The sequence below is a fragment of the Thiocystis violascens DSM 198 genome (assembly GCF_000227745.2).
GTDB classification, from domain to species: Bacteria; Pseudomonadota; Gammaproteobacteria; order Chromatiales; family Chromatiaceae; genus Chromatium; species Chromatium violascens.
In genome coordinates this window covers 2,323,187-2,379,415 of record NC_018012.1, presented here as the reverse complement: position 1 = coordinate 2,379,415, position 56,229 = coordinate 2,323,187, and the positions used below count along the sequence as shown (strand labels likewise).

Here is a 56,229-nt window from a genome sequence, read left to right as displayed (position 1 = left end):
TGCCGACTCCGGTGGACGACACCCATATCCCCGATTTCTCGCCGCTAGTCGGTTCTTCCACCACCGTCGGTCAACACATGAAGCGAGGCGCGACGGTGGTCTATGAATCCACCGTCTATCCGGGCGCCACCGAGGAGGTCTGCGTTCCGCTGCTGGAAGAGCACTCCGGTTTGAAATGGAAAACGGATTTCCATGTCGGCTACTCTCCCGAGCGGGTCAACCCCGGCGACAAGGAGCGCACCATCACCCGCATCGTGAAAGTTGTTGCCGGCGATGACGAGCCGACCGCCGATGCCGTGGCCGCACTCTATGCCTCGGTGATTACCGCCGGGGTTCACCGCGCCAGTTCGATCAAGGTTGCCGAGGCCGCCAAGGTCATCGAAAACACGCAACGCGATCTCAACATCGCGCTGATGAACGAGCTGGCGCTGATCTTCGGGCGGCTTGGTATCGATACCCTGGAAGTGCTGCAAGCCGCCGGCACCAAATGGAATTTCCTCCCCTTCCGGCCTGGCCTGGTTGGCGGCCACTGTATCGGCGTCGATCCCTACTATCTCACCCACAAGGCGGTGGCGCTGGGCTATCACCCCGAGGTCATCCTGGCCGGTCGGCGCATCAACGACGGCATGGCCGCGTATGTGGCGCAACAAACCGTCAAGGCGCTGATCAACAATGGCGACACCATCAAGGGCGACAAGGTCATCGTGCTGGGCCTCACCTTCAAGGAAAACTGCCCCGATCTGCGCAACTCCAAGGTCGCCGACCTCGTCCGGGAACTGCAATCCTTCGGTTGCGAGGTTGCCGTGCACGATCCCATCGCCGAATCCTCGGAGGCCGAACATGAATACGGCATCCGTCTCACGCCCTGGGAGCAGTTACCCAAAGACGCATCGGCCATCGTCGCCGCCGTGTCGCACCGGGAGTATCTGGCCATGTCGCTGGCTGAACTAACCTCTAGGCTGAAGCAGGGCGGCGTCTTTACCGATGTGAAGTCGGCTTATGATCCGGACGCGATTCGGGCTGCGGGTTTCAGGCTTTGGCGGTTGTGACCATGAACCAATACGCCCAACTCCGCTTGCATCTGTCCGCCAACCCGAAAACCTGGCTGATCACCGGCGTCGCCGGTTTTATCGGCTGCAACCTGCTGGAGATCCTGCTGAAGCTGGATCAGCCTGTCGTCGGTCTGGATAATTTCGCAACCGGACACCGCCAGAATCTCGAACAGATTCAGCAGGCGGTCACGCCGGCGCAGTGGGCGCGTTTCAACTTCATCGAAGGAGATATCCGCCAGCCGGACGCTTGCCGCGCCGCCTGCGTGGGGGTCGACTATGTCCTGCATCAGGCCGCGCTCGGCTCGGTGCCGCGCTCGCTCGAAGATCCTATCGCGACCAACGCGGCCAACATCGACGGTTTTCTGAACATGCTGGTCGCGGCTCGCGATGCGCAAGTTCTGCGCTTCGTTTATGCGGCGTCCAGCTCGACCTATGGGGACCATCCAGGACTACCGAAGGTGGAGGATGTCATCGGCAAGCCGCTCTCGCCCTATGCCGTGACCAAGCTGGTCAACGAACAGTACGCCGAGGTTTTCGCCCGCGCCTATGGTTTCAAAACCATCGGCCTGCGTTATTTCAATATCTTCGGCGCCCATCAGGATCCGAACGGCGCCTATGCCGCCGTGGTGCCGAAGTGGGCGGCGGCGATGATCGCCAACGAGCCGGTGTGGATCAACGGCGATGGCGAGACCAGCCGCGATTTCTGTTATATCGCCAATGCCGTGCAGGCCAACCTGCTGGCGGCCACCGCCGAGCATCCGGACGCGGCCAATCAGGTCTATAACGTCGCGGTTGGCGAGCGCACGTCGCTGAACGAACTCTTCGAGTCCATTCGCGCCACGCTGGCGCCACGTTTTCCGCATCTGCAAGATTTCGCGCCGAGCTATCGCGATTTCCGCGCGGGCGATGTGCGTCATTCGCTCGCCGATATTTCCAAGGCCCGGAACCTGCTGGGGTACGCGCCCAGTCATCGCATTCAGGATGGCCTGGCGGAGGCGATGGATTGGTATGTGTCCGATCTGACCATGCGTTGACCATTGGGAATCGGAGGGGGGCATGTCGAGGCTTTACGACAGCGACTTTCATGCCTGGACTTACGAACAGGCGAGCCTGTTACGCGCCGGGAATCTGGCGGAAGCCGATCTTTCGCACATTATCGACGAGATCGAGAGCATGGGTCGCAGTGAGCAGCGAGAACTCGTCAACCGCCTGGTCGAGCTGCTGCTTCATCTTCTGAAGTGGCGTTTTCAGCCTGGGTTGCGCGGGAACTCCTGGCGGCTGTCGATCAAGGAACAGCGTCTCCGGTTGGACCTCCACCTGGCGGACAATCCAAGCCTGACAGCGAAACTCGATCAGGCGATCGCACAAGCCTATCGTCTGGCCTTGATCGAGGCCGAGCGCGAAACCGGATTGGCGGAATCCACCTTTCCGGTCGTCTGTCCTTTTTCTTTTTCTCAGAGGGTGTAGACAAAATCAAACCGTTGTGGTCAACCGCCGCAGCAGGATGCGCGCCTCCGCCAGCCAAACCCAGGTTTCGGAGACCGCTGGCAGACGGTCATGATGCATGATCAATCGACGGGCACGCTCATTCCACGCATGGGTGCGCTCGACAACCCAGCGCTTCGGCAGCGGAACGAAGCCGTCGGCGTTGGCGATCACCACTCGGTCAGGCGCCCCGTCCACGTGCCAGGAGCCAACGCTTTTGTTGGCTGGATGGCGCACGACTTCCACGCGGATCGCGTGGGTCTGCTCGGTGGTTTGGGCAAATTGACCGGCGTAGGCGCTATCGACAAACAGCGTGTTGATCTGGGGGTACTTGGCGGCCGCGTCAGCGACGGCGCCCGAGGCGGCATCGCGGTCCTGAAGATTGGCCGCGACCACGCTCACCGCCAACACGAACCCCAAGGTATCGACCACCAGGCTGCGCTTGCGCCCCTTGACCTGCTTGCCCGCATCAAAGCCGCTCGGTCCACCCTGCGGCGAGCCGCGGGTCGATTGCGCATCCAGCACCGCCGCCGTCGGCGCGATCTCACGCCCCTCGCGTTCGCGCCATTGCCCCCGCAGTCGATCATGCATCTGCTCAAACTTCCCAGCCGCACTCCAACGGCGAAACGTCTTGTAGACATTCTGCCAAGGCGCGAAATCGTGCGGCAGCATCCGCCACGCGCACCCCGTGCGCACCACGTAGCAACACGCCTCCAGGATGCTCCGGCGCGACACGCGGGGCGGTTGACCCCGCCCGCCCGGCATCTCAAAGAGAGCGGCGACCAAGTCCCACTCCGCATCGGTCAGACAACTTGGGTAGCTTTGGTCGGGGTCGTGGCGACGATGCGCATCCGTATACCCATACCGACGCGGCGTTGCGCGCGCTTGCGCCTCGAGACCACTCTCGCCCCGGAGGCGCGTGACGCCCGCCTCCCGCAAGGACTTGCGAATCGTTGCTTCATGAGCCTCGATTCCCGTCCGTGCCGCGAGTTCCCGGGCAATCTCTGACAGCGTGGAGGTCGGGCGATCCGTGACAATTTGACGCAATACCGCTTGCTCCGCCTCGTGAATCTTGGGGGGACGACCAGCTTTCGACATCAGCGCACACCAGCTCAGTTGTAGACTGGTATACAAATAGCAGCTCAATTATTTTTGTCTACACCCTCTCAGATCATGGATGAAAACTTCTGGCCTGATCGTGCGGGGTGAAGAGGGGATGGCTCCATTCGATCAGGAATCGATCGCGGTGCGTTCGATGATATGCCGCGCCCAGGCGCTATGCGTGGCGACTTCGCACATGGAGCCGCCGAACTGAAAGACCGCGCGGTCGTCGGTCAGAATGCGTTGGGCGGCCTCCAGTTCCAGTTGCGAGACGCGAAAACTCGCCTCGATCGTCGGAAGTTGGCTGGGGTGAATGGCGGTCTTTCCACAGAGGCCGTGGGCGATATCCTCGCTCAGTTCTTCCCGGAGAATCTCCGGACAATCGATATGCTCGAACACCGGGGCGGTGAGCTGAAAACCGAAGGGTTTGAAGACGGTCACCAGATGGGCGATGGTGTGTCCGAGGGGCGTGCGGTAGATGGTGCGGTCGCGGGGCCGGCGGATGCCGAGAATGGACAGGAGATCGTTGCCGCCGATGCGTAGCGCTAGAATCCGCTTCTGATATCCCCGGTCGAGCAGATGGTCGCGCAGTTCGATCATTCTCGACGTGTCGAAGACATCTCGTGTTTCGAGCGTCGGCATGCACAGATGCCGGGACTCCATGAGCTGGCTCAGATAGACATCCACATTGCTCAGATCCAGCTTGGGCAGGACGAATCCGTCCAGCTTTTCCACGCCGGGCAGCGCGAGCAGCCAGGTCAGAATTTCGGGATTGCGCACGCGCACGAAGCGCAGGGCGGATGACCTGGCCTGCATCCGTTCCAGACAATCGCGGAGGTTGTCGAGTCCGGACGCGAGCGCCTCCTCCGCCACGGCATCCTCGGTGCAGAAGATGACCGAACGCAATTCCGGCCACTTGACGCCGTTGGCAATTTTCAGAACATCCCGATGGGTTGCCGGAACATAGAGGGAGCCGCCAAGTCGGTAGGCATTAAGCATCGGATAAACCTTTGATGAGCGAGACGGCTTGGTAGGGCAATGCTGGATCGACCTCCCAATGCACCTTTTTTTCCTGGGCCAATTGTAAGAGATGCCGCGCCTCCGGGGCGGTCGGATCGCGGACGATGAGCCGTTCCGGGACGCGCCGCAGCAGGACGCGGGTCGCTTCGCCAATGCCTGGCTTGATGAGATTCTCGTCCGTGATCCCGCAGCGATCCTGGATCGCGGCGAGCCAGATCCGGGAGCGTTCGCGCGCGGGCAGTGGATCGACCGGGGTGGGGCAGGGCACGTAACCTTCCTCCAGCAAGGCGCGGATCTCTCGCAGGAGTTCGTCGACGAACCACCGGGATCGATCCTCCGAGGCGAATTCGCGGTAATAGACGCAGCCGTGGAAATCGTCGGGTCCGATCCGTTCGTTCAAGATGGAGCGGCTGATCAGGCCCGACATGGTCGCGTTCAGGATGCTCGACGGGATCAGATAGTCCGCGTCCGTGGGTGCTATGCCGACACCGGCCAGATCGGTCAGGGCGAAGAGCGTGGTGTCCAGACGAATGCCATGTGTTCTGTCGAATGACTCGACCGATGCCTTCAACTCGCGGGCGATGACGCCCTTGCCGGTCCAGCCATCCACGAAGACGATCCCGGCCGCTTCTCTTGCCTCGTCATTCAGGATAAAGCGCAGTGCGTTTTGGTCGATGCCCCGGTCGCGAATGATCGAGAGTGAATAATGGGTGGCCGGGCGGTCGAGGATGTCGGTGAGAACATGCTTGAGCGCCACGCCGACCGGGGTGCCGGCGCGCGCGAGCGAGACCAGCGTGATGTCGTAGGGTCGGCGTGCCGCGACGATGGCGGCTAGGTCGAGCAGCCCTTGTGCCATGCGTTGCCGGTTCATGGCGAACGCCTGGTGGAAAATGTCCATGTAGTGCGGCGAGGGCAGGGTTTCGGGACTCAGCATCTCGCTGTAATGCCGTTGACCGCTTTGAATCAGGCGTTCTTTCTCGGCAATAGCGACGGGCTCCATCGCGATGGGCTTGAGCAGAATGCTGACATCCTCGGGGCGGTAACTCCCTGAAAATTGCGCGCGCTGTTCGACTGGAGGCATGGGCATCGGTCTCCGGTGAGGTGGTTTTCGCAAGCGGGACGAAGGCTGGTACGTGTCAGCAATTGTCAATGTGGGATGATCGCCGCCCCGCCACTGTTCCACGGCGCGGATCAATGCGTTCAACGCGGACGTTGCACGGCATCCCTTGTCGGGGCGAATTCATTCGCCCCTGCATCCGCGCAACCGCGCGGTGAATAAATTTGCCCCTACAGGGCTTCGATCATCGCAGGTGGCTTACAGCAGGGGCCGGCCGATGGTTTCGCCGAATAACTGCGAGCCCCGCGGTGTCAGCGAATAATCGCATTCGGCCATGAAGGCGCCGTCGATGAGACTGTCGCCGATGCCGACGGTCATCAATTCGCCCCATTCTCCTCCCAGTATTTCGATCAGATAGCGCACGGCGTGTTCTTTGCCGAGCGTGCGGGGCAGCACCGCGAGGTTGTTCCCGTTGCGATGCAGTCGATAGACGCTAGTTCGATCCGCGACCCAGGGCTGGATCAAGACGCGCTGTAACACATCGAGATCGCCGTCGCGGCCCTCCCGATATTTGGCGACCAAATAAAAGGGCAGGTCGAAATCCTCAATGATCCGGACGTGGGCGGAGAGTCCCTGTTGGACGATGAAGGTGGCGACATGATCGAGCAGTTCGTTCAAATCCTCCAGATGGTTCCGGGAGGCGGTCGTCATGCGTTCCAGCCAGGGCGCGTCGGGAACGCCGTCGGGGTTCAGGACGATTCCGCCATAGTCGATGATGCGCCAGCTCTGAAAGGGTAGTTCCACCCGACGGAGCGAATCCAGATCCCGCGCGGTGGTGGGGATCACCGTCGTATTGGTGTCCAGCAGATGCCAGAACGCCTGCTGTTTCGCCGTCATGAAGGAATGGGCGCTGCCATCGCGAAGATAAGCGACCGGTCGCAGATCCGCGTCGGTCGGGCATTTTGGCCGACTCTGGAAGAGGGTGTCGTCCAGGTCGAGAAAAACCAGCTTGCGCACCTTAAACCGCGTCCGGCATGAACAGCGTTGTCGGTGTCTTCGTTTCGCGTCGCCACGACTCGCGCACATCGGAGTTGACGCGGTTTAAGATTTTCATTTTTCCGCTCATTTAAACCGCGTCTCGCCGATGGTTGGTGGTTGCCGCGAAGCTGGTCTGTCTTGCAAGCTTCGCGGATCGCGCTGGACGCGGTTTAAGTTTAAACCAGCTCGAAATCCGCCGGGTTGAGGGCGAGTTCCATGGCGATCTTGCGGGCGACGCGCTTCTCGCTATCGTCGAAATTGCCGTCGGCGGCGGCGATGGCGATGATCAGACGCATGATGAGACGAGCGGCGTCATCCTTGCCCTTCATCTTGCGGATCGCATCGTAGGCCTTGGCCTCGCCCAGATCCTTGTCGAATTCGATCTGGCTCATGGCGTTCTGGAAGGCGTCGATCAGATCCTTGCTGGAGAAGACGGACAGCGCCTCATAGTTCTCGATGAAGCGCATCATCTTCTGCTTTTCTTCGGAGGAGACGTGACCGTCAGCCATGGAGATCAGCACCGAGCCGCTGATGGCCGCGTTCAGAAAATCCTTGTTCTTGAATTTCATCGCCTCGTTTTTCAGTTCGGAGGCTTTCTGCTTCAGGTTGCTGACGAAGTCTTGGAAGCTCATGGCGTTTGCTCTCTGTTGGATCGCGATTGACGAAAATGTTGTTCAGTGGGCAGGCGACGCTGGCGATCAATCCTTCTTGCCTCTCACCCAATCCAAGCCCCAGCGATGGGCCTTGTCGACATCGAGATGGCCCCGGTAGTAATCGACGAGCTTGGTGATCTTGACCGAGCCGCCCTGATTCTCGATCAGGGCGATGGCGCACATGGGCCGATCGTTGCGGCTGGAATCGAGTTGGATCTCGATTTCCGGCTGTCCGGGCGTTTTCAGGGTGATGCGCGCGTTGGCCTCGGCCCAGTTCGGAGTCCCTTCGTAGATAAAGGCATAGACGACAATGCGCTGGATGTCATCCCAATGCTGGCCGTTGATGCGCAGGTTCTCGCCCTCGGTCCGGGTGCCGGTGCGGTCGTCCGCGTCGAGGGCGATATAGGGCGGATCCCGGTACTCGCCAAAGGTATTGCCCAGCGCCTGGACCACGCTCTTGGAGCCATCTTTGAGTTCGTACAGACAGCCGAGATCCAGATCGATGCTGTTGGAACGGGTGCCGCCGAAAAAGCCCTTTTTGACGGGGCCGGCGCGGGTTGTCCAGTTGAGATTGATGAGAATCTCGCCGTGGGCCGCATTGGCCTTCTTGTCGAGCGAAACCGTGTTGCCGCGCTTTTCCAGGGTGATCTTGCTCAGATTGAGCGGCGCCGGCTGAGGTTTGGGCGGAACGGGTGCCGAGACTGGGGCGGGTGTCTCCTCCACGGTGCCGCCGAAATGTCCGACCAGTGCCGCCATGCCGCCATTGAACCCCTGGCCCAGCGCGCTGGTGCGCCAGACGCCGTCCTTGCGGTAGATCTCCAGCAGCATCAGCGCGCGCTCGGCGGCGAAGTCGGCGCCGCTGAAGTCGAAGCGCCCCGTCTCGCGGCCGGCATCCATGAAACGCACATGACCGCTGCCGATGCTGGACATGGCGCCGGCGCCGTCGAGCGCGGCGGTGATCGTCAGACGCTCGATGGTCGCGGGGAGTTTGCCAAGGTCGACGGCAAAACCCGCCGCATCGCCCGCGGGCGTTTCCAGCCGCACGCCGCCGCAGGGCGTCGTCGGCTGATTGAAGAAGGTCATGTAGCGATCATCGGAAAGCCTGCCCTGACCATCCAGGCCGAAGCAGGCGAAATCGAGAATCAGGCCGGGTGCGTTCACGGCCACGCCGAGCGTGAAGCGCTGGCCGTTGGGGACCAGATCGGCGATTTTGGCCCGTTGTCCGCGTTGTAGATTCATCCGCTTAACCCACGTTGACGCCGTGTTGCAAGGCGAGCGCACGGAGTCCGCCGGCATATCCCTGGCCCACGGCCTTGAATTTCCAGTCGCCAGCGTGCCGGTAGATCTCGCCGAAGATCATCGCGGTCTCGGTCGAATAGTCCTCGGAGAGATCGAAGCGGACGACTTCAAGATTGTTGTCGCGATTGACAACCCGGACGAAGGCGTTGGCGACCTGGCCGAAATTCTGCCTGCGGGCGTCGGCGTCGTGGATGGTGACCACGATCACCAGACGCTGAATCTCGGGCGGCACCTTCGACAGTGTCACATGTACGGATTCGTCGTCACCTTCGCCGGCGCCGGTCAGGTTGTCGCCGGTGTGCTCGACCGAGCCTTCGGGCGAGGTTTTCTGATTGTAGAAGATAAAATAGGCGTCGCTCGGCACCTTGCCGTCTTCCTTCACCATGAAGAGACTCGCGTCGAGATCGAACGCCTGCCCATCGGTCGCGCGCGCGTCCCAGCCCAGGCCCACGAGGACGTTTTCGAGATTGGGCGCCTCTTTGCTCAGATTGACGTTGCCGCCTTTGTTCAAACTGATGGCCATAAATCCTCCATTGAGTGCGAATAGCGATAGGTCAGACAGTTGGACCCCAGGTGTTGCATCAGATCGCCCAGACCTTCGAGCGGCGTTTCATGGCAGACGATGATACGGGCGAAATCGTCGGGATCGACGTTATACAGATAATTCCGGATGCCTTCCCCGTAATTGTCCGCGAAAACGAGTCTGTGTCCAATGTCGGCGCCGGGCAGAATCGGCGAGCGGGTGGTCGCCTGCACCGCGACGGCGAATCCGCGCGATTCCAACTCCAGTCCGACCCGAAAGGCGAGGTGCATGAATTCCCCAGTGCCGAGAACCAGGATCGGCGCCCCGGGGGGCAGTCCGACGGACAGACTCTCACGATCCGTCTCAGAAATCGAGATGGGCCGATCGATGCCGAAGCGTCCAAGATGGTCGGCGATCTGACCGGGTTTGCGCCGGTTGTCGCCCACCGCAGCCGGCGCTGGTTCGTGCTCCCAGTCGGCTGCCGGCTGGAAGGAAAAATCCGCGTGGAGCGCCGCCACGCACCGAACCGGCAGTCCCAATCGTTCTGAAAATTGGTCGGCGCTAGGTTCGCCGCTGAAGTTGGTGATCGCCACGAAATGCACCCGTTCGAGTCGCGGATTCCGCGTCCGATAGGCCGCGACCAGATTGCAGAGGGTGGAACCGGTGCTGATTTCATCGTCCACCACGATCAGTTCGCGGGCTGTCTGGAATAATTCCCGATGACGTGCGTTTAACGGCTCATAGAGCATTTGATCGGGCGCGTGACAATGGGGCTCCTGAAACTCCAGGAACGGACGTCCCGCGACGCGATACCGGGTGGAATGTAGAAAGAGCGCGTCGGCCTCGGACCGTTGAGTCAGCGCCGCCTCGAAGACACCTTGTCCGAGACCTGTCGCCGTCTCGGCCATCGCCATGAAGGCCCAGGGGCCTGGCCCCAGGTCCAGCGCGGACGCCAGATACTCATGCACCCGCAGCATCCGCGAGGGCGCCGCCGGCCAGTGTTTGCCCAGCACCTTACTGAGAAACAGAAAGCCTCGCTTGGGGTTGTTGCGGGCGGCGAAACCGCAGAGTTCATCCAGCGGAAACGCGGATTCGCGCACCTGGACATCAAGGATTCCGGTGGGCAGTTCCGCCCGGTGCGATTCGCTCAAACGTGATCCTCGACCCGGCGGAAGTGGGCCAGTTCCAGCACGCGGACACCGCTGTCGACCTTGTGCGCTTGATCGGAAAATCCGTGCGTCAAGCCATGCAACGCCAGATAGGGGAGGTTGATACCGACCGCTCCCGCGTAACCGATGCCGCCGGAGAATCGGGGGTTGATCTCCAGCAGGCGAAAGCCGTTCCGCCCTTCCCGAAATTGCACGTTGAACAGTCCGAGCAGCCCGAAAGCCTCGGTCATCTCGCGGATGGCTTGCGTGAGTTCGGGGATGTCGACGATCTCCTGGCCGTACCCGCCCGCTTTTGATTTTCGCCGCTGGACGGCGGCGATGAGCCGCTGGCCATCGCCGACGCAATCGACGCTAAATTCATATCCTTCGAGGAATTCCATCAGCAGCAATGTTTCAAAGGTCTCCGACTCACTCAGGAGCCGCCGCAGGCCGTCGCGATGAATCGAATAGAGCGCGTTTTGCAGCAGGATTTCCAATCCGCCGCGCTGCTCGTCGATGACGCGAAAACCGGCGCCGTTGACGCCCTCGGCGGGTTTGACGCACAGCACCTCGTGGGAGGCGCGCAACCGCGCATAGGCCGTCTCGAATTCATCGGCCGTGCGAAATTCCAGGTAATCGGGCGGCGGAATGGAAAAGCGCCGCGCCTCCGCGTAGAAGCGCGCCTTATCCATCAGTGTCGTTAGATGGTCCGCCGACGCTGGCGTCAGGACGCGCACACCTTGTTCGGCAAAGCGCTCCTGGTGCGCGGCCAGCCATTGAACGCCCTTGCCCGGCCAGAGGAAATCGATTCGCCGTTTCCGGCAAAAACCGAGACAAAAGTCGAGATAGGCCTCGCCGACCGTACCGGTCGGTTCCAGTGCGAATTCGTGCGCCGACAGAAAGCCGGGGAACTCCTTCTGGGTGTGCGAGCAGACCAGATGGAATTCGCCGGCTTCGTCGCCCTGACGGACGAGGTCGAAAACGGCACGGACATTGGAAAAGGTTCGGTTGAACCAGACGCGGGTCATGGTGCCGTCGCTGTCGGATTTACAGATGCGGCTTGATCTGCGGCAGCAGCTGTTCCGCCGTCCGGCCCTGTCCGACCTCGCCGATGGCGTGCATCTTCCATTCGCCGCCGTGACGATAGACCTTCGCCATGATCATGGCCGAATGACTGCCCTGACAGCTCAGGTCGTAGCGCGCGATCTCGCTGTTATTGCTGCCGTTGATGATGCGGCAGTAGGCATTCTCGACCTTGGAGAAATCCTGGCCGGTGAAGTTGTTGACGGTAAAGACCAGGCTTTTCACGTTGGCCGGAACCGCCGCGAGATCGACCTTGATCTGTTCGTCGTCGCCTTCGCCCTCGCCGGTGCGATTGTCGCCGGTGTGCTCGATGCTGCGATCCTGGCTGCGCAGTTGACGGAACCACACGGTATCGACCAGATTCCCCGGCTCGTCGAAGAGCAGGCAGGAGGCGTCGAGATCGATGCTCTCGCCACCGCCACCGCCGAAGAGACCGCCCAGCATGCCGCCGCTCTTGCCCTTCGCGGCATCCCAGCCGAGGCCCATGACGATACGGGTCAAGCCGCCGCCGGCTTCCTTCTCCAGCGAGATTTTCTGACCTTTCTGCAGGCTGATACCCATCTCAAGATTCCTCGATGTGAAATTGATTGATTAATCGCTTAAACCGCGCCCGCTCCGATAGGCACAGAGGCTGCCGAGGTTGCTCTTATTAAAAAACATCGCCGACCGCGCCGAGCGCGGTTTAATGGGCCTGCGGTTGGAATAATCCGCGGTTGCGCGAGCAGATCACGACCTTGCCCTGGCCCCGAAAGCGGAGCACCAGACCCTCGCCGGAGGTCACCGAATTGACGATGTTCCCGAAGAACCCGCCCCCGGTCTGCGGCATGCCGACCTCGTACTGCAGATTGGACGACCAGGCCACCGCATGGTTGTTGTCGATCACGGTTTCGCGATCAGGCGCGATGTCAAGCGTGAAGATCGAGCCGAACCCGGACACCGCCAGTTTGCCACGCCCCGTCGCCTCCATGATGACGAATCCGCCGGTGCCGCCGAACAGCCCGCCGCCGACCGTGTTCATGCGCGCGCGCACCTCGACGGAGGAGTCCGCCGCCACGAAACTGCCATCCGACAGCGTATAGGCATCGCCCGGCCCAACATCGAGCAGTTCGATCGAGCCTGGAAGGGTGGGCGACAGCAGACAGTCGCCGTCGCCGCTCACGGCCTCGATTTCCTGCTGAAACAGCGATTCGTCGGTGGCCATGCGCCGCAGCAGGGCACGCCCCAGACCGCCGCGCAGTTGGCCCTTGACCTGAAGCGCTGCCTCCATCATGACCATGGCGCCCGATTCGCAAAAGATCTTTTCGCCCTTTTGCAGACTGACGTGCAGGAAGGGATCGATCTCCCCGGTGACGGTGAACGTGGGCATTGGCTGAGTCCTCCCGGCAAGGTGTCAGGGATAAAGCACCAGCAGGGGCGGGTTTGAAACCCGCCCCCGACGGTCAGCCAACATTCACCCCATGGTCCTTCGCCAGCGCATTCAGACCGCCGGCGAAGCCTTGGCCGACGGCCTTGAACTTCCATTCCGCGCCGTTGCGGTAGACCTCGCCGAACACCATGGCGGTCTCGGTCGAGTAGTCCTCCGACAGATCGAAGCGGGCCAGTTCGGTGTTGCTGTCCTTGTTCAGCACGCGCATGAAGGCGTTGCGGACCATGCCAAAGTTCTGGTTGCGGGTCTCGGCCTCGTGGATGGTGACCGCGAAGACGATGCGCTGAATCTGAGCGTCGACCCCCGGCAGATTGATCGAGACGGTTTCGTCGTCGCCTTCGCCGGCACCGGTGGTGTTGTCGCCGGAGTGGACCACGGCGCCATCGGGCGAGGTCTTCTGGTTGTAAAAGATGAAATGCCCGTCGGACAGCACCTTGCCGGTCTCGCCGACCAGAAAGACGCTGGCATCCAGATCGAAGGCCGCGCCATCGGTGGAGCGGGCGTCCCAACCCAGCCCGACGAGCGCATTGATCAGGCCCGGATCGGTCTTGGTCAGGCTGACGTTCCCGCCTTTCTGCAAACTGATTGCCATGTGTATTTCCTCGGGTTGGTGATCGGGCGATCATTTTAAGGATCGCTGCCAAATCAAAGTCAGGGACGCGCTAGTTTAGTCGACTCGCTGGCGCGATGGTATAAGGGCTTTATCAGGTTCCGCGTTCATTGCCACGGGAACCCGGTCTTGGCGATAACTCGACAGAACCGCTTAACGACGCTTGGCGGCGACTGCCCTGGACAGTTGATTTGCATAACGAGGTGGTGTCATCCGCAAGCTGGAAACCTTCAGCGCGAGAGGGGAGGGCGAACGCGACGACACCCTGGTCTGTATGGCGCGCGACCGCGAACTCGCGACTCGATTGAATTCGGGCCTGAACTCGGGCCGCCTGACTGTCGACTGCCAGACCTGATCGGTTACTGGCCGAGCGGTGTCGGGTTCGTTGCGCCGGACGCCCCCGCCAGCCTTGCCGCCGCCAGCGGTCGCCATCGCGGGCGTCAAGGCGATGCCGGTCGCCTCGCGCGCCCGCGCGGAATAGGGGTCGATGCCCTTGCTGCCGAGATAGCTCGTCAACACCTGATGGGTATACCGCTGGGTCTCGGCATAGGAGACGAAACCGCCGCTGCGTTCCAGCGCGCCCTCGCCAGCGTTATAGGCCATCACCGCCGCGCCGATGTTGCCGTATTTGTCGAGCAGACGCTTGAAATGGCGCATGCCGGTGTTCAGGTTGGTCTCCGTCTCGAACAGGGCGTCAGGATTTTGCACGCCATAATCCGCCGCCGTCTCCGGCATCACCTGCATCAAACCGATCGCGCCCGCCGAGGAAACCGCCTGCGGGTTGTAGGCGCTTTCCGCGCGGATGAGCGCGTGCGCCAGGTCGCGATCCAGGCCATGCTGGCGCGCGGCCTGGTCGACTTTGGACTTAAGTTCCGTGCGCTGGGGGGCTGGTTTGGGGATTGGCCGATCAGGCGAACTCGGCCGTGTCGGAACCCTGTCCGACGCGTCTTGCCTCAAATCCGTGGCCGTTTCCTTGGGGCTGTTCGGCTTCGCTGGTTCAATCTCCTCGCTCGCCTGGGACCAGGCTGGATTCAGGAGCAGGCCGAGCAGAAGCCAGTGCGCGGCGCCAGAGTTTGGCGTCGGTGTCGTCGATGGATGCATTGTCGTCAATTCCATGTCACATGCGCTGGAGGCGAAAGGCAAAAAGAAGGATACCCAACGAAGCCGCAAGGTGGATCCTGCGTGAAAACAGCCGAATTCACCCGCAGCCTAAACAATCGGCGTGGTCGCCCCCTCGACGGGCACGTCGGGCGGGCGGAACCAGTTCAGCTTTTCGCGCAGCGTGACGACTTCGCCGACGATGACGAGCGTCGGTGGTTGCGGCGGGTCGCTCGTGACGACGTCCAGGATGGTCGCCAGAGTGCTGGAGTAGACCCGTTGCAGATGGGTCGTGCCCTGCTGGATCAATGCGATGGGCATCTCGGGCGAGACGCCATGGGCGATCAGTCGCTCGACGATGACCGGCAGGCCGACCAGGCCCATGTAAAAGACGACCGTCTGGTTCGGTTGGGCGAGCGCGGGCCAGTTGAGGTTGATGGTGCCGTCCTTGAGATGGCCGGTGACGAAGGTGACGGACTGGGCATAATCGCGATGGGTCAGCGGGATGCCGGCATAAGCGGCGCAGCCGGAGGCGGCGGTGATGCCGGGGATGACCTGGAAGGGCACGCCCTCGGCGGCTAGGGTGTCGATCTCCTCGCCGCCGCGCCCGAAGATGAAGGGGTCGCCGCCCTTGAGCCGCAGCACCCGATGCCCGTCCTTGGCGAGATCGGCGAGCAGCCGGTTGATTTCCTCCTGACGCATGGCGTGATGGTTGCGCTCCTTGCCGACATAGATGCGGCGGGCGTCGCGACGTGTCATTTCGAGGATGGGCGAGGCGACGAGACGGTCATAGACCACCACGTCCGCCTGTTGCATCAGGCGCAGCGCGCGAAAGGTCATGAGATCCGGGTCGCCAGGTCCGGCGCCGACCAGATAGACCTCGCCCATATCGGATTCCAGTGCGTCCGGGGCCAGCTCGCGTGCAATGACGGCTTCGGCCTCCGCGAACTGGCCGGCGAGGATGCGCTCGGCGACGGCGCCCTGCAGCACCCGGTCCCAGAAGCGGCGGCGGTCGCGCGCCTCGCTGAAGCGTGTCTTGACCCGTTCGCGGTAGCGTCCGGCGAGGTCGGCGAGCCGGCCGTAGCCGGCGGGGATCAGCGCTTCGAGCCGGGTGCGCAGCATCCGCGCCAGTACCGGCGAGGTCTTGCCGCTCGACACGGCGATGGTGACGGGCGAGCGGTCGACGATCGAGGGTAGCAGGAAGGTGCAGGCATCGGGGTCGTCGACCACGTTGACGGGGATGCCCGAGCCGCCAGCGAGTTCCGCGATGCGTCGGTTGACGTCACGGTCGTCGGTGGCGGCGACGATCAGGGTGTGACCGGGAATGTCGGTTGGCTCGAAAGGGCGGCCGAGGTGGCGACATTCGCCTGTCTCGGCCTTGCGGGCGAGCGACTCGCACAACCGCGGCGCGACGACCGTGATCGCGGCGCCGGCGCGCAGCAGGTTGCTTGCCTTGCGGGCCGCGGTCGTGCCGCCGCCGACGATCAGGCAGGATTTGCCCTTCATGTCAAGAAAGATCGGGAGGAGTTCCATGGTTATGTTCAGCCGCGAAGACCCCGCAGGATCGTTGAGTTGATTGTCAAAAGTCCTTAATATACTTAATTAGTTTGTTTTGTGGTAGGACGACACTGTGATCATCGAGATCGATTCCGAGTCGCTGCGCAAGCGGCTCACGGATGGCGAGGAGGTGCTGCTCGTGGATATTCGCACCCCGGCCGAGATTGCGCAGGGCGCCATCCCCGACGCTGTATTGATACCCATGCATCTGATCCCGCTGCGCCTGAGCGAGTTACCCAAGGATCGGGAGGTGGTGCTGTATTGCCGTAGCGGCGCGCGCTCGTATCAGGCCTGCGCCTATCTGATGCAGCAGGGCTATGACCGGGTTCTGAATCTGCGCGGCGGAATCATCGCGTGGGCGCGGCATGGATTCCCCATCGAGACGCCTGCCTTTTGAGCGAGCGGCGTTGTCAGGTTTGAGCTTCGTCTTTCCGGGGTGAGCGCGGGATCGCGCCCGCTTGCCTTTTTGTAGTCTTTCGCCTATAAACCCGAATCCTTGTGTCTACTGATATTCTAAATAGCCCCAGACTGGAGGTACTCCATGGCAGATTTCGATCAAGAACTTGACGCGAGCGGCCTGAACTGTCCGCTGCCGATCCTGCGCGCGAAGAAGACCCTGAATGCAATGGCGAGCGGTCAGGTTCTGCATATCGTCGCGACCGATCCCGGTTCGGTGAAGGACTTCGATGCCTTCGCCAAGCAGACCGGTAACGAATTGACGGAGTCCCGTGAAGAGGGCGGCAAGTTCCATTTTCTTATCAAGAAATCCTGAACTCGGTAAGCCGCGTTTGACTAGGGTACGCATGGTTTTCGAGCTGGATTCGGCCTTGCGTGAACTCGCCGCGAACGCGGTTTCAATGATCGACTCATCACAATAACCCGCGCGCCTGAACCGCGCAGCGAGGAGGACTCGATGGAACCAAAAAAGCTTGCAATCATCGCCACCAAGGGTTCGCTGGACTGGGCCTATCCGCCTTTTATTCTGGCCTCGACGGCTTCGGCGCTGGGCTATGAAACGCAGATTTTCTTCACCTTCTATGGTCTTCAGTTGCTGAAGAAGAATCTGGCTTTGGAGGTGACTCCGCTTGGCAATCCGGGCATGCCGATGCCAATGGGCATGGATAAGTGGTTCCCCGTGCTCGGGATGACGCTCCCCGGCATGCAGGGCATGATGACCGCGATGATGAAGAAGAAAATGAAGGATAAGGGCGTCGCGAGCGTCGAGGAATTGCGCGAGCTGTGTCAGGAGGCCGAAGTCAAGCTGATCGCCTGCCAGATGACGGTCGATCTGTTCGATATGGACAAGAGCGACTTCATCGACGGCGTGGAATACGCCGGCGCGGCGGCGTTCTTCGAGTTTGCCGGCGAGAGCGATATCTGTCTCTATATTTAAACCGCGTCTCGCCGATCGCCTTGATTGACCGCGACGCGGGGGTAAAAGCGAAAACGACGTTTTTCGCTCGGGACGCGGTTTAGCGCTGGCCGGTCAATCGACCGGCCACCCATTGCACCCGCATCTTGACGGTTCGACTGGCTGGATTTCAGGCGATGCCGTAGCGCTCCGCCCGAATGCTCTCCATTCGATCCTTGCGCGGTCCAGCGCGAAGATTTGGATCCATCCACACCGCGATGCTCATCTCGACACCCTCAGGTATCCTCACGGGAGAAATCCAATGCTTCGGTTGATCGGAATGCTCTTTTTGCTGGCGGTCGGAACGGTCGTCCACGCCGAGGTTCAGTCCAAAGCGATCACGTATGACGACGAGGGGACGCCGCTGACCGGCTATCTGTTTTGGGATGACGCGCTCAGCGGTCGGCGCCCCGGCATCCTGGTGGTTCACGAGTGGTGGGGACTGAACGACTATGCGAAGGAGCGCGCGCGCATGCTTGCGGAGCTGGGCTATGTGGCCTTTGCCGTGGATATGTACGGCGGCAATCGTGTCACCGACAAGCGAGAGCAGGCCAGCGAGTGGATGCAGGAAATCACCGCGGATGTCGATCTCTGGCGCCAGCGCGCTAGCCGGGGTCTGGCGCAACTGCAAGCGAGCGATCTCGTCGACACCGCTCGCATCGCCGCGATCGGCTATTGCTTCGGTGGCGGCACCCTGTTGCAGATGGCCTATGGCGGGACCGATGTCAAAGGAGTCGTCAGCTTCCACGGCTCGTTACCCGCCGCGCCGGCGGAGGTCAAGGGCAAGATCCAGCCAAGGCTTCTGGTCTTGCATGGGCAGGCCGACAGCTTTGTCGCGCCGGAGGTCGTAACCAACTTCCAGAACGCGCTGGAAGCGGCTGGTGCCAACTGGGAAATGGATCTCTACGGCGGCGCGCGGCACGGCTTCACAAACCCGAATGCTGGCGAGTACGGCATGGAAAATCTGAAGTACGACGCCCAGTCCGACACCCGCTCCTGGCAGCGGATGCAGGTCTTTTTTAACGAACTCTTCGGCGTCTGAACGCAATGAGTCCCTGGGGCAGGGCCGCTTCTCCGTGGAGCGCGCCTTGTCACGCCATCCTTTCGGCCACTCACTCTGGAAACCCGATGTCATCTTTCCCGCTGTGTCTCCAATGCTCCGCCGACAACGTCTATTCCGACGGTACCCTCTACATCTGTCCCGAGTGTGGCCACGAATGGCCGATGGATGTGGCGGTTGGCGATGACGAGGGGGCGGAGGGGGTGGTGCGGGATGCCAATGGCATCCCGCTCGCGGATGGCGATACCGTGGCGCTGATCAAGGATCTGAAGGTGAAGGGTTCGTCCACGACGCTCAAGGTGGGCACCAAGATCAAGAAGATTCGATTGGTTGGCGGCGATCACGAGGTCGATTGCAAGATCGACGGGGGTAGCTTCATGCTGAAAGCATGTTATCTGCGCAAGGCGTGAGGGATCGGGATGCTTGCCGTCCACGCTTGTTCCTGGTTAGCCCTGGATGTCGCGGACGAGTTACCTCACTGCCATTAAGTGAAGCCGTTCGTGGTTCGAGAGCCTCAACACGAACGGCTTCACTTAATGGCAGTGATGAGTTCCCTGGGATTTCAGAAGACCTTGACGATCTCCACACCGAGCAGATGGGCGTCCATCGAGTAGTCGCCATTGAGTGCGTCGGTGCCATTGAGGTCGCCGCCGGGGACATAATGGGTGCCGCCCCGATAGTCGCGATCCCGTGCCACGACGTACATGTAGCCCGCTTCCACCGAATACCCCTGCCCCAGCGTCTGGGCGAGACCGATGCTGAACAGGTGACGGTCGTTGTCCGGCACTCTGGCGCTGAAGTGATCGTCTCCTTGACCGGTTTCATCGTAGGAATAACCGACGCGCAACTGAGTCGCGGGGCGCAACTGGTAGGTCGCGCCGAGACGGTAGGCGTTGGCGTCATCCCAGTTGTTGGCATCGTTGAAGATCAGCGTCCCCGTCTTTTTACCCTCGATTTTCAGATTTCTGAATTCGCTCCAGCCAGTCCGGGTGACGTCGAATTCCACGGCCAGTCGGTCATTGAAGGCGTAACGCGCGCCAATTTGCAGTCGCCAGGGCAGGTTGACATCCAACTCGGCGGATTGCGCGGGCGCCAATCGGCCCATCGTGACCAGCGTTTGGCTGAGCGGGGCGTAGTCGCCTTCGAGACTCAGGGTCGCCGACGAGCGGAAGGCTGCACCCAGGCTCCAGGGGCCTTGCCGGTAGAGTGCGCTGAGGTTGAAACCGAGTCCGGTGCCGTCGCCGCTGAGTTGCCCGGCGGTCGAGTTGAGTTGGGCGGTCTTGGCCCAATACACGTCCAGTCCGGCGGCGAGGCTTAGATCGTCGGTGATTCGATAGGTCGCGGTCGGGCTGAAATCGAGAATCTCCAGTTTGCTGGCGGTCGGATGTCCGCGCGGGAGATTCCGAGGCGGCGGCAGTGTGCTGACGGCCGGAAAGGTGCCATCCTCCCAGCGCGTCTCCAGCCCGAACGGAGCGGTCAGACCCAGACCGAGCCGCCACTGATCGTTGAGCTTGAACATGCCCTGAAGCATCGGGCCAGCCAGCCAGTCCGCGCCCTGACTGTCGTGATCGCCGCTCGCGGTGTCCACGCTGAAACTGGGGCCGATCAGAATCGTCCCGGCCGCGAGACTGGAGGCATCATGGAAGCCCATGGCGGCGGGGTTGTAGGGGAATGCGCCCGTTTCGTTGGGGTTGGCGACCATCGCGTTGGCGGTCCCCAGGCCGGCGGTGGAGGCTTCAGGCAGCGAAAAACCCGCCGCGCCGGCTGGATTCTGGGCATTCACCGCGAGCGCCGCCAGCGCGAAACCGATCGACTGGCTGGTCCTGTTGTTGATCATGGAAAGTTTCCTTAAAGAATCAGTATTCTCTATCAGGTATTTGGCGAATCGAACGCGCCGCGAAACAGCAACTATCTCGCAACCGACCGGCTATGATATAAGCATTTTCTATGTAGGTATCTCGTAATAGAGTGATATCTCGATGGCTGATCGTAGACTTCAGGTGTTTCATACGGTTGCACGGCTGCTGAGTTTTACCAAGGCCGCGCAGACGCTCCACATGACGCAACCGGCGGTGACCTTCCAGGTTCGCCAGTTGGAAGAACACTTCAACACCCGCTTGTTCGACCGCACGCACAACCGGATCAGTCTAACCGATGCCGGGCGCAAGGTCTGCGAATCGGCGGATCGCATCTTCGAGCTGTATGCGGAGATGGAGAACGCGGTCCGGGGGATTACCGGTCAGATCAGTGGCGTGCTCACCATCGGTGCCAGCACCACGATCGCCGAATACATGCTGCCGCCCCTGCTCGGAGACTTCAAGGAGCGCTATCCGGAGGTCGCCATCCATCTCAAGGTCTCCAATACCGAGGGCATCGTGTCGATGGTGGAGAACAATGCCATCGATCTCGGCGTGGTGGAGGCTCCGGTCGCCAATAAAAATCTGGTGGTGGAAATCTGTAAACAGGATTATCTGGTCGCGATCATGCCCCCCAGCCATCCGCTGGCATCGCTTCCGGAAGTCACCTTCGAGCAACTGCTGGAATATCCCTTCATCTGCCGCGAGGAAGGCTCGGGCACCCGCGAAGTCATCGGCGACTATCTCCAGCAACAGCCCGAGGGTCATGCCACCTTGAAGATCGCAATGGAGCTGGGCAGTCCGGAGGCACTCAAGGGCGCGGTCGAAGCCGGCATGGGCGTCTCCGTGGTCTCCGGGACGACCGTTCAGAAAGAGTTGAAGCTGGGGACGCTGGTCGCGCTCCCTCTGGATCCGCCGTTGGCCCGGCCCTTTTCCTTCGTGCACCAGAAGCAGAAATTTCGGCTGCGCGTGATGGAGGAACTCCTGGAATTCGCCCGTGACTATTGCCGCGCACAATGCAAACGCACCTAGCCCGTTCGCCCGCCGACCCGCTCTCAAGCAAGCGTTTCACCCGTTGGGGCGCAACGGCATCCACGGGAGATTGATATGCTGACCCGGACATCGGAGTCGGCGGACGGGAGACGGCTGGCGAAGCTGTTTCAGGGATTGTCCGCGACCGACCGCCAGACCCTCCTCGCCTTTGCCGACTTTCTGGCCCAGCGCGCCCAACCCGAGCGCCTCGGGGAGGAGAAAGAACCGCGCGAACCGCGGGCTCTGCCGCGTCCCGACACGGAAAGCGTGGTCGGGGCGATCAAACGCCTGTCCCACACCTATGACATGCTCGACCGCGGGCCGCTGCTCAACGAGACATCGGCCCTGATGTCCGCCCATGTCCTCCAGGGCCGCGGCGCCATGCAGGTCATCGATGAACTGGAAGCCCTGTTCGCCCGTCATTATCAGGACTATCGGGCCAAGTACGACGCCAACGACGAGCCGTCATCCGTATGAATATTGTCGCAAACTGGTTTCAGCGTCATTTATCCGACCCACAGGTTGTCTTTCTGGCGTTACTTCTGTCGATCGTCTTCGCGGTCGTGCTCACCCTGGGCAATATGCTTGCGCCGGTGCTGGCGAGCATCGTCATTGCTTATCTACTGGAGGGTTTGGTCGGTTATCTGGAGCGGCGCGGCATGCCCCGTCTTCCCAGCGTGCTTCTGGTGTATACGCTTTTTTTGTTGTTCGTGGCCCTGGTTCTGCTCGGTGTCATGCCATTGGTTTCGCGACAGATCACCGAACTGGTACAGCAGTTGCCGAACATGATCTCGGAAGGGACCAATGCGCTGACGGCCTTGCCCGAGAAATATCCTGAACTCGTGACCGTGGCCCAGATCGACGAACTGATCGCCGCGATCCGCTCCGAGGCCGTCACATTCGGGCAACACGTCGTTTCCTGGTCGCTGGCAAGCGTGGTCGGGGTGATCACGATCCTGGTCTATCTGATCCTGATGCCGCTGCTCGTGTTCTTTTTCATGAAGGACAAGAATCTGATTCTTAACTGGTTTCGCTATCAGCTACCCAGGCATCGCGGCATTGCCGGCACTGTCTGGAGGGATGTTGACCGGCAGATATCCAACTACGTGCGCGGCAAGGCGTGGGAAATTCTGATCGTCTGGGGCACCAGCTATGTGGCCTTCTATGCCTTTGGACTCAAGTACGCCATGCTGCTCTCCCTGCTGGTCGGGCTGTCGGTCATCATTCCCTATGTCGGCGCCACGATCGTCACCCTGCCGGTGCTCTTGGTCGCCTGGTTCCAATGGGGGTGGTCTTCGCAGTTCGCCTGGTTGATGGCGACCTATGGCATCATTCAGGCATTGGATGGCAATGTGCTGGTTCCGCTGCTCTTTTCGGAAGTCGTGAATCTGCATCCGGTGGCGATCATCGTCGCCATCCTGGTCTTCGGGGGGCTCTGGGGATTCTGGGGAGTCTTCTTCGCGATACCGCTGGCGACGCTTGTTCAGGCCATCCTGACCGCCTGGCCGAAGCGACCGGAGGCGGAGCAGACCGGCGTGGCTTGATTCGGACACCCTGGGCGTGCCGAGTGCAACTCGGCGCTCCCAGGATTTATGTTTAATTCGGGTTAACCAAAACGACGGGCAAGGCTCTTCTCAGTTCAGTCCGCACATGCCTCCCGCGCAGCAGGAACCGGTCGCACAGGCCGGAGCATTGCCGCTGCCGAGGCTGCGACTGGAAATGACATTCCCGCCTGTCGCCAGACGATGCACGGGGGCATCGGTCGGCGTGTCGCCAGTCTCGAGACCGGCGCGCGCGCAAAGCTCGCCCCAACTGCTCAGACTCTCGCTCATCCGGTGGGAAATCTCGACCACGCGGTTATTGGTGTCGCAACGGTAATCGTAGGTGGGCATCATCATTCTCCAGGGTCGTTTGACAAATGTTCAGTCGCGTCTTGGTGGCGGACGCGGTTTAAGGCAGCGGATTATAGGCGAGGCCGATCAAGGGGCAAAGTCCGCTCGGGCGCCCTGGCTTAAGAGGTCGAGATCTGTCGGAACGGCTGGCGAGCGCCGCCCGAAAGCGGTTGTCGCAAGAATGATGTCAGGAATCCGCTCGCGTGCCATCCAATTGCTTGCGTCGTCGGCGCATGGCATGCAGCCGGGGTTCGGTATAGCCGTTCGGGGCCGCTCGGCCCTGGAAAATCAGCTCGCGGGCGGCCTCGAAGGCGATGCCGTCGAAGCCAGGCGCCATGGGCCGGTAGCACGGATCGCCGGCATTCTGACCGTCCACCACGCCCGCCATGCGTTGCAGCGTTTCCAGCACCCGTTCCCGACTGACAACCCCATGATGCAGCCAGTTGGCGACCTGCTGACTGGAAATGCGCAGGGTCGCGCGGTCTTCCATCAGACCTACGTTCGCGATGTCCGGCACCTTGGAACAGCCCACGCCCTGATCGATCCAGCGCACCACATAACCCAGAATACCCTGACAGCAGTTGTCCAGTTCCTGCTGGATTTCCTCGGCGGTCCAGGCCGGATCGAGCACTGTCGGAACCTGCAGAAGATCGTCCAGACTGGCGCGGCGCCCGCCCCGTGCCAGTTCGGCCTGAACCTCGGCCACGTCGACCTGATGATAGTGGATGGCATGCAGGGTCGCGGCGGTTGGCGAGGGCACCCAGGCGCAGTTGGCGCCGGCCTGAGGATGCGCGATCTTGCTCGCGAGCATGGCGCGCATCTCGTCCGGCATGGTCCACATGCCCTTGCCGATCTGAGCGTGTCCGGGCAGGCCGCAGGCCAGACCCACATCCACATTCCAGTCCTCGTAGGCCAGGAGCCAGGGCTGGCGCTTCATGTCGCCCTTGCGCGGCACCGGACCGGCTTCCATGCCGCTATGAATCTCGTCGCCGGTGCGGTCGAGAAAACCGGTATTGATGAAGATGATCCGCTCGCGGGCGACCCGGATGCATTCTTTGAGGTTTACCGTGGTGCGACGCTCCTCGTCCATGATACCGATCTTGACCGTGTTGACGGGAAGACCCAAGGCCGCCTCGACGCGCGCGAAGAGGTCGACGGCAAGCTGGACCTCCTCGGGTCCGTGCAGCTTGGGCTTGACGAGGTAGACGCTGCCGGCGCGCGAGTTGCGCCGCGCGCCGACATCGGGGTGCACGTCGTGCAGCGCGCACAGGACCGTGATCATGGCGTCGAGCATACCTTCCGGCACCTCCTGGCCCGCGGCGTCGAGCACGGCGTCGGTGGTCATCAGATGGCCGACCGTGCGCACCAGCATGAGCGCGCGGCTGGGCATGGCCAAGGTGCCGCCGCCGAGCCGGATATAGTTGCGATCAGGTTCCATCGCGCGTTCGACCATCCGGCCGCCCTTGCTGAACTGCACGGTCAGATCGCCTTTCATCAAGCCGAGCCAGTGGCGATACACGCCGACTTTGTCCTCGGTATCGACGGCGGCGACCGAGTCCTCGCAGTCCTGAATGCAGGTCACGGCGGACTCCAGCAGGATGTCCGCGATCCCGGACGGGCTCTCCCTGCCGATGGCGTGCTCGCGGTCGATCTGGATCTCGATATGCAGTCCATGATGGACGAGCAGAATGGCCGAAACCTGTTCCGGACTGCCGCGGTAGCCGATGAATTGCGCCGGATCCGTCAGCATGGTCTGACTGTTATCGGGGAGACAGACGACCAGCTTGCCCTGTTCGAGCTTGAATCCGCACGCATCGCCGTAGGAGCCGCGATTGAGCGGGACGGTCGCGTCCAGAAAGGCCGCGGCGCGCGCGACCACCGCCGCCCCGCGCTCGGGGTTGAAGTCGTGACCGCGCTTGAGATGATCCTCCTCCGGAATCGCATCGGTTCCATAGAGCGCGTCGTAGAGACTGCCCCAGCGCGCATTGGCCGCGTTCAGGGCATAGCGCGCATTGCTCAGCGGCACCACGAGCTGGGGGCCGGCAATCGCGGCGATTTCCGGGTCGACATTGGTGGTGCTGACCAGGAAATCCGGTCCCTCGGGAACCAGATAGCCAATCTCGGACAGATAGGCGCGATAGGCGTCCAGATCCAATTGCTGGCCGCGGCGCTCGCGATGCCAGGCGTCGAGCTGCGTCTGTAGCGCGTCCCGCCGGGCGAGCAGCTCGCGATTGCGCGGCGCAAGCTCGCTCAGGATTGCGCCGAAATCTCTCCAGAAATCGTCCGGGGCAATCCCGGTTCCTGGAGCGATCTCGTTGCTGACCAGGTCATACAAGGGTTTGGCGACCTTGAGGCCGCCGGTCTCCAGTCGTTCGATCATCGTCGCGATCTCCACCCTCTGAAACAGCCGGGAATTATTCAGCCAAAGTAAGAACCATTGAAACGCAACCGCCGCTCGCTCTTGGCGATCGCACGGTCGGGGTTACTCGCAACAGCGCGGATTACGCTGGACGCGGCGGAACCGCCTTGACCGCGCGCAGAGTGTCGAGCGCCGTTTGATAGTCGAAACGTTCGATCTGCTGACCGAGTTGATGAGCCTGTTCGCCGAATGCCTGTAAAAACAGCCCCTGGAATTGAGCGAAGGTCGAGTTTGCCGCCGTGTCGTCAACGGCAAGCAACGCCTCAAGGCGCTCGATGGCCTCGGCTAAAGCGGCTGGATCGAACGGGGATGTCGCGCCGGGAACCCTCGCCGCAACCCTGACCCAATCCAGGCGGACGGTCACCTCCAATAACAGTTTATCCAGCGCATGCGCAAGCCGAAAAGCGTCCAGCGAGGCCGCTGTCCGTTCCGCGCGGGCATGACTTTCGGTCCGCGCGGCAAGATCCCTGAAGCCATCGGCGCAAAGGTTGCCCGCCGTCCCCTTAAGGCTGTGCGCGAGAAAGGCCAGGTGTCGCAGGTCGCCCTGGTTGACGGCTTGACGCAGAGCGGCCGAATTGGCGGCATTGCCCGTCAGCACCGATTCCAGCAGCTTGGGTAAAAACTCAGGGCGCCGCAGATAACGCGATGTCAGCGCCGGCCAGTCGATCATCGTCTCGTCAGCGGCTCCGTCGCCGGGCACGGATACCGTCTCGCCTGAAAACCGCTCCCCCCGATCCGCCGCCTCGCAAGCGCGATGAGTACCGGACCCGATCGGCGCATAATTCAAAATGGTTGCCACCAGCGTATCCAGATCCACGGGTTTCGCCACATGATCGACCATCCCCGACGCCAGGCATTGAGCGCGCTCGGCCGGCAGGGCATGAGCGGTGAGACCGATGATGGGCAGATCGGGGGCGAAAGCGTGAATTTGCCGGGCCGCCTCATACCCGTCCAAAATGGGCATCTGGATATCCATCAGCACCAGATCGAACGCATTGGCGCCATCCTGGCGCATGCGCTCCACGGCCTGGAGGCCATTTTCGACCTGAACCAGCCAGCATCCCTCATCCTTGAACATCTCTTCGATCACCAGACGATTGACCGCGTTATCCTCGGCAACCAGGATGACCAGGCCGCTCAGACGCTGGCTCGGGATCGTCTGTGGCGACGGAGCGACCTCGACCGGCTGCTGCGCCAGGATCGAGCCGGCCGGTTCGATCAAGGGGATCCGCATCTCGAATCGCGCCCCCTCTCCCAGCCGACTCCGAACGCCGATCTCCCCACCCATCATATCCACCAGGCGCTTGCTGATGGCAAGCCCCAGTCCGGTGCCGCCAAAGCGACGGGTGATCGATCCGTCAGCCTGCTCGAAAGGCTGGAATAATCCGCGTACCTGGTCCTCGGTCATCCCGATACCCGTGTCCGAGACGCGGAACAGCAGACTGTCCCGATCGCGGGAGACCGCCAGACTGACGCTCCCCTCGCTGGTGAACTTGATGGCGTTGGACAAGAGGTTTCCCAGGATCTGCGTCAACCGCAAGCCGTCGCAGCGGCACGAAGCGGGAAGATCGCCGGCCACCTCGACCTGGAGATCCAGCGCCTTATCCCGCGCGCGCGCGCGCAACTGATCCAGCGAGTGCTCGATCACATCGTTCAAGTTGATCAAACCCTGCTCGATGTTGAGCTTACCGGCCTCGATCTTGGAGAAATCCAGGATGTCGTTGACGATGCCGAGCAGCAGTTGTCCCGAATCCATGATCCGCTTGAAAAAATCCCTGGCCTTGCGCCCGTCGCTCTGGCGCACGCCGATCTGCGCGAATCCCAGCACGGCATTGAGCGGGGTCCGGATCTCATGACTCATATTGGCTAGAAACTCGCTCTTGAGACGGGCGAGACGCTCCGCCTCGGCGAGCGCCGCCTCGCGCGCCGCCTCGGTCTGCTTTTGCGCGGAGATATCGAAGAAGCTGACCACCGCCCCGATGAGCTGGTCGTCCCGATACATGGGATGGGACGAATACGACACCGGAAAGGAATGGCCGTCGGCGTGCCAGAACACGTCCTCGTCCTGCCGTAGCACATGCTTATGGCCGGAGGCGCGGTGGATTGGACAGTCTTCTTTCGGATAGTGCGTCCCATCGGGGTGGCTGTGGTGAATCAGATCATGCGTGCAGCAGCCCAGCACGTCCTCCGGACGATAGCCCAGCATGGCGCAGGCGGACGGATTGATGAAGGTCGCGCGTCCCTCGGTATCCTCGCCATAGAGTCCATCGGCGCTCGATTCGAGGATGAGTCGGCTGCGCTCCTCCAGTGTTTTCAGCTCCAGAGTCCGGGTTTCAACCAGTTCTTCCAGATGCAGACGATAGTGTTTGAGTTCTTCTTCAACACGTTTACGCTCGGTGATATCTTCCTTGACCGCAAGATAGTGGGTGATGCGCCCATCCGGCTGGCGCACTGGCGAGATGATGGCCAACTCGACATAGTCGCTGCCATCCTTGCGCCGGTTGGAGAACTCGCCACGCCAGACATCGCCTCGGCCCAGGGTCGTCCAGAGGTCGTCGTACACGTTGCGCGTTGTTTGCCCGGATTGTAGGACACGCGGATTCTGACCCATGGCCTCGTCGAGGCGGTAGCCCGAAACCCTGGTGAACGCGGGATTGGCGTATTCGATGTGGGCATCCAGATCGGTGATGACGATGCTGGCCGGACTCTGTTCCACGGCCAGCGAGAGTTTACGAAGCTCCTGATCCGCCCGCCGCTGACGGACGATGCGCCAGATCTCATTGGCGATGAGCTGAACGCTCTCGACATCCAGGTCGGTGTAGAGGCTGTCTTTATTGCCGACCCCGGCCATCATGCGAACCAGGTCGCCTTCCATCACGGGCACGCTGATCAGGCGCGTCAACTCCGCGTGACCCTCGGGCAGGCCGTGCTTGCGAGGCGTCGTCGAATACTCGTTGAACACCGTCGGGGCACGCTGACGCAGGGCATCCGCCCACACGCCCGCCTGGCTGATCGGATAATGTTTGTCATAGGCCGCCTGACAATAACCGTCCAGGGTGCGGCGCGACCAGGTGACCAGTTCGATGGTTTCCTGATCCTCGTTGACGAAATGGATGAACGCGATTCGGCTCGCGGTCAATTCCTCGGCCAACTCCTGACCGAATTGCATGAATTCCCGCTCATCCATGTGCTCGGCGGCGCGCGGCAGCTCCAGCAGGGCCGTAGCGCGACGGGCCTGCAACAGCAGCGTTGCCACATGGCGCTTGCGTTGGGTGATATCGCGGTCGATCCCCCGGTATCCCAGGAAACGGCCGTCGGCCCCGACAATCGGGATCCCGCTGGTTTCCATCTCGACGGGTATCCCGTCCTTGCGCAGGCAGGTATTTTCAAGCAACGAAAAGGGTTGTTGCGCGGCGACGATCCCGAAAAAGTTTGCGCCGATCCGCGCGGCCTCGTCCGGCGGCATGAAATCGATGGGGCGGCGTCCCAGCATTTCCTCCGGGGCATAGCCCAGCAGTCTGGTCGAGGCCGGGCTGACATAGGTATAGCGGCCCTCGGCGTCCACCTCCCAGATCCAGTCCATGGTCGTCTCCACGATGGCGCGAAAGCGTTCCTCGCTCTCCCGGAGCGATTGCTCGGCGGCATGCAGCGCCTTGCGCTGATGCGCCGTCTCCAGCGCGCGCTCCAGCGCCATGGGTAGACGGGTGAGCACATCCTTGAGGACGTAGTCGTTGGCGCCCTTGCACAGAAGCTCGACCGCACCCTCCTCGCCCAGCGCGCCGGTGACGAAGATGAACGGCAGATTGGGATCGCGCAAGCGGACCAGATTCAACGCCTGCAACCCGTCGAATTGAGGCAGGCTGTAGTCGGCCAGAATGGCATCCGGGCGGAATTCCGCGAGGGCCCGCGCAAAGGTATCTTCGCGCTCGACCCGGCGGGAGTCGAAGGACAGCCCCGACTTTTTCAGAAAACGCGCGATCAACTCCGCGTCCGCGGGATTATCTTCCAGCAGCAGGATGCGTAGCCGATCGGTCATGCGGGATGCCGGATCTCGGGCGGAACGCGATTGACAAGCACCCAGTACATGCCCAGTTCGGCCACGGTGCGGGCGAATTCGTCGAACGCCACCGGTTTGGCGACGAAGCTGTTGACGCCGAGTTGATAGGTTGCGACCAGATCCTGTTCTTCCTTCGAGGAGGTCAGGATCACCACCGGCAACTCGCGGGTCTCCGGTGTCGCGCGGATGCGTGTCAGCACCTCAATCCCATCGAGCTTGGGGAGCCGAAGATCCAGCAGAACCACCTTCGGCAGGACACTGGAGCGACCGGCGTAGTCGCCTCGCTGGAACAGGAAATCCAGCGCGGCCACGCCATCCTTGACCCACTCCAGATGGTTGGCCAGGTTATGTTTTTTCAAGGCGCGAATGGCAAGCTCGGCATCGCTCGGATTGTCCTCGACCAGCAGAATGTCGACCACCAACTCTCTTTCGACCATCGATCTCTCCCAGCATCATGGTGTCGCCCGGACACGCGACAGAGTCCCGGTTATCCCGGACACGATTCGATCCGTTCGACAGGCAGGCTAAAGCTGAACGTCGCCCCCACGCCGATCTCGCCAGTTCCATCGACTGCCCCATTATGCTTTTGGACGAACCGTTTGACGATGGCCAATCCCACTCCCGTGCCCGCGAATTCGTCCATTCCATGCAACCGCAGAAAGAGGCCGAAGAGTTTGTCGGCATAGGTGGGATCGAACCCGGCGCCATTATCTCTCACGGTGTAACGGATCATCCCCGCCCGGCGTTCCGCGCCGACCTCGATCACCGCCGGGTCGCGACCCTGGGTGAACTTGATCGCATTGTCCAGCAGGTTCTGCCAGACCTGGCGGATGGCCCGCGGATCGCAGAAGATCTCCGGCAAGTCCGCGCACTGGAATTGAATCGCGCGCGCGGTCTGCTGTTCGGATAAAGCGGTCCAGACCTCGCGCACCAGGGTATTCATATCGACCTGACGCGGATCGAGCTCCAGTCGGCCAGCGCGCGACAACGCCAGAATATCGTTGATGAGCTGCTCCATCTTTTTGGCATTGGCGCTGACCACGCCAAACAGCCGCAGACCCTCCACATCCAATTGGGGCGCGTACTCCTCCTTCAGGATCGCAACGAAGCCGTCGATGGCGCGTAATGGCGCGCGCAGATCGTGCGAGACCGAATAGCTGAAATTTTCCAGATCCTGCACCGCGTTTTCCAATTCGGTAGCGCGTTTTTCGCGCACCGCCTCGGCCTCCGCGAGCCGTTGCGACATCTGATTGAAATCCGCCGCCAGCCGGCTGAATTCATCCTTGCCGGGCAGAACGAGACGGGGCGGAATACCGCCTTGCCCGAGTTCCCGCGTCCCCCGACCGAGGATGTGCAGCGCGGTCGCGACCCGATACAGGACGGGCGCCATCAGAGAAAGCACCAGGATCGCGGTCACGACGATCAGGATGAATTCGGTTGTCCAGAGCGTGTCGCTATAGGCGACCGCCGTGCGGTGGCTGTCATGATGCAACCGGTGCAACAGGGGTTTGATGCGGCTGATTTCGATCTGGATGCGTTGGGCGGCCTGCTGGAGCCGCGTAATCTCGAACGCGGTCAGCGCGGGCAGATAGAGCGCATCCAGCTGCATGAAAGACCAGCGGGACTGGACCAACCGTTTGCGCAGATCGGCCACGAGCTCGGGCGCGGAGGGCGACTCGAAGCGATGGCCCGCGACATGCGCCTGGATCTCCAGCGAGTCGAGCAGCAGATAGGTTTCCTGTCTGAACCGATCCGCGCGGGTCTCGACAAAGCGATGGATGGCCGATTCCAACTGCTCCACCTGATCCTGCATCCCGTCGGCCAGCACGGTGAGGTCACGCAGCTCGCGCAGGCTTTCGTGGCCGCGATAGGCGGTCACGCCGAAGACCACCGCCATCAACAGAGGCAGCAGCCCGATCAGCTTGAGCTTGGTTTTGATTCCCATACCCGGCGCATTATGAACGCGATTGAGCAAGGCGTGCGTCGATGTTTGCGCAAGGAATCAATAGGGAAGGGGCAAGGGGCAAGGGGCAAGGGAACAAGAACGGGCCAGCGATCAGTCGTCAGCGACCGGCTTGAGTTCGCTTTAGGGGAATTCCGGAAATGACTTCGCCAAGCGCCAAACCCCGTAGGAGCCCGCTTGCGGGCGACAGGTGGGCGCACGGAAAGCTTCTTGGTGGGGGGCGCGTCGCCCACAAGCGGGCTCCTACGGATAGGATGAAATCGCTCCAAATCCGAAGATTTCCCGTTGGATCTCGTGACATCGCGGAGCGGTGTCACGAGTAAACGGCATCAACGCTTCCCGCCAAACAACCGCCCCCACAGCTTCGGCGCGGACGCGCTTTGCTGGCGCTGCTGTTCGGCCAGGGCAAGCGCGGCCTCTTCCTCGATCCGCGACTCCGCCTCGGCGACCTGCCAGGCGGCGCTGACCGGTTGCCATTCGGCGTCCGTCACATCCAGCCCCCAGACGCGGATCGTTTTATCGACGCCGCCGGAATAGAGCCAGCGACCGTCCGGGCTGAAGGCGACGCTGTAGACATCCATGCCATGACCGGTCAGGCGCGACAGTTCCGTGCCGGTCGCGGCGTCCCACAGCACGATGGTCTTGTCCGCGCTGCCGGAGGCGATCAGCTTGCCGTCAGGGCTGAAAATCGCGCTCCAGGCCGGATAGGTGTGTCCTTCCATCTCCCGGATCATCGCCAGGCTGTTCAGATCCCACAGACCCACTGAGCCGTCGACATTACTGAGCAGCAACCGGGTGCCATCGGCGTTGATCTGGGCGCTGTTGATGCCATTGTTGATGACATCGAAACGGGCCAGCTCGGCGCCGGTCGCCACCTCCCAGATCGCCGCGGTCGAGTCGCGGCTGCCGGAGATCAGCCGTTCGCCGTCGGGCGTGAAAACGACGCCCTGCACATATTGCGGATGCCCCTCGATGGTGCGGACCAGCTCGCCACTGTCGACCGTCCAGAGACAGATGGTGCCGTCCTCGCTCGCGGAGGCCAGCAACTCGCCCTGGGGCTGGAAATCGACGCTGTAGACCAGACTGGAATGGCCGCTACGATTCCAAAGCTCCTGCCCGGTGTTGGCGTCCCACAGACGAACCGAGGTATCGGTGCCGCCGGAGGCGAGCCGCTGACCATCGGGATGAAAGCGTACCGTATAGACGCGCCCCTCATGACCCGCGAGGGTGTGTTCGACGCGGCCCTGGGCGACATCCCACAGTTTCACCAGACTGTCCCAGCTTGCGGTGGCCAGGCGCTTGCCGTCGGGACTGAGCGCGACGCCATAGATGGTGTCCGTTCCTGCCTTGCGCTGCACCGAGCGCCATGTGGAGGTTGGCATCGTGTGATTTCCTCTGATTCGTTGGTCGCGATCGGTTTGGTTCGCGGCAGATTCTTGATTCAAGCTTCGATCATCTGCGCCAGGGTATGACCGGGACGGACCATCGGAATGACGTTTTCGGCCTTGTCGATCCAGACATCCACCAGCATCGGACCCGGCTCCGCCAGCGCGGCGGCGAGCTGCTCGCGCAATTCGGCGGGCTCCTTGATCCGCAGGGTGGCGAGACGTTGATAGACGTATTTCAAACCGGTCAGGTTGGGGATCTGGCGCCGGCAGGTCTGATCCAGCTCGGTGCAGTCGGCATCGCAGTCGGCGACGCGCGCGAGACAGGTTTCGTAATGATGACCGCCGTCCATCATGTCCTCCCACTGGCGCACCATGCCGAGGAAGCTGTTGTTCAGGACGAACATCTTGAGCGGGATGCGGTTGGCAACCACGGTGCCGAGTTCCTGCAGGTTCATCTGAAAACTGCCGTCGCCGTCGATCAAAACCACAGGACGCGAGGGATCGGCGAACCAGGCGCCGATGGCCGCCGGCAGCCCGAAGCCCATGGTGCCGAGCCCGCCGGAGCTGACCCACTGGCGCGGACGCTGGAAGCGATAATACTGCGCCGCCCACATCTGATGCTGACCGACCCCGGTGACCAGGGTCGCGTCACCCTGGGTGAGTTCGGACAGCAGTTCCACCACCGCCTGAGGTTTGATGTACTCCGAGACGCCATAGGGCTTGGGCATCTGCTCGCGCCACTCCCCGACCTGGGACAGCCAGTCGGGATGGCGAGCGGTGCGACCCGAGGCCAGCGCGTACTCCAGAAAGTCATCCAGTCCGGCCACCAGCGACAGGTCGGTCGCGATCATCTTGTCGATCTCGGACGGATCGATGTCGACATGGGCGATGCGTTTGTCGGCGGCGAATCCGCGCACCGCGACCCGATCGTCGAAGCGACCGCCCAGGGTCAGAATCAGATCGGCGTCGCGCAGGGCGTAATTGGCCGGGATGGTGCCGTGCATGCCCGGCATGCCGAGGTTGTACGGTGTCTCGAAAGGCAGGGTGCCGAGCGCGTTGAAGGTAGTGGTCACCGGAACGTCGAAGCGTTCGGCAAACGCCGCCAGCGCCGGCGCCACACCGGCATGAATCACCCCACCGCCAGCCTTGACCACCGGGCGGCTGGCGCTGGCCAGCGCATCCAGAATGGCTGCGGCCCTGACAGAGTCGAAGGGAATGACTTCCCGGTGCCGGGTGCGCGGCGGGTTCTGACTCTCGACCGTCGCAAGCTGCGCATCCTTACAGATGTCCACCACCACCGGACCGGGGCGTCCGTGCAGCGCGAGCGCATGGGCCTCGCGTAGCACCCACTCCAGGTCGCGCACGTCCTTGACCAGATAATTGTGCTTGGAGATGGGGCGCGTGAACCCAACCGTATCCACCTCCTGAAAGGCATCCGTGCCGATCGCGCCGCTCGGCACCTGACCGGTGATAAAGAGCGTCGGCAGCGAATCCTTATAGGCATCGGCGATGGGCGTGGCCAGATTGGTCGCGCCCGGCCCGGAGGTGGCGAGCGCGACCCCGACCCGCCCGCTGACCCGCGCATACCCCTCGGCGGCATGGCCAGCGCCGCCTTCCTGACGGCACAGAATGAATTTTGGCACGGCCGCGCCGCGGCGCAGACGCTTGTTGAGTTCCACATGGATGGGGATGACCGCCCCGCCGGTGTGCCCGAACAGATAATCGACACCCAGGTCGGTGAGCACATCGAGCAGGAGGCAGGCCCCGGTACGGATCGAATTTGTCATGGCGATGCTGATCGACGATAAGACTGACTGGCAGCGAAGCCCGCCATCATAACGCGAAGCGAAGGATCTTCCGTCAATCCCAACGCCTGCTTTCGCAGGCACTGCCCTTCAGGTTGTGGTTACTGGCTCCGAAGAGGTGTCCTGCTGCTCCGGGATCTCCACCATGTCGAGCAATTGACGCTGGCGGGCCTCATTCATGGCACGAAAGCCTTGAATCAGCCGCAACTCGTCATCGGTGAGTGGATTATATTCCTCCAGCATCAATAACCAGGCAGGCGAGACGGTCTCCAGGGCAGCCGCGATCTGATGTGCCGCCTCCAATCCCATACGACGAATTCCCTGTTCGTAGTTGCTGATCCTGGATTTGGACAGCTGATCCGCGGTCCGCGCGGACAAATCGCTCAGGGACCAGCCGCGACGCTGCCGCTCGGCGCGAAGACGGCTTCCAATCCGTCGTGTCAGTGATGCAAATTCAGGTTCCACGATGAGAGCACTCCTAAAGGTTGGCGGGAATCCACGATCCCGATCGGATAACTGTAGCAAAAAAAAATCACGTCATGTGTGATTCTATTGTATGTGCAAGCATTCAGGGCATCGGATCGAAGCGGCGTTCATGGTTTCGCGCACCGTAAAGCCTCGGCTGCAACCGGCTGATCAAGTCATGAACGGCTTAAATTTCGGTTAGTTAGGATTGCCGGTCGAGGCGTAAACAGGCTATGATCTCGCTTCAAACGAGACATTTCGCTCCCACCGAACCGCGTCCTAAGGTGCCTCATGTTACGAGACTGGTCCGACATTTACCTGATCGGCATCGCCGAGATCGATCGGCAGCATCAGGGGTTTTTTACCGCGGCGCACCGATTGTACGAAGATATTTTGGACCGTGACGGGAAAAGCGCCGTTGTCGAAGCCATGGCCTTCATGAGGGAGTACGCCGAGCAGCATTTTCAGACCGAAGAGGCCTTCATGCGTCAGCATCACTACCCCAGCCTACAGGAGCATTTGAGACTGCATGCTGGATTCTTCCGGCGCCTGGACGAACTGGAAAACGATCTCATGATCTTCGGCCCAAGCCAGGCTCTCGCGGATCGTGCTCTGGATATCACGCAGGATTGGCTGATCGACCATATCGCCGACGAAGATATGCTTTATTCCCTTCATTTCAGGGCCGGGGCGGTCAGTTGAGGGTGCGATCCAATTGCCGTTCGGGCGATTTTCAGGAAAGGCTTGACCGATCCGCCAGGGCTCCAGAACGCGGAGCGATCCGCTAGACGCGGATGCGGCACTGTATCGTCGTAGGGGCGAATTCATTCGCTCCTACATCTCCCGCACCCCCCTGAATCCGCGCACCCCACGCGGTGAATAAATTCGCCCCCACCAGCCTGCATCCTGTTCAAAGGGGAGACGCCCTTGTCTCTCCCCGGCTCAATGGAAAATGGTCTCGGGGGTATCGGCGGTGAGGAGACGCTCGGACCAGACTTCGAGTTGCTCGGGCTCGGCGGATTCGATGCGCGAGCGATAGGTCTCAACCAAATCGGGACCAAATTTGCAGGAAAACAGGCGCATCAGGATGGTGGCTTCGCCACGCTGCAACCCCTGTTGCAACCCCTGTTGCACTCCCTGCTGCAACCCCTTCTCAATCCCCGCTTGTTCAACAGTCGTGGCATACGGCATCCGGTGTTGCTCCTCGTAGGCATAGAGTTCTTGACGAAAGTCCGCTTCCAGTGCCTTGGGCAGACGGATCATCCAGTCGATGAGGCGGAAGACTTCCAGGATCAGCGTCTGCGGATAGCCGCGTTCGTACATCCGGCGGATCAGGCGAAATTTCCAGCCTTTGAGCGTCTCGGCCTCGTTCGTCACCTTGGCGCGGATCTGGGCCATGACCACCAGGGCGAAGACGTTGTCGCTCGCTTCCAGTTCCGCCCAGCGTTGCGGCGCGACGCAGTCAAGCAGTTTGACCATCGGAAAGCGGAAGGCGATCCCGCAGCCCCAGCGACGATGGCGAAACTGGCTGGGGCGAAAGCTGGCGGTGGTGTCGGTCAGGACCGTGAGGCTGACGACATCCAAGCCGTAGCGATCGCGCAGTCGGGTCTGGTAGACGAACATCCGTTCGCCAAAACCGCTCTCGGCGTCGCCTTGGACTTCGACATGGATCAGCACCGCGACCGCGTGACCGTCGAGCGCGCGCGCGCACCAGTTTGTCGGCATAGCGCCGACCGCGCGGGCTATCGGCGCCGATCTGTTGCAGTTCCTTGTCGAGAAACTCCGGTGCCGCGCGCCAGTCGATCTGGGCATGAATGACCGGGAACAACAGCGCGAGGAACTCCGGGAAGAAGCGTTCCAGGGCTTCTTTACCAGGGGCTGTCGAAGTCGTTATTTGAGTGAGGTCTCGGCGGTTGAGTTGTCTGCTGTCATGGGGCGAGTGTAGCCGATTCGCCGGCGGGGGATGGGAACGGATCTAGGCACGATCCGCTGGCAATTGCAGGCACTGTCCCCGGAACTGCGGGACGGGGCGAATGCCCCCGTCCGGCTGGCTCACCAGCAATCGGCGGCCGTGCCGGTGCCGCTTTCGGTTCTGGTTCCGACCTGGTTGATGCCCAAGGTGCCACACAGCGTATCGCCTGTCTGAGCACCTTGAGGGGCGGCCTGAATCGAGTAGGTCGTTGCCGTGACGGCAACCGGAAAACTAAAGGTGTAGAAACTCGCTAGGTCTGTCCGGCAGGCGGTTGCCGGTAAAACAGCCCCGGTATACACCATCGTAGTCGTGTAAAATCGATCCATAAACTGGGCGAGTTCAAGTAAACAGCCCTTTGCGGCCGCGCGGCGCGTTTTCAAAACCTGATTCTGATAACTCGGGTAAGCGATCGCCGCGAGAATGCCGACGATCGCTACCGTGATCATCAATTCGATCAATGTAAAGCCTTTCCGAGATCTCATGCCTCAATCCCCCTTGATTTCTCGCCATGACAGACGACCTGTGCGTTTATTGCCGAGGTTGACACGCATATCGGCAATATCTCCGGATGAGCCGCCGACCACTAAACGATCTCCGATGACGCTTGGTTCCCCAGGCATTGCAACCCCCGGATCGAACGATCCAACGACTTTACGACTCGTGCCATCAGTGGGAACGAGCTTGTCGCTTTCGTCAAATTGGGCATCGTCATTCAGATCGAAAGGCGAATATCCAAGCCGCGCCCCCGTGAAGGGATTGATCGCGTTCACGAATCCACTGCCGCCAGCCTCGCACGGATCATCGTCGGGAATGATACTGCTCGCAATCAACACCGGCTCAAGAAGCTGATAGAGATTCGAGCGGGTCACGATACGCTCGCCGCGCGGATCTGGGTCCATCAGATCCAGAACCCAACCCTTCTTGCCTGTCATGTCCCCGGCAGTTGCCTCGGAGAAAGCCCTAACGTCATAACTTGCGACCGTGCCACTCAATTTGATCTCGCGCAACGCCAAGTTCGTTCGCGAACTGATCGTTGTGTTGTCATCGATCAGACCATACCAGGACTGAACCTGTTCGTAAGCGGGGTCGCCTTGGTAGACATAGCTGCCAGTGCCGAAGAACAGGAAGGTCTTGCCATAATTTGGGTCGCTGGTGACGGTATTCTTGGCGACTGTCAATTGGGCCGTGATCGCTTGCGGTTTGTTCTCGTCGACAAACACGGGGGGCGTCGAAGGGGCTGGATCGACCGGACTCATGGCGGTAAAGAAGGGAACGGGCGTAGTACCCGAGAGATAATGGGAGTCCCAGGCAGATGCTGCTCCAGTGACATCGAAACGCCAGACATTGCCTTTCAGATCCCCGGCGTAGACGGTGTCGATCTTGCCATTGCCGTCGCTGTCGTAGAGCGTGGGTGTGGAGAGTCCGTTGTCGTTTCCTCCCGCGGTGACGGGGATCTTTTTCAATTCGGTACCGGTCTCCAGACCGAACACATAGAGAACGGCTTTTCCATTTACGCTGTTATGACCGTTTCCAAACACCACGACCTTGGCGTCATTCTCAAGCGTGCCGATCTGAGGCCGCCCGAGAACAAAGCCGAGATCGTCATCCGTCGCACCGCTGTATTCCCATAAGGCATTGGATGCCGCAAATGAGCCTGGCGTGGTTACATTCAGCGCGAACAGGCCCTTGATGCCTCGGCCAGTCGATCCGATTAGGATGTTTTTTCCAGGTGTCTCGGCGAGCGACGAGACCGCAAGATCGCCATCGACGAAAAACTTGTGGCTATAGGTTGGCAAGGCCAACTCGGCCAGATTGCCGAACACGAGCCCCGGAATGTACGCGAACACTTCCGCGCCAGTGACTGCATTAAAGGCATGCAGCATCCCGTCGTTCCCGCCGACATACACCGTATCGGTGTCTTTCACGTAGTAGGGCGATGAGTGAACGATATCGCCCAGCAGTTTTTTGCGGGTTCGATAGATCCCGGCGTTCTGGATTTCCTTGCTCTGATCGCCGCGCAGATAATCGAGGACATTGGCGCTTCCCAAGGCGGTTTGCTGATCAGTGGATAACGAGGCCCAGGTAAATGCAATTCCCGTTGTCGTTGCGTCATTCCAGGCGAAGATTTTCCGCGACGCAGCGACCGGAAGATGTTCCGACGCCTTCCAGGATGGCGTTGCGCTGACTCCGGATGACGTGATCGGGAAAGCAAACAACTCACCATCCCAGGTGGCGCTGTTGAACTGGGACTGGAACACCCGTGTGTTACCGTCGATCTTCTGGCCATTCGAGGTGATGTTGCCCGCGCTCGCGCTGCGCTCGACGATGGTATCTAGACTCTTTTTCAGCGCCTCGCGCAATTTGAGCGGGTTCTGCACCAGGAAATAGGTGTCCGGTACGCCGTTGTTGTCGGCATCCCACTCGCTTGGGAGATCAGGCTTGTCGTTATCGTTGAAATCGACGAAACCGCCCCATTTAGATGCAAACCAAAGCGGATCGCGTAAGAGAGTAGCTCCCGACGAACCCCCTTCAAAAAAACGCTCGCTATACGCCAGCGTCCCAGTCCCGCCAATGTAAGGCAGCTTCTGACACGCGGCAGGTGGAGTGGAAACATCGCAATAACCAGGGATCTGCCCTGGGGGGACGTTGAGATAATAGGTGCGATTAACGTTTTCGTCCTGAACAACCAGGTACACGCCGTCGGCATTCTTCGTGCCGGAGATCACGTAACCCATGCTGTGCTGGATACCGCCAGCCTGATATTCCGGCGTGAGCTTAACCTTGAGATTGCCATCCGCTTCGGCGGAAATTTCATAGACGACGATAGCATCCATGTCGTGGTCCGCACCCTGCTCCACGTCCTCGAAATTAATCCGGAAACTCGCGTAATAGCGCCCGCCGTTGATCGTCGAGTTATAGTCCGCGCCGCTCGAACCGGACGTATTGACGATGGTGTCGACGTAGAAATCGACGATCTGGTTGGTTGGCTGAAATTGGCCCTTGGTATTTGAAATGCTTTCACCGCCTACCGACTTAGCGAACGGCACCAGCGTGATAATGCTGCCTGATGTCGTCTTGGCCTCGATGCGCGGGAGTGGGGAACTCAAGACAACCGAATAAGTATCGACCGTCTGCGTTCCGGTCAGGGTGCGGAGATCGGTGATCTTGCCATAATGGGCAACCGCCGCCGAATAGTAGCTACCCTGCTTGGTGGGTTCCTCGGGTGCCAGACCACGGATCGTTCCCAGGGATGCCACATTTTTTGCCGTCGGCGCACCATCGTACTCGGTTCCGGATTGACCGATAAACCGCATCCCAGTGATGCCGGTTTCGCCCGTGGTGATCGTTTGCGCCACAGTGGCGACATTCAGACTGCCGAGAGAATCGGAAAATGAACCAAAGGCAGTGCCGGGAACCTGATCCGAATCGAATGAAGGGTTGATCCCGGATACCACCATCATGTTGGGGCGCGCGCACCAATGCGCCTTTGCCGCGCTGTTCGTCCGGTCGTAGGGGTCGTCCCAGGTCGCGACAGGGAGCCCGAGCTGCGCGTCGTAGCCTCCGGTCGTTGCGAATGCCGTGGTCGCGGACGCCTTACCGGCAAAATAGCGTAAAGTCTCGTACATCATCTCGCCGGTCGGGTTACCCCAGTCGATGAACTCACCCTCATTCATCGCTCTGGTGGTCACCCATCCGCCGCGATATGCGTTGTCAGAGCGGTTATTGTTAAAATCCCGAATCCGTAGGTTGTTTAGGGCATTCACAATCGTTGCATCCGCAGCGATGAACTGTCCCGTGTTCGCATTAACCTCACTCTTGAATGAGGAGACGACCTTGCGTAATACGCCACCGGACTTGTTCTTGTTGTAGCTTCCAGTCAATAGACCGAACAACATGGTGTCGTTCTCGCCATATTCATGCAGCAGCCCTATGGGTTTGAGGCTACCGTTTGGATACCGCTTGCAGCCGCCGGAGTATGTTCCGGTGCAGACTTCAACTCGAACCGTGTAGTCATCCCGATCAACCCCTCCATCGTCATCCCATTTCAGCACGGGCCGCTCGGTGGATGCCCAATTCCAGACCCGTCGGTCGCTTCGCCGAACGACCCGCAACAAGGGTGGCTTATCGCTGCAATCTGACAAGGTAGAGCAATTCACGCCAGCAGTGGCGGTCAGATTCCCGAAAAAATGCCGCTTTCCTGCCGGCGGTTGGCCCAATGGCGTGTAATTGGCAATGTCATAACCGTCGACGGTCGTGCTGGTGTATTCCTTCGCCCAGGAATGGGCGTCCTGCGGAATATAGGCCCGTCTCAAAACAGTTTCGGAATTGGTATCAACATCACGGTACCCACCATAGAACACCTTTCGCAGCGCGTCGATCCGGCTCGTCGTCGCGTAATTCAGCCAATTCCCCGACCATCCACTTGCGCACGTTCCGAGAGCGCCAGCGGTACCATTCGGCGAGAATTTGTCGCTGTTTCCGTCACCACCTGAATGCGAATAACATAGAGAAGAATCGAACAGGCCATAGTAGGTAATAGATGGCTTGAAACGGACATCTAATATCCCGTCACCATTGAGATCGCTCGCATCGTTGTAGGCTTCATAGAACAGTGTATGGTCACGCCCAACAACCATCATGCTCATTGGTATCGTCGACTGATTTGTGATGAGCGGCGTATTTAAAATCACCGGTGCCGCAGACGCAGCAGCGATGGTTGCGCCGAAAACAGCGGCAATGAGGAACTGCTTCACGATCACTAAGCGATACCGGGGTCGGTCACATCCGTTCTGATTAAAGCGATTCATCATGTGCCTCTCAATCGGCGGCATAAATGGTTTGTAGGATCACCATGGCGCGGTTCGAACTAGCAGGATTGTGGCTGCGGGCAGTGACTCGATAGCGGTAGCAATTCTGTGCTCCGCTGGTTGGGTTATCGACATCGCAAGGGAAATTTCCGCCAAGGAATTCGACGAGATATTGAGCTGCGACCGCCTGCTGGAGCGTGGTTAGACCCGTACCCGATGCATTCATCCAATTGGTAACGCTCGAATCCAACCAGCGCGCCGTGCAGTCCTTGTCGGGCTGGGCGCATAGGCCATTCGCGTTGCAGGTCGAGGATCCGCAGGTGCTGTCGGCATCGTTATAGACGCCTGAACCGGGAAAGCCGGAATTGGGCGGAATCGCGTCGGATTGCGCCAGCGCCGCCGCCTCGCCGTCTTTCAGCGCGGCCTCGGCTGACTGGAAGGCAAGACCGCGATCAAAGGTGTTGGCTGTCATGCGCTCTTCCAATGAAACTGTGTGCACGCCCGATAAACTGAGGAGGGTGATGACGACCAGCAGAATCAAGGCCACGATCAACGCGGCCCCTTCCTGTCGTGCTCGGGAACCGGTCTTTTTCATGCGAAGCCTCTTTTAACCCCGACGGTTGACGACATGGATAAGGCTCCGCTTCAGAGGCGCCCCATCGCTCCCTGCGTTTTCGCGCGATTCCAGATCCAGGGTGACCCGCACGGCAATCACTAGCGCGTTAGCCGTATTGGCCCAGGATGCAATGGAAGATGCGTCGACATAGTCGGTCGCCGGGCTGGTGCCGGTACGCGTGAGATACTGGAGTTGCATGTCTGTGATCCCTTCGGCGATCTCCTGTGGCGCACCGCCGTTCAGAATGCGATAGAGCGAACTTCCGCCGCGTCCGTTATCTCCGACATACCAGGCGGTGACCGAGAGTTCCGTCAGGAACCCGTTTGCGGCAAATTGATGTCCGGCGCCAGCGCAGTTCGTCACGAATGAGTCGCTACAGTTACCCGGTGTCCCAACGCCTGTCGCGTGTCCAATGTCGACGCTTGCCGAGGAGGCACTCGTCGTCTGAAAAATCGTTGCCTGTCTGAAGTCGCAGGCCATCAAGAGATCATTCGTCAGAAATCCGTGACTGGCGGTATTGACTTTGAGTGGGTCCGTTGTCGATGTGTGATCGGCGATGATCATGGGATTATCGAGCGAACCTGAACGAACGATGACGGCATCGGTTCCGGCGATCCGCGCTGCCGCAGTGGTTACGACATCGACCGGCAGAGAAGCACTGCTTTCAAACCCCTGAATACCGCCTGCGCTCCAATTGAGCCAGGTCGAGGCGCTCGAACCGTTGGTGACGTTTGAAACGATCGGCGTCCCGCAGGGATTTACACCTGCTTCGCGGAGTTCGCGCGCCATGAGTTCGAAAGCCGCGCGCGCGTTATTCTGCATGTTCGCGAGGTTTTCGTTGGTTCGGTAGGCTTGACGTTGAGCGAGATACACGTTAGTGACGCCGAGCATCAAGAATAACCCGAGGGTCATGGCGATCATGAGTTCGATCAACGTCAGACCGGCTTGCAGGGTGCGACCGTTGTTACGCATGGTGTTCATAGCCGTGTCGAGGTTTCAAACATCTGGCTGGCTGACCCGCCGGTTCCCCGTTCGTCATTCCAGTAAATGCGGACGGTGCAGGTCGTTGCCCCGGGGGCGCAGTCGATCTCCCCGCAAGTGGTGGCGGCGTTACCGAGATTGTCCTTGAGAGCCTGGAGCCAAAAATGTTTGTCGTTGTCAACGAGGACCAAACCGGCTGCCGTGACTGTGCAAGTCTTCGTGAGGTCGTAGTTCTCGCTCGCCGCATCCGCGCGGTTGGCCCGCATTGCATCGAGCATGAAATAACTCAACATAACTGCCTGAGTGCGCTGGAAACTGCTCTGATTGTTCTTCATGACGCTGATTTGCAGCGCGGCGGCTCCTAACATTCCGACACCGAGGACGAGGACAGCAATCAAAACTTCCAGTAGAGTAAACCCCGATTGTCGATGGGATAACCGCTGCGGCATGACCTGATCAGCTACTCGTGACATGAAGTCCACCCGTTTTCACATTGATCGCCCGAGTGCTGCCGCTCAGAGTCAAGGTGATACTGCCATTTGTCATCAGTGTGTTTCCGAGATCATAAGACAGCCCATCGGATCGGAAACGCACGCAAACATGATTCGTTATCGATGTGTCCAGATTGGCAGCGGTGACCGCAATGGTGCTATGTAAGCTACCAACCTTGATATCGGTGCCCGCCGATGTGGCTACACGCCATTCACGGCTTGTCGGATTCAGGCAAAAACGGATCGAGGTGTTTTGGCGGATCGCTTCGCTTTTCGCCATATGCATCCCAAGCAGGACATCATTTGCCGATGTGACAAGACGATTGCTGGTGATGACACTCTGAAAACTTGGCACGCCAATGGCGAGCAGAATAGCCGCAATCGACAGCGTGACAATCAATTCAATCAGCGTAACGCCGTTCATGCCGCGCGATGCGGCGTACTTTTCATGTCGTCCGTTCGAGGGTGCTGGCAAATCGCTTGCCGCCGATTCGAGCCGAGGTTGCGACCTTGGCGAGTTGGTTGGCGCCGGGAAGTTCGACCGCCCATACCATGCGGTGCAATCCGCGCTGATGGTCGCCCGCATCGCACGAAAACCAGGAACGCTCCCTGTCCTGCAAGTACAGCTTATGAGCATCGATCCTGTCTCCGGTGGTGTCATGCGTCCCGAGGGAGGGTACCGCAACCTGATCGCCGGTCAAGGTCGGTCAGTTCTCTGGCGGGGCGCCGGTTCCGACCGCCCTTTGGATTGCCATGAAGCGAAATGGGCCTTGGGCATCCCCGCCGGATCGGGCAATGTGCGTTTGTTGTTCTGAAACCGGAAGGGCTCGTCCGGCGAATCCATGCGGGTAATGCTAGACGATGCATCGCTCTCGAAGCGCGAGGTGTCGCACAGAATCGGAGAATGATTCGTGCATTCGTCTGGCGGCTGAGTTGGCGCATGGAGGGCCAGCCATTCTCATTTTTAGGAGCCCGCTTGCGGGTGACTTGCGGGCCTGCGGGCCTGCGGGTTTGCTTGTGTGCGACAGGGGGTGGCAGACCCAAAGGCTTTTCCGTTCGCACTTCGATCCTTCGACCCTTCGACAAGCTGAGGCCTCAGAGGGTGTAGACAAAATCAAACCGTTGTGGTCAACCGCCGCAGCAGGATGCGCGCCTCCGCCAGCCAAACCCAGGTTTCGGAGACCGCTGGCAGACGGTCATGATGCATGATCAATCGACGGGCACGCTCATTCCACGCATGGGTGCGCTCGACAACCCAGCGCTTCGGCAGCGGAACGAAGCCGTCGGCGTTGGCGATCACCACTCGGTCAGGCGCCCCGTCCACGTGCCAGGAGCCAACGCTTTTGTTGGCTGGATGGCGCACGACTTCCACGCGGATCGCGTGGGTCTGCTCGGTGGTTTGGGCAAATTGACCGGCGTAGGCGCTATCGACAAACAGCGTGTTGATCTGGGGGTACTTGGCGGCCGCGTCAGCGACGGCGCCCGAGGCGGCATCGCGGTCCTGAAGATTGGCCGCGACCACGCTCACCGCCAACACGAACCCCAAGGTATCGACCACCAGGCTGCGCTTGCGCCCCTTGACCTGCTTGCCCGCATCAAAGCCGCTCGGTCCACCCTGCGGCGAGCCGCGGGTCGATTGCGCATCCAGCACCGCCGCCGTCGGCGCGATCTCACGCCCCTCGCGTTCGCGCCATTGCCCCCGCAGTCGATCATGCATCTGCTCAAACTTCCCAGCCGCACTCCAACGGCGAAACGTCTTGTAGACATTCTGCCAAGGCGCGAAATCGTGCGGCAGCATCCGCCACGCGCACCCCGTGCGCACCACGTAGCAACACGCCTCCAGGATGCTCCGGCGCGACACGCGGGGCGGTTGACCCCGCCCGCCCGGCATCTCAAAGAGAGCGGCGACCAAGTCCCACTCCGCATCGGTCAGACAACTTGGGTAGCTTTGGTCGGGGTCGTGGCGACGATGCGCATCCGTATACCCATACCGACGCGGCGTTGCGCGCGCTTGCGCCTCGAGACCACTCTCGCCCCGGAGGCGCGTGACGCCCGCCTCCCGCAAGGACTTGCGAATCGTTGCTTCATGAGCCTCGATTCCCGTCCGTGCCGCGAGTTCCCGGGCAATCTCTGACAGCGTGGAGGTCGGGCGATCCGTGACAATTTGACGCAATACCGCTTGCTCCGCCTCGTGAATCTTGGGGGGACGACCAGCTTTCGACATCAGCGCACACCAGCTCAGTTGTAGACTGGTATACAAATAGCAGCTCAATTATTTTTGTCTACACCCTCTCAGGTGATTTCCGGGAATGACTCTACCGATTTCCGTTCGTCCTGAGACCTTCGGATTTGCTCAGGACGAACGGAAATCATGCTCCGAGGCAGACATTGCATCCGTTCATGGTTCGACAAGCTCACCACGAACGGATGCAATGTCGCCACGAACGGATGCAATGTCGCCACGAACGCGGGTATGAGCTTTTCAGGAAATCACCTTAATGGCAGTGACGCTAACCTGGCCTATAAGTAGGCCTGCTCGATCTCTACGGCTCCCGCGATCTGATCCACAGTGACGCTAACCTGGCCTATAAGTAGGGGCTTTCTCCAGGCTCCGCCTGCGCCCGCCCGCGCTGTTTGGCGGCGGAATCAGTGCGTGAGCAACTCGTCAAGGGATTGGATGTCGAGCACGGCGTCGAGCCAGGCGTCCAGTTGCGGGATGTCGGCGCTGTCAATGCGGGCGCTGACTCCGGCTGGCAGCGGACCGAAACGGCGGGTGAGCAGACGCTTGAGGCTATCGGCTTTGCCTTCGGCTTTGCCTTTGGCCTCGCCCTCGGCTTTGCCTTTGGCCTCGCCCTTCACGAAGATGGATTGATAGGCGCGGGTTTCTTCGAGGGGGGTAAAGATGTTCAACATCGTCGAGATCTCCTCGGCCGTGAGCGACCGGAAACGTTCAAATAACCAAAACTCCAGAATCTGTGACAACGCGGTGCGCGCGGCGGGTTCCAGCGGCGCGTGCTGGATGGCGTGCCAGAGCGCCGGGGCGCGCTCGGTCAGCGCGGCGTCGCGCGTGATGATGAGCGGCGCGAGCGCGGCGAGGAAGGGGTTGTCCGGCTCGCGCTCCAGCCATTCCGGCAGAAACCGTTCCAGACAGATGGCGGCGGCGATCGACTCGGGTGCGCCGACCCGGCTCGGTCGGGTCGGCAGAGCGCGCGCGTGGAGCACGATCAGCAGCCCGCGAACCTCGCGCTCGGGGTGTTCCTCGCCATACAGCCCGATCTTGGTCAACAGGTTGTACCAGGCCGCGGCCGCGGATTGCGCTTGAAATTCGATCAGGTAGACCGGGCGATCTGGATCCAGTGGTTCATAAAGGCCATCGGCGCGCCGTTCCAGGCTTTTGAAGGTCACCGAACGAAAGACGTATTCGCCCTCCAGGGTCAGCCCGCCGGTGAGCACCCGAAAGGCTTCAGGGCCGGTGGCGAGGAACGTATAGATGGACGAGTCGGTTTTCATGCGGTTCTCGGGGCGAGTCGATACGCTCTCAGTGTAGACGAGGCGCGCACCGTCCCGTCAAGGGGCACGGGGTCTTCACCCATCGGCGCCCTCTGCGGGACGGGGCACATGCCCAGTCCGTCTGGGAAAAACTCATTTAGTGAGAAAACAACCTTCCGAGCGTTTGGGGCGCTCCCGGTGGTCGCTGGCGTCTGTCTGGGGGGACGGCAAAATGTTGCGGACGGAGCGAATGCCCCGGCTGGGTTGGTGCCTAAAACGTGCGGGACGAGGTGAATACCCCGTCCCGCCAAGGTGTTTGGCGGAGGATGATGACGGCGATCCGGTCATCATAGGCGCATTAGGCGCCGCTCATGTGCGGCGATGCCCGCAGCAACGCGATTGCCTGGGCTTTGCAGTCGCGCGCCGTCTCCTTGTCCAGCACGTTCAGCCAGCGCCGGGGGATGGCGTCCAGGCCATAGTGCGCGCCGGCGATCATGCCGAGAATGGCGCCCGTGGTGTCGGCGTCGCCGCCGCGATTGACGACCTCTACCAGCGCGGACTCGAAGCTGTCGGTGGCAAAGAGTGCCTGAAAGACGGCGCGCAGGGTCTCGACGAGATAGCCGCCGGGATTTTCCATGCGCCGCCGGTCATAGCGATAGCGCTCATCCTCGGCCACCAGCGCTTCGGCCAGTTCCTTGAGATGGCCACGGTCGCCGCCGAGCAGCCCCGCCTGCACCATGCGGATGACGGCGAGCGTGCCCGCGTCGGACAGCGCGTTGTGATGGGTGACATGGGCCTGGATCCGATTGGCCTGTTCCACGGCATCCGGATCGGCGCCCAAGGTATAGAGCGCGATGGGCAGGCAGCGCATGCAGGCGCCATTGCCCGCGTCGTAGTCGTGTCGCGCCACCTCGGTGGCGCCGGTCTGGCGGTAGAGACTGATGCCGCGCCGCACCGTGTTGCCGATGTCGACCGGCTTGGTCCGCATCCACTCGCTGAAGGCATGCGCGATGGCGCCCGCGTTGACGCCGCCGGTCGCCAGAATGCTCCGACCGAGCGCAAGACTCATCTCGGTGTCGTCGGTGACACGCCCCTTGCGCAGTCCCAGCCAGCCGCCGCCGACGATGTCGCGGTGCTCGCCATACTGGCTCAGAATCTCGCGGGGAGTCAGAAATTCGACCGTGGCGCCCAGCGCATCGCCTACAGCCAGCCCCAGATAGGCCGCGGCCGCGCGGTCGTAGAGGGTTCCCGCGGGTAGATCCGTGGGGATGAATTCAGTCCTCGGGTCCAAAACAAACATGATAGTCGACGCAGACCTCGCAGGATGGCGCGCGGCAGACATGGATCCCCTCGGTTTCGCACAATTGCTTGTAGAGGAACCGTTTCCACTTCATATCCTTGACATTGCGCGCGGCCAGTAACGGGAAATTGCGGCGCATCAGCGCCGTCAATTCGCCTCGATTCCACAGACCCAAATCATGCCACAGGTGATCGCCCGCCATGCAGCCGGCGGCCACGGTCTGGGCCATCCAGACCTCGGAGGGCGATTCATGGGCACGATAGGTCAGCATCAGATCGATCAATTCCTCCCGCTCGTCCTGGCGCGCGGCCTTGAGCGGAATCCCGCCATCGGTCGCCGACAGCACATCGGGCGAGACGCCGGGAAAATGATAGGTTATCAGTCCGCGAAAGGCCTGGAGATCCAAGCCCAGCCAGACCGGCAGCGCGCCGCCGCCGGCCGCGCGGGTCGCGATCATGCTCGCGAAGGCCGTGTCGTTGCCAGCCCCGACCGCACGGGCCATCAGCCGCGCGAAGACATGTTCGGCTTCGCGCGTCAGCTCGTCGGCCAGGGCCAGCACGGTCTCAGTACTCCACCAGGATATCTTCGTCGCGAACGATCATCTGGCAAGCCAGACGCCATTCGCTCGGCATGTCGTCGACCGCCATGCGGTCGATATCGTCCTTGGTCAATTTGCCCAGGTGCCGCAGGACGGTTTGCTCCTTGTCGGTCAGGTGGTAGCCCATGCGCTGCGTCTTCTTATCGACGCTGGTGACGCGTACCAGACAGTTGCCGCATTCGCCGTCCTGACAGTCATGGTGGACCGGGATCTTGTGTTCCTTGGCCAGCTTGAGCAGGGTTTCGGTGTGGCTTCCGGCCACGGCGTAAACGGTTTTGTCCTTGTAATCCGGGCTTGAAAAGGTTACGAGTGCCATGTTTTGTGTCTCCTCAGGCCGGCTTGACGCGGCAGTCGCCCAGGATCTGGGCCTGGCAGGCGAGCCGGTCATGACGGCTGGCCATGTTTTCGCGCAGCACCTTTTCCTCCAGTACCGACGGCTCGGTCAGATTGTTCCAGCCTTCTTCCACATGCATCATGCAGGTGCCGCAGTCGCCCTCGCGACAACCGTAGATGATCCCCGCGCCGATCTTTTCCGAGACTTCGATAACCCGCGTGCCGGCCGGCACGTTGACGGTCTGGTCGATATCCGTGAAGGTAATTTTGGCTTTCGCCATGGTGTCAGACTCCTGTGTTGTCGATGATAAAAAGTAAACCCTGTCCGCCGTGGCGGATACGGCGTCGATTGCATCCGGCGCCGATGACATCCCCCGCGTGGCTGCACTGCCATTAAGTTAAGCCGTTCGTGGTGAGGCCCTCGAACCATGAATGGCTTAACTTAAGGCGATTTCCGGAAAAGCTCATACCCTCTTTCGTGGTGACATTGCATCCGTTCGTGGTGAGTCCTGAGCCCGTCGAAGGGTCGAACCATGAACGGATGCAATGTTGGCCTCGGAGCGCGATTTTCCGGTCATCCTTCGACAAGCTCAGGACGAACGGAAAATCGATAAGGTCTTTCCCGTAAATCACCTTAATGGCGATCCCGCGCGGCTGATGTCGCTCACCCGAGGTCGGCGAAATCGATGACCTTCCCGCGTTCTCCGCTGACGATGGCCCCCGCCAGCGCGCGCCCGAAATCGCGGCAGGCGTCAAGTTCCTCGTCGGTCGGGATGAGTTTGACGCGCACACCCGGCACCGGCACCCGCAGCTTCAGGCCGCGCAGACGATCCTCGATCATGCGTACCGCCTCGCCTGTCCAGCCGTAGGATCCGAAGGCCGCGCCGAGCTTGCCCTTGAGATCGATCACGGCCAGCGACGAGAGCAGATCCCAGATCGGCTTGACCGCGTCCCCATTGATGGTCGGGGAACCGAGCGCCAGGGCGTCAGCCGATTCGATCAGATCCACGAAGGGCTGAAGTTCCCCGCCCTCCAAGTCATAGAGCGAGACGCGCACCCCCGGCGCCTCCTCGGCGCCGGCGCAGATCGCCTCGGCCATGCGCGCGGTGTTGCCGTAGGCGCTCATGTAGAAGACGATCAGCGAGCGCTCGTCGTTGTCGATCCGTTCGCTGAAGCTGGCGCTCGACAGCTCGCGGTAGCGGGTCAGCGAGCGGCGCGGACGATCGCGCAGAATGGGGCCATGGGTGGGCGCGATGATCTTGAGCGTCAGCGGCTCGATCAGCTTGATCGCGTCCATCACATAGGTCTTGAAGGGACGCATGATGTGTGCGTAGTAATAATCGAAGGCAAACCGGAAATCGCCGCAGCGATCGTTGAACAGACGGCTGTCGCAATGGTGACAGCCGAACACGTCACCCGAGAACAGCACCCCGTCCTCGACCAGATAGGTGCATTGCGTATCCGGCCAGTGCAGAAAGGGCGTGTGCAGGAAGCGCAGGGTACGGTCGCCCAGCGAGACCTCGTCGCCGGTGCCGACCGTCTCGTACTCGAAGGGGCGCTCGTCGCCCTTGGGCTTGAGCAGCGCCTTCAGCATGGTGGTCGCGCGGGTGGAAATGTAGAGTTTGGCCTGCGGGGCCCGCCGCATCAGCTCGGGCAGCGCGCCGGTATGATCCGGCTCCAGATGATTGAGCACGATGACCCGAATCTCGTCGTAACGGGCGACCGACTCCAGACGCGCGAAGAATTCCTCGGCAAACCCCGCCTTGACGGTGTCGATGATGGCAACGCCATCGCTCCCGCGCACCAGATAGGCGTTGTAGGTCGTGCCGTTGGCGGTACGCAGGATGATGTCGAACGAGCGCAGGCTCGGATCCAGGACACCGATCCAGTGCACGCCAGGCACGATCCCGACGGCCTCGCCCGGTTGGGCAACGGTCTGCCGCGAGGCGGTCATCGGATCGCCGCCCGAGCGCTTGGGCGCTCGCAATGCGGATCCGGACCAATCCGCGAGCAGGACTGGAGATCCTGCTCCGGCTCAAGCGCCACGCCGAGCGCATCCAGCATCGGACCCGGCGCGAAACCGCAGCCGCGCCCGCATTCGGTTTCGATCAGCGGACGACGGATCAGCAGCGGATCGGCGAGCATCAGGGCCAGTGCCGTGGATTCGTCGAGCGTCTCCGGGCGTACCTCGCCCTGCTTGACGCGGGGCGCGGTCGGATTGAACCAGTCGCGTACCGGCATCGCGCCGAAAAAGGACCGCAAGCGCTCGGCGGTCCAGGGCTCGGCCAGCAGATCGCGCACGGTCAGCGAATGCCCAAGCGACGTCAGCAGGGCTTTCTGCCTGCCGTTCGACAGACAGCCCGGCTTTTCGTAGAAGATCACGGACGAGGCCATGGTTAACGCGCCTGGATCTCGGCCATGGCCGCGGCCATGCGCTCCGGCGGGATCCCGGTCAAGGAGCCGGGCGGATTTGCGGGAACGCCCAGACCATCGAGAATGACCCCTTCGACCGGGCAGATGCTCGCGCACTGCGGCTCGGCGAAGTCGCCCTCGCACTCGGTGCATTTCTTCGCGTCGATCTGGAAATGCGGCGTGGCCGCGAAGATCGCCCCGCTCGGACAGAGCGGCTCGCACGCCCAGCAGTTCACGCAGCCTTCGATGATTTGGAATGCCATCGGATCAGTCTCCCGACAAATAACGCTTCGACACGATGCAGGTTCAGGCGGACATGCGCTGGGGTTCCGGGATCGGCCGATCGAGACGCCCCGACTCGGCCATCTCGCGATAAACGGCGGTAACCGCCTCCTCGATCGGCTCCAGCGCATGCTCGCCGTTCGGCGCGATGCCGGCCGCTTCCAGTTGACTCCAGGGTTCGTAACCGATCCGGGAACAGAGGACGACCTCGCAGCCATCCAGTGCGCGGAGGGTCTTGTGCAACGCGGTCTCGGCCTCGCCGCAGGTCGTGTCGCCCGCACAGTACTGATCCACCTTGCGCACGCCGATGAAGCGCACGTCCTGGCTAGACGCCTCGTAGACCAGGAACTCGCGGGCATGGCCGAAATGCTGGTCGATGACGCCGCCGCCGGTGGTCGCGACCGCCATCAGCACTGGGCGCGGCTCTGGTTTGACGGGGATTTTGCGTTGCAGCGATGCCAGCGAGACGAAGGTTTCGCCCGTGCGCCGGCGCTGCGCCGTCCGGTTGGCCTCGATGGCCGAATGGACCTCCGCGCGGCGCACCATGGCCTCGGCATAATCGATGTCCAGATGCTCGATTTTGTCGAGCGTGAACTCGTGCCCGCGATCCTCGCCCAGCATCCCGACCGCATCGGCGCGGCACTGACGGCAGTGGCGCATCATGGCCATGTCGCCGGCACAGGAATCATGGAGGGCCTGAAGCTCTTCCGTGGTCGGACCGCGCTGTCCCATGATCCCGTAGAAGGTGCCATGCTCGGCCTCCGCGATCAGCGGCATGACGTTGTGCAGGAAGGCGCCCTTGGCCTTGACGACTCGGCTCACCTCTTTCAGATGTTCGTCGTTGACGCCAGGAATCAGCACCGAATTGACCTTGACCAGCACGCCGCGCGCGACCAGCATCTCCAGCCCTTTCTGCTGCTGCTCGATCAGGATCTCGGCCGCCCGGCGCCCCTTGATGCGACGGTTGTTCCAGAAAATCCAGGGATAGATTTTGGCGCCCACGTCCGGATCGACGCAGTTGATGGTGATGGTGACATGCTCGATGTTGTGCTTGCAGAGTTCATCCACGACAGCCGGCAGGGCCAGGCCATTGGTCGAGACGCAGAGCTTGATATCCGGCGCCTTCTCGGAGAGCTGGCGGAAGGTCTCCAGGGTGCGCGCCGGGTTGGCCAGCGGATCGCCGGGGCCGGCGATGCCGAGCACCGTCATCTGCGGAATCGCGGCGGCCACGGCCATGACCTTCTTGACCGCCTGATCCGGGGTCAACACCTCGGAGACCACGCCGGGGCGGGATTCGTTGGAGCAGTCGTATTTGCGATTGCAGTAGTGACACTGGATGTTACAGGCGGGCGCTACCGCCACATGCATCCGCGCGTAATGATGGTGCGCGTCTTCCGAAAAGCAGGGGTGATTGTTGACCTTCGCGCGAATCGCCTCGGGCAGATGAGCGAGCCGATCGGTGCTGCTGCCGCAACCGCTCGCCGCGCAGCCGCCGACCGGCGCCCCCTCGTCGTGGCTCAATACCTTCAACGCCATCACGCAGCCTCCAGAAAATCGGGGGCGCCCGGCCCCGCTGAATCAAAGAATCTAGAAGCAATTTAGCAATCGTCGTGCCGATTTTAATTAATTGGCCAAGCGTTTGATATAAAAACGATATCTTGATCGGTCGTGCCCGTTTTGTGAGGATCGCGACAGACCGGAGCGTACGCGCTTGTGGGAATCGGGACAGATCGCGACGAGGCTTTAGGGTTTTTCGAGCCCCAATTTCCGCAACATGCTTGTGCGATAATGACGCAATGCACCGATGACTTGTTGTCGAAACCGCCTTTCGCGTGGAATCCGACGTTCATCCGACGCGGTTTAGGATGCCATTGTTTCTTGAGCCCATTTCTCACGACCGCAACGAGGAAGCCCCGATGGCCGATAAAATCAATCTGGTCCAGAAAAAGCGTGTCCAGCTTCAGGCGGCCATCGGCGACCTTGGCGCCTTGGTCATCCAGGCGCTGAATCAATCGGTGGTCTGCCTCAAGGCGCATGATCTGATCCTGGCGGCGCGGATCATCGAGGCCGACGCCGCCATCAATCAACAGCGACGCCTACTGGAACAGCAGTGCCTGGTCACGCTCGCCGCCTATCAGCCGGCGGGCGAGGATCTGCGCGCGCTTGGCGCCTGCATGGAACTGGTTTCCGAACTGGAACGCATCGGCGATTATGCCGGCGATGTGGCGAGCGTCATGCTGAAGATCGGGGAAGAACGCCTTCCGCCCGAACCTGTCGCGGCCATCCTCGGCGTTGCCGGCAACGCCATCGCCATGCTGACCGACGCGCTCGATGCCTTCACCTCGAACAGCGACGAGTCGACGGCGCGCGCGGCGGTGGTGCGCGAAGCGCAGGTCGACCGTGACGAGGAGGCCATCATCCAGCAAGTGCTTGGCAGAATGCGCACCGACGCGGGATTCGCGCTCACGGGCACCTATCTGCTGTGGATCGTGCATAACTACGAACGGGTCGCCGACCGCGCCACCAACGTCGCCGAACGAGCGGTGTATGTCGCGGCTGGTCAAACGCCGGATCTCAACTAAAAAACCGTCCAGCAATGATTTCCCGAATCGCTGAAACCGACGGCCAAGTCGCCCGCAAGCGGGCTCCTACGCGCCCCGTCACTGCCATTAAGTTAAGGATTTTCCGTTCGCCCTGAGCTTGTCGAAGGGCGGACGGAAAATCTTAAGCCTCTGAGCGTTAAGCCGTTCATGGTTCGAGGGCCTCACCACGAACGGCTTAACTTAAATGGCAGTGACGCGCCCCGTAGCGGGCGACGCCGATACTTGAGCGGCACTGTCCGGCAGCCATCGGGACGTCGAAAATGGACAGTTGCTTAGTGAGACTGCTCGATCGAGCGGTCGCGCGCAGCCTTGGCGCGCGCGAAGATCTCCAGCAGATGATCGCCGTCGGCGCGGCGGATGCTCTCGGCGAGGTCCGTCATCTCCACGCCGAAGCGCGCGAGCATGGCGCTTAATGCCTCGCGGTTGGCGAGGCAGATGTCGCGCCACATGACCGGGTTGCTGGAGGCGATGCGAGTGAAGTCGCGGAAGCCGCCAGCGGCATAGCGGAAAATCTCGTCGTTCTCGCGCATGCGCGCCAGCGCGTCGACCAGTCCGAAGGCGAGCATGTGGGGGAGATGGCTGGTGGCGGCGAGCACTTCGTCATGGTGCGCCACCGACATGAGGGTCACCTCGGCGCCGCAGGTTTCCCACATGGTCTGTACGCGCGCGAGCGCGTCGGGATCCGTGTCGGGCAGGGGGGTCAGAATGACACGACGATTCCGATAGAGTTCGGCGAAGGATGCCTCGACCCCGCTATGCTCGGTCCCGGCGATGGGATGACCCGGCACTAGACGCGGCGGCAGTGCGCCGAAGGCCGCGCTGGCGTCCAGGACCACGCTGCCTTTG

At 61.3% G+C, this 56,229-nt stretch carries 55 protein-coding genes (2 of these 55 only partly in view); 14 read left to right on the top strand and 41 right to left on the bottom strand.

Translation table 11 applies throughout. From position 1 onward, the window contains the following. The 3 genes in view from THIVI_RS10530 to THIVI_RS10520 are tightly spaced (at most 22 nt apart) and all read left to right on the top strand, a layout consistent with a single transcriptional unit that may run on beyond the window. On the top strand, positions 1-1,049 hold the 3' portion of the coding sequence (locus tag THIVI_RS10530) for a nucleotide sugar dehydrogenase (RefSeq protein ID WP_014778577.1). 238 nt of this gene lie to the left of the window's left edge; only the last 1,049 of its 1,287 coding nucleotides appear in the window; its start codon lies off the left edge, out of view; its stop codon occupies positions 1,047-1,049. Positions 1,050-1,051: 2 nt separating this feature from the next. Further along, positions 1,052-2,086 carry an NAD-dependent epimerase/dehydratase family protein gene (locus THIVI_RS10525; protein ID WP_014778576.1) on the top strand — a complete coding sequence of 345 codons (1,035 nt, stop codon included), beginning with the start codon at positions 1,052-1,054 and terminating at the stop codon, positions 2,084-2,086. A 22-nt stretch (positions 2,087-2,108) separates the two neighbouring features. Further along, positions 2,109-2,519: a DUF29 domain-containing protein gene (locus tag THIVI_RS10520; RefSeq protein ID WP_014778575.1), complete on the top strand. Its 411-nt coding sequence runs from the start codon at positions 2,109-2,111 to the stop codon at positions 2,517-2,519. A 6-nt stretch (positions 2,520-2,525) separates the two neighbouring features. Here the strand turns inward: THIVI_RS10520 and THIVI_RS10515 are convergent, their stop codons facing one another. From THIVI_RS10515 to cysG, 14 genes are all read right to left on the bottom strand, one after another. Continuing rightward, positions 2,526-3,635 carry an IS5 family transposase gene (locus THIVI_RS10515; protein ID WP_041447215.1) on the bottom strand — a complete coding sequence of 370 codons (1,110 nt, stop codon included), beginning with the start codon at positions 3,633-3,635 and terminating at the stop codon, positions 2,526-2,528. Between the two features lie 132 nt (positions 3,636-3,767). Then, on the bottom strand, positions 3,768-4,637 hold the full coding sequence (locus THIVI_RS10510; RefSeq protein ID WP_014778574.1) for an HpcH/HpaI aldolase/citrate lyase family protein: 870 nt from the start codon (positions 4,635-4,637) through the stop codon (positions 3,768-3,770). Then, the gene (locus THIVI_RS10505) at positions 4,630-5,739 is read right to left on the bottom strand and encodes a cysteine protease StiP family protein (RefSeq protein ID WP_014778573.1); all 1,110 of its coding nucleotides are present in this window, start codon (positions 5,737-5,739) and stop codon (positions 4,630-4,632) included. Before THIVI_RS10505 ends, THIVI_RS10510 begins: the two co-directional genes overlap by 8 nt. A 234-nt stretch (positions 5,740-5,973) precedes the next feature. Further along, positions 5,974-6,732: an HAD family hydrolase gene (locus THIVI_RS10500; protein ID WP_014778572.1), complete on the bottom strand. Its 759-nt coding sequence runs from the start codon at positions 6,730-6,732 to the stop codon at positions 5,974-5,976. A gap of 197 nt (positions 6,733-6,929) precedes the next feature. After that, positions 6,930-7,385, bottom strand: coding sequence for a tellurite resistance TerB family protein (locus tag THIVI_RS10495; RefSeq protein WP_014778571.1), 456 nt, complete (start codon positions 7,383-7,385; stop codon positions 6,930-6,932). 66 nt (positions 7,386-7,451) lie between these two features. Continuing rightward, positions 7,452-8,645, bottom strand: coding sequence for a TerD family protein (locus tag THIVI_RS10490; protein ID WP_014778570.1), 1,194 nt, complete (start codon positions 8,643-8,645; stop codon positions 7,452-7,454). Positions 8,646-8,649: 4 nt separating this feature from the next. Continuing rightward, complete coding sequence (locus tag THIVI_RS10485; protein WP_014778569.1) at positions 8,650-9,228, bottom strand: TerD family protein; 579 nt, start codon at positions 9,226-9,228, stop codon at positions 8,650-8,652. Continuing rightward, complete coding sequence (locus THIVI_RS10480; protein WP_014778568.1) at positions 9,213-10,379, bottom strand: phosphoribosyltransferase domain-containing protein; 1,167 nt, start codon at positions 10,377-10,379, stop codon at positions 9,213-9,215. Before THIVI_RS10480 ends, THIVI_RS10485 begins: the two co-directional genes overlap by 16 nt. Beyond that, positions 10,376-11,404, bottom strand: coding sequence for an ATP-grasp domain-containing protein (locus THIVI_RS10475; RefSeq protein WP_014778567.1), 1,029 nt, complete (start codon positions 11,402-11,404; stop codon positions 10,376-10,378). The genes THIVI_RS10480 and THIVI_RS10475 overlap by 4 nt, the downstream gene beginning before the upstream one ends. 19 nt (positions 11,405-11,423) lie before the next feature. Next, positions 11,424-12,020, bottom strand: coding sequence for a TerD family protein (locus THIVI_RS10470; protein WP_014778566.1), 597 nt, complete (start codon positions 12,018-12,020; stop codon positions 11,424-11,426). 121 nt (positions 12,021-12,141) lie between these two features. Further along, positions 12,142-12,825, bottom strand: a complete 684-nt coding sequence (locus THIVI_RS10465; protein ID WP_014778565.1) for a TIGR00266 family protein — start codon at positions 12,823-12,825, stop codon at positions 12,142-12,144. Between the two features lie 73 nt (positions 12,826-12,898). Continuing rightward, positions 12,899-13,477 (bottom strand): TerD family protein, encoded by a 579-nt coding sequence (locus THIVI_RS10460; protein WP_014778564.1) that lies wholly within the window; start codon positions 13,475-13,477, stop codon positions 12,899-12,901. A gap of 171 nt (positions 13,478-13,648) precedes the next feature. Further along, positions 13,649-14,596, bottom strand: a complete 948-nt coding sequence (locus THIVI_RS22760; RefSeq protein WP_014778563.1) for a lytic transglycosylase domain-containing protein — start codon at positions 14,594-14,596, stop codon at positions 13,649-13,651. A 108-nt stretch (positions 14,597-14,704) separates the two neighbouring features. Continuing rightward, positions 14,705-16,126, bottom strand: a complete 1,422-nt coding sequence (cysG, locus tag THIVI_RS10450) for a siroheme synthase CysG (protein WP_014778562.1) — start codon at positions 16,124-16,126, stop codon at positions 14,705-14,707. 97 nt (positions 16,127-16,223) lie between these two features. On the opposite strand from cysG, the gene THIVI_RS10445 reads away from it, so the two are divergent. The 5 genes from THIVI_RS10445 (at position 16,224) to THIVI_RS10425 (ending at position 19,031) form a co-directional block, all read left to right on the top strand. Then, the gene (locus tag THIVI_RS10445; protein WP_014778561.1) at positions 16,224-16,547 is read left to right on the top strand and encodes a rhd_2599 family sulfurtransferase; all 324 of its coding nucleotides are present in this window, start codon (positions 16,224-16,226) and stop codon (positions 16,545-16,547) included. Between the two features lie 144 nt (positions 16,548-16,691). Further along, on the top strand, positions 16,692-16,922 hold the full coding sequence (locus THIVI_RS10440; protein ID WP_014778560.1) for a sulfurtransferase TusA family protein: 231 nt from the start codon (positions 16,692-16,694) through the stop codon (positions 16,920-16,922). A gap of 141 nt (positions 16,923-17,063) precedes the next feature. Then, positions 17,064-17,543 (top strand): sulfur carrier protein DsrE2, encoded by a 480-nt coding sequence (dsrE2, locus tag THIVI_RS10435; RefSeq protein WP_014778559.1) that lies wholly within the window; start codon positions 17,064-17,066, stop codon positions 17,541-17,543. Between the two features lie 280 nt (positions 17,544-17,823). Then, on the top strand, positions 17,824-18,603 hold the full coding sequence (locus THIVI_RS10430; RefSeq protein ID WP_014778558.1) for a dienelactone hydrolase family protein: 780 nt from the start codon (positions 17,824-17,826) through the stop codon (positions 18,601-18,603). An 86-nt stretch (positions 18,604-18,689) separates the two neighbouring features. Further along, complete coding sequence (locus THIVI_RS10425) at positions 18,690-19,031, top strand: zinc ribbon domain-containing protein YjdM (RefSeq protein WP_014778557.1); 342 nt, start codon at positions 18,690-18,692, stop codon at positions 19,029-19,031. A 152-nt stretch (positions 19,032-19,183) separates the two neighbouring features. Here the strand turns inward: THIVI_RS10425 and THIVI_RS10420 are convergent, their stop codons facing one another. Further along, a complete protein-coding gene (locus THIVI_RS10420; RefSeq protein WP_014778556.1) occupies positions 19,184-20,458 on the bottom strand; it encodes an OmpP1/FadL family transporter in 1,275 nt (424 codons plus the stop codon). Between the two features lie 142 nt (positions 20,459-20,600). On the opposite strand from THIVI_RS10420, the gene THIVI_RS10415 reads away from it, so the two are divergent. The 3 genes from THIVI_RS10415 (at position 20,601) to THIVI_RS10405 (ending at position 23,053) form a co-directional block, all read left to right on the top strand. Then, entirely contained in the window at positions 20,601-21,509 is a 909-nt protein-coding gene (locus tag THIVI_RS10415; protein ID WP_014778555.1) for a LysR family transcriptional regulator, read from the top strand. 75 nt (positions 21,510-21,584) lie between these two features. Beyond that, on the top strand, positions 21,585-21,986 hold the full coding sequence (locus THIVI_RS10410) for a hypothetical protein (protein WP_014778554.1): 402 nt from the start codon (positions 21,585-21,587) through the stop codon (positions 21,984-21,986). Continuing rightward, positions 21,983-23,053 carry an AI-2E family transporter gene (locus tag THIVI_RS10405; RefSeq protein WP_014778553.1) on the top strand — a complete coding sequence of 357 codons (1,071 nt, stop codon included), beginning with the start codon at positions 21,983-21,985 and terminating at the stop codon, positions 23,051-23,053. Before THIVI_RS10410 ends, THIVI_RS10405 begins: the two co-directional genes overlap by 4 nt. 90 nt (positions 23,054-23,143) lie before the next feature. Here the strand turns inward: THIVI_RS10405 and THIVI_RS10400 are convergent, their stop codons facing one another. The 8 genes from THIVI_RS10400 to THIVI_RS10365 form a co-directional block, all read right to left on the bottom strand. Beyond that, complete coding sequence (locus tag THIVI_RS10400) at positions 23,144-23,401, bottom strand: FmdB family zinc ribbon protein (RefSeq protein WP_014778552.1); 258 nt, start codon at positions 23,399-23,401, stop codon at positions 23,144-23,146. A 187-nt stretch (positions 23,402-23,588) separates the two neighbouring features. Beyond that, positions 23,589-25,781 (bottom strand): malate synthase G, encoded by a 2,193-nt coding sequence (locus tag THIVI_RS10395; RefSeq protein WP_014778551.1) that lies wholly within the window; start codon positions 25,779-25,781, stop codon positions 23,589-23,591. Positions 25,782-25,902: 121 nt separating this feature from the next. Then, positions 25,903-29,856, bottom strand: coding sequence for a PAS domain S-box protein (locus THIVI_RS25745; RefSeq protein ID WP_014778550.1), 3,954 nt, complete (start codon positions 29,854-29,856; stop codon positions 25,903-25,905). Beyond that, on the bottom strand, positions 29,853-30,314 hold the full coding sequence (locus THIVI_RS10385; RefSeq protein WP_014778549.1) for a response regulator: 462 nt from the start codon (positions 30,312-30,314) through the stop codon (positions 29,853-29,855). The genes THIVI_RS25745 and THIVI_RS10385 overlap by 4 nt, the downstream gene beginning before the upstream one ends. 50 nt (positions 30,315-30,364) lie before the next feature. Then, positions 30,365-31,822 (bottom strand): sensor histidine kinase, encoded by a 1,458-nt coding sequence (locus THIVI_RS10380; RefSeq protein WP_014778548.1) that lies wholly within the window; start codon positions 31,820-31,822, stop codon positions 30,365-30,367. A gap of 347 nt (positions 31,823-32,169) precedes the next feature. Then, complete coding sequence (locus THIVI_RS10375) at positions 32,170-33,222, bottom strand: WD40 repeat domain-containing protein (RefSeq protein WP_014778547.1); 1,053 nt, start codon at positions 33,220-33,222, stop codon at positions 32,170-32,172. 59 nt (positions 33,223-33,281) lie between these two features. After that, a complete protein-coding gene (gene ilvB, locus THIVI_RS10370) occupies positions 33,282-35,015 on the bottom strand; it encodes a biosynthetic-type acetolactate synthase large subunit (protein WP_014778546.1) in 1,734 nt (577 codons plus the stop codon). Positions 35,016-35,123: 108 nt separating this feature from the next. Beyond that, the gene (locus tag THIVI_RS10365) at positions 35,124-35,498 is read right to left on the bottom strand and encodes a helix-turn-helix domain-containing protein (protein ID WP_014778545.1); all 375 of its coding nucleotides are present in this window, start codon (positions 35,496-35,498) and stop codon (positions 35,124-35,126) included. Positions 35,499-35,789: 291 nt separating this feature from the next. Here THIVI_RS10365 and THIVI_RS10360 point away from each other — a divergent pair, with 291 nt between their 5' ends. Further along, a complete protein-coding gene (locus tag THIVI_RS10360) occupies positions 35,790-36,200 on the top strand; it encodes a bacteriohemerythrin (protein ID WP_014778544.1) in 411 nt (136 codons plus the stop codon). A gap of 240 nt (positions 36,201-36,440) precedes the next feature. Here the strand turns inward: THIVI_RS10360 and THIVI_RS10355 are convergent, their stop codons facing one another. The 7 genes from THIVI_RS10355 to THIVI_RS25330 all read right to left on the bottom strand — a co-directional run bounded on the left by THIVI_RS10355 (position 36,441) and on the right by THIVI_RS25330 (position 44,790). Then, positions 36,441-37,223: an RpnC/YadD family protein gene (locus THIVI_RS10355; protein WP_245537424.1), complete on the bottom strand. Its 783-nt coding sequence runs from the start codon at positions 37,221-37,223 to the stop codon at positions 36,441-36,443. 327 nt (positions 37,224-37,550) lie between these two features. Then, positions 37,551-37,952: a type IV pilin protein gene (locus THIVI_RS10345; protein WP_014778543.1), complete on the bottom strand. Its 402-nt coding sequence runs from the start codon at positions 37,950-37,952 to the stop codon at positions 37,551-37,553. A gap of 3 nt (positions 37,953-37,955) precedes the next feature. Beyond that, entirely contained in the window at positions 37,956-42,281 is a 4,326-nt protein-coding gene (locus THIVI_RS10340; RefSeq protein ID WP_217160983.1) for a pilus assembly protein, read from the bottom strand. Between the two features lie 7 nt (positions 42,282-42,288). Beyond that, the gene (locus tag THIVI_RS10335; RefSeq protein WP_014778541.1) at positions 42,289-42,873 is read right to left on the bottom strand and encodes a pilus assembly PilX family protein; all 585 of its coding nucleotides are present in this window, start codon (positions 42,871-42,873) and stop codon (positions 42,289-42,291) included. A gap of 12 nt (positions 42,874-42,885) precedes the next feature. Continuing rightward, positions 42,886-43,875, bottom strand: a complete 990-nt coding sequence (locus THIVI_RS10330) for a PilW family protein (RefSeq protein WP_014778540.1) — start codon at positions 43,873-43,875, stop codon at positions 42,886-42,888. Further along, positions 43,872-44,348: a type IV pilus modification protein PilV gene (gene pilV, locus THIVI_RS10325; protein WP_157174421.1), complete on the bottom strand. Its 477-nt coding sequence runs from the start codon at positions 44,346-44,348 to the stop codon at positions 43,872-43,874. The genes THIVI_RS10330 and pilV overlap by 4 nt, the downstream gene beginning before the upstream one ends. Next, positions 44,332-44,790, bottom strand: coding sequence for a GspH/FimT family pseudopilin (locus THIVI_RS25330; RefSeq protein ID WP_041446941.1), 459 nt, complete (start codon positions 44,788-44,790; stop codon positions 44,332-44,334). The genes pilV and THIVI_RS25330 overlap by 17 nt, the downstream gene beginning before the upstream one ends. Between THIVI_RS25330 and THIVI_RS25325 the strand changes: the two genes are divergently transcribed. Next, complete coding sequence (locus tag THIVI_RS25325; RefSeq protein ID WP_041446940.1) at positions 44,789-45,181, top strand: hypothetical protein; 393 nt, start codon at positions 44,789-44,791, stop codon at positions 45,179-45,181. The genes THIVI_RS25330 and THIVI_RS25325 overlap by 2 nt on opposite strands. A 299-nt stretch (positions 45,182-45,480) precedes the next feature. Here the strand turns inward: THIVI_RS25325 and THIVI_RS10310 are convergent, their stop codons facing one another. The 10 genes from THIVI_RS10310 to nifB all read right to left on the bottom strand — a co-directional run bounded on the left by THIVI_RS10310 (position 45,481) and on the right by nifB (position 54,316). Beyond that, positions 45,481-46,590 carry an IS5 family transposase gene (locus THIVI_RS10310; RefSeq protein WP_041447215.1) on the bottom strand — a complete coding sequence of 370 codons (1,110 nt, stop codon included), beginning with the start codon at positions 46,588-46,590 and terminating at the stop codon, positions 45,481-45,483. Positions 46,591-47,012: 422 nt separating this feature from the next. After that, complete coding sequence (locus THIVI_RS10305; protein WP_014778537.1) at positions 47,013-47,876, bottom strand: DUF2887 domain-containing protein; 864 nt, start codon at positions 47,874-47,876, stop codon at positions 47,013-47,015. A gap of 337 nt (positions 47,877-48,213) precedes the next feature. Further along, positions 48,214-49,155 carry an ADP-ribosyl-[dinitrogen reductase] hydrolase gene (draG, locus tag THIVI_RS10300; protein ID WP_014778536.1) on the bottom strand — a complete coding sequence of 314 codons (942 nt, stop codon included), beginning with the start codon at positions 49,153-49,155 and terminating at the stop codon, positions 48,214-48,216. After that, positions 49,130-49,714, bottom strand: a complete 585-nt coding sequence (locus tag THIVI_RS10295) for a nitrogen fixation protein NifQ (RefSeq protein WP_014778535.1) — start codon at positions 49,712-49,714, stop codon at positions 49,130-49,132. The genes draG and THIVI_RS10295 overlap by 26 nt, the downstream gene beginning before the upstream one ends. A gap of 4 nt (positions 49,715-49,718) precedes the next feature. After that, positions 49,719-50,069, bottom strand: a complete 351-nt coding sequence (locus THIVI_RS10290; protein WP_014778534.1) for a 2Fe-2S iron-sulfur cluster-binding protein — start codon at positions 50,067-50,069, stop codon at positions 49,719-49,721. A 13-nt stretch (positions 50,070-50,082) separates the two neighbouring features. After that, the gene (locus tag THIVI_RS10285; protein ID WP_014778533.1) at positions 50,083-50,367 is read right to left on the bottom strand and encodes a 2Fe-2S iron-sulfur cluster-binding protein; all 285 of its coding nucleotides are present in this window, start codon (positions 50,365-50,367) and stop codon (positions 50,083-50,085) included. Positions 50,368-50,750: 383 nt separating this feature from the next. Beyond that, the gene (locus tag THIVI_RS10280) at positions 50,751-52,040 is read right to left on the bottom strand and encodes an FprA family A-type flavoprotein (protein ID WP_014778532.1); all 1,290 of its coding nucleotides are present in this window, start codon (positions 52,038-52,040) and stop codon (positions 50,751-50,753) included. Continuing rightward, positions 52,037-52,480 carry an ArsC/Spx/MgsR family protein gene (locus tag THIVI_RS10275; RefSeq protein WP_014778531.1) on the bottom strand — a complete coding sequence of 148 codons (444 nt, stop codon included), beginning with the start codon at positions 52,478-52,480 and terminating at the stop codon, positions 52,037-52,039. The genes THIVI_RS10280 and THIVI_RS10275 overlap by 4 nt, the downstream gene beginning before the upstream one ends. Before the next feature lie 2 nt (positions 52,481-52,482). Beyond that, positions 52,483-52,761 (bottom strand): 4Fe-4S dicluster domain-containing protein, encoded by a 279-nt coding sequence (locus THIVI_RS10270; RefSeq protein WP_014778530.1) that lies wholly within the window; start codon positions 52,759-52,761, stop codon positions 52,483-52,485. Positions 52,762-52,804: 43 nt separating this feature from the next. Further along, positions 52,805-54,316: a nitrogenase cofactor biosynthesis protein NifB gene (gene nifB / locus THIVI_RS10265; protein WP_014778529.1), complete on the bottom strand. Its 1,512-nt coding sequence runs from the start codon at positions 54,314-54,316 to the stop codon at positions 52,805-52,807. A 380-nt stretch (positions 54,317-54,696) separates the two neighbouring features. On the opposite strand from nifB, the gene phoU reads away from it, so the two are divergent. Continuing rightward, positions 54,697-55,362: a phosphate signaling complex protein PhoU gene (gene phoU, locus THIVI_RS10260; protein ID WP_014778528.1), complete on the top strand. Its 666-nt coding sequence runs from the start codon at positions 54,697-54,699 to the stop codon at positions 55,360-55,362. 293 nt (positions 55,363-55,655) lie between these two features. On the opposite strand, the gene THIVI_RS10255 is transcribed toward phoU, so the two are convergent. Beyond that, positions 55,656-56,229, bottom strand: partial view of a prephenate dehydrogenase gene (locus THIVI_RS10255; RefSeq protein ID WP_014778527.1) — the 3' portion only. Its footprint extends 293 nt past the window's final position; 574 of the gene's 867 nt are visible here — the last part of the coding sequence; its start codon lies beyond the right edge, outside the window; it ends in the stop codon at positions 55,656-55,658.

What these genes read in the sequence shown, in the direction of transcription:
- THIVI_RS10525 (WP_014778576.1), top strand. Translation starts at nt 1,052, where the DNA reads ATGAACCAATACGCCCAACTCCGCTTGCATCTGTCCGCCAACCCGAAA.
- THIVI_RS10520 (WP_014778575.1), top strand. Translation starts at nt 2,109, where the DNA reads ATGTCGAGGCTTTACGACAGCGACTTTCATGCCTGGACTTACGAACAG.
- THIVI_RS10515 (WP_041447215.1), bottom strand. Translation starts at nt 3,635, where the DNA reads ATGTCGAAAGCTGGTCGTCCCCCCAAGATTCACGAGGCGGAGCAAGCG.
- THIVI_RS10510 (WP_014778574.1), bottom strand. Translation starts at nt 4,637, where the DNA reads ATGCTTAATGCCTACCGACTTGGCGGCTCCCTCTATGTTCCGGCAACC.
- THIVI_RS10505 (WP_014778573.1), bottom strand. Translation starts at nt 5,739, where the DNA reads ATGCCTCCAGTCGAACAGCGCGCGCAATTTTCAGGGAGTTACCGCCCC.
- THIVI_RS10495 (WP_014778571.1), bottom strand. Translation starts at nt 7,385, where the DNA reads ATGAGCTTCCAAGACTTCGTCAGCAACCTGAAGCAGAAAGCCTCCGAA.
- THIVI_RS10490 (WP_014778570.1), bottom strand. Translation starts at nt 8,645, where the DNA reads ATGAATCTACAACGCGGACAACGGGCCAAAATCGCCGATCTGGTCCCC.
- THIVI_RS10485 (WP_014778569.1), bottom strand. Translation starts at nt 9,228, where the DNA reads ATGGCCATCAGTTTGAACAAAGGCGGCAACGTCAATCTGAGCAAAGAG.
- THIVI_RS10475 (WP_014778567.1), bottom strand. Translation starts at nt 11,404, where the DNA reads ATGACCCGCGTCTGGTTCAACCGAACCTTTTCCAATGTCCGTGCCGTT.
- THIVI_RS10470 (WP_014778566.1), bottom strand. Translation starts at nt 12,020, where the DNA reads ATGGGTATCAGCCTGCAGAAAGGTCAGAAAATCTCGCTGGAGAAGGAA.
- THIVI_RS10465 (WP_014778565.1), bottom strand. Translation starts at nt 12,825, where the DNA reads ATGCCCACGTTCACCGTCACCGGGGAGATCGATCCCTTCCTGCACGTC.
- THIVI_RS10460 (WP_014778564.1), bottom strand. Translation starts at nt 13,477, where the DNA reads ATGGCAATCAGTTTGCAGAAAGGCGGGAACGTCAGCCTGACCAAGACC.
- THIVI_RS22760 (WP_014778563.1), bottom strand. Translation starts at nt 14,596, where the DNA reads ATGCATCCATCGACGACACCGACGCCAAACTCTGGCGCCGCGCACTGG.
- cysG (WP_014778562.1), bottom strand. Translation starts at nt 16,126, where the DNA reads ATGGAACTCCTCCCGATCTTTCTTGACATGAAGGGCAAATCCTGCCTG.
- THIVI_RS10440 (WP_014778560.1), top strand. Translation starts at nt 16,692, where the DNA reads ATGGCAGATTTCGATCAAGAACTTGACGCGAGCGGCCTGAACTGTCCG.
- dsrE2 (WP_014778559.1), top strand. Translation starts at nt 17,064, where the DNA reads ATGGAACCAAAAAAGCTTGCAATCATCGCCACCAAGGGTTCGCTGGAC.
- THIVI_RS10430 (WP_014778558.1), top strand. Translation starts at nt 17,824, where the DNA reads ATGCTTCGGTTGATCGGAATGCTCTTTTTGCTGGCGGTCGGAACGGTC.
- THIVI_RS10425 (WP_014778557.1), top strand. Translation starts at nt 18,690, where the DNA reads ATGTCATCTTTCCCGCTGTGTCTCCAATGCTCCGCCGACAACGTCTAT.
- THIVI_RS10420 (WP_014778556.1), bottom strand. Translation starts at nt 20,458, where the DNA reads ATGATCAACAACAGGACCAGCCAGTCGATCGGTTTCGCGCTGGCGGCG.
- THIVI_RS10415 (WP_014778555.1), top strand. Translation starts at nt 20,601, where the DNA reads ATGGCTGATCGTAGACTTCAGGTGTTTCATACGGTTGCACGGCTGCTG.
- THIVI_RS10410 (WP_014778554.1), top strand. Translation starts at nt 21,585, where the DNA reads ATGCTGACCCGGACATCGGAGTCGGCGGACGGGAGACGGCTGGCGAAG.
- THIVI_RS10405 (WP_014778553.1), top strand. Translation starts at nt 21,983, where the DNA reads ATGAATATTGTCGCAAACTGGTTTCAGCGTCATTTATCCGACCCACAG.
- THIVI_RS10400 (WP_014778552.1), bottom strand. Translation starts at nt 23,401, where the DNA reads ATGCCCACCTACGATTACCGTTGCGACACCAATAACCGCGTGGTCGAG.
- THIVI_RS10395 (WP_014778551.1), bottom strand. Translation starts at nt 25,781, where the DNA reads ATGATCGAACGACTGGAGACCGGCGGCCTCAAGGTCGCCAAACCCTTG.
- THIVI_RS25745 (WP_014778550.1), bottom strand. Translation starts at nt 29,856, where the DNA reads ATGACCGATCGGCTACGCATCCTGCTGCTGGAAGATAATCCCGCGGAC.
- THIVI_RS10385 (WP_014778549.1), bottom strand. Translation starts at nt 30,314, where the DNA reads ATGGTCGAAAGAGAGTTGGTGGTCGACATTCTGCTGGTCGAGGACAAT.
- THIVI_RS10380 (WP_014778548.1), bottom strand. Translation starts at nt 31,822, where the DNA reads ATGGGAATCAAAACCAAGCTCAAGCTGATCGGGCTGCTGCCTCTGTTG.
- THIVI_RS10375 (WP_014778547.1), bottom strand. Translation starts at nt 33,222, where the DNA reads ATGCCAACCTCCACATGGCGCTCGGTGCAGCGCAAGGCAGGAACGGAC.
- ilvB (WP_014778546.1), bottom strand. Translation starts at nt 35,015, where the DNA reads ATGACAAATTCGATCCGTACCGGGGCCTGCCTCCTGCTCGATGTGCTC.
- THIVI_RS10360 (WP_014778544.1), top strand. Translation starts at nt 35,790, where the DNA reads ATGTTACGAGACTGGTCCGACATTTACCTGATCGGCATCGCCGAGATC.
- THIVI_RS10355 (WP_245537424.1), bottom strand. Translation starts at nt 37,223, where the DNA reads ATGCCGACAAACTGGTGCGCGCGCGCGCTCGACGGTCACGCGGTCGCG.
- THIVI_RS10345 (WP_014778543.1), bottom strand. Translation starts at nt 37,952, where the DNA reads ATGAGATCTCGGAAAGGCTTTACATTGATCGAATTGATGATCACGGTA.
- THIVI_RS10340 (WP_217160983.1), bottom strand. Translation starts at nt 42,281, where the DNA reads ATGATGAATCGCTTTAATCAGAACGGATGTGACCGACCCCGGTATCGC.
- THIVI_RS10335 (WP_014778541.1), bottom strand. Translation starts at nt 42,873, where the DNA reads ATGAAAAAGACCGGTTCCCGAGCACGACAGGAAGGGGCCGCGTTGATC.
- THIVI_RS10330 (WP_014778540.1), bottom strand. Translation starts at nt 43,875, where the DNA reads ATGAACACCATGCGTAACAACGGTCGCACCCTGCAAGCCGGTCTGACG.
- pilV (WP_157174421.1), bottom strand. Translation starts at nt 44,348, where the DNA reads ATGTCACGAGTAGCTGATCAGGTCATGCCGCAGCGGTTATCCCATCGA.
- THIVI_RS25325 (WP_041446940.1), top strand. Translation starts at nt 44,789, where the DNA reads ATGCCGCGCGATGCGGCGTACTTTTCATGTCGTCCGTTCGAGGGTGCT.
- THIVI_RS25330 (WP_041446941.1), bottom strand. Translation starts at nt 44,790, where the DNA reads ATGAACGGCGTTACGCTGATTGAATTGATTGTCACGCTGTCGATTGCG.
- THIVI_RS10310 (WP_041447215.1), bottom strand. Translation starts at nt 46,590, where the DNA reads ATGTCGAAAGCTGGTCGTCCCCCCAAGATTCACGAGGCGGAGCAAGCG.
- THIVI_RS10305 (WP_014778537.1), bottom strand. Translation starts at nt 47,876, where the DNA reads ATGAAAACCGACTCGTCCATCTATACGTTCCTCGCCACCGGCCCTGAA.
- draG (WP_014778536.1), bottom strand. Translation starts at nt 49,155, where the DNA reads ATGTTTGTTTTGGACCCGAGGACTGAATTCATCCCCACGGATCTACCC.
- THIVI_RS10290 (WP_014778534.1), bottom strand. Translation starts at nt 50,069, where the DNA reads ATGGCACTCGTAACCTTTTCAAGCCCGGATTACAAGGACAAAACCGTT.
- THIVI_RS10285 (WP_014778533.1), bottom strand. Translation starts at nt 50,367, where the DNA reads ATGGCGAAAGCCAAAATTACCTTCACGGATATCGACCAGACCGTCAAC.
- THIVI_RS10280 (WP_014778532.1), bottom strand. Translation starts at nt 52,040, where the DNA reads ATGACCGCCTCGCGGCAGACCGTTGCCCAACCGGGCGAGGCCGTCGGG.
- THIVI_RS10275 (WP_014778531.1), bottom strand. Translation starts at nt 52,480, where the DNA reads ATGGCCTCGTCCGTGATCTTCTACGAAAAGCCGGGCTGTCTGTCGAAC.
- THIVI_RS10270 (WP_014778530.1), bottom strand. Translation starts at nt 52,761, where the DNA reads ATGGCATTCCAAATCATCGAAGGCTGCGTGAACTGCTGGGCGTGCGAG.
- nifB (WP_014778529.1), bottom strand. Translation starts at nt 54,316, where the DNA reads ATGGCGTTGAAGGTATTGAGCCACGACGAGGGGGCGCCGGTCGGCGGC.
- phoU (WP_014778528.1), top strand. Translation starts at nt 54,697, where the DNA reads ATGGCCGATAAAATCAATCTGGTCCAGAAAAAGCGTGTCCAGCTTCAG.